This window comes from Pedobacter sp. ASV1-7 (assembly GCF_040203335.1).
Taxonomy (GTDB): domain Bacteria; phylum Bacteroidota; class Bacteroidia; order Sphingobacteriales; family Sphingobacteriaceae; genus Pedobacter.
The window spans coordinates 1-57,671 of the sequence record NZ_JBEHBV010000001.1 but is presented as its reverse complement, the minus strand read 5'-3'; the positions used below and the strand labels follow the sequence as shown (position 1 = coordinate 57,671).

50 protein-coding genes and 1 tRNA gene (1 of these 51 running past the window's edge) are annotated in these 57,671 nt (G+C 37.2%); 28 read left to right on the top strand and 23 right to left on the bottom strand.

Annotated elements, in window-relative coordinates; translation table 11 throughout:
- Nucleotides 1–387: the 3' portion of a DNA-3-methyladenine glycosylase I gene (locus tag ABDJ41_RS00255; RefSeq protein ID WP_349783680.1), read on the top strand. The gene continues 174 nt to the left of window position 1, outside the view; 387 of the gene's 561 nt are visible here — the last part of the coding sequence; the start codon falls outside the window, past its left edge; the stop codon is at nucleotides 385–387.
- Nucleotides 388–397: 10 nt separating this feature from the next.
- On the opposite strand, the gene ABDJ41_RS00250 is transcribed toward ABDJ41_RS00255, so the two are convergent.
- The gene (locus tag ABDJ41_RS00250) at nucleotides 398–1,087 is read right to left on the bottom strand and encodes a hypothetical protein (RefSeq protein ID WP_349783678.1); all 690 of its coding nucleotides are present in this window, start codon (nucleotides 1,085–1,087) and stop codon (nucleotides 398–400) included.
- A gap of 299 nt (nucleotides 1,088–1,386) precedes the next feature.
- Here ABDJ41_RS00250 and polA point away from each other — a divergent pair, with 299 nt between their 5' ends.
- Nucleotides 1,387–4,200 carry a DNA polymerase I gene (polA, locus tag ABDJ41_RS00245; RefSeq protein ID WP_349783676.1) on the top strand — a complete coding sequence of 938 codons (2,814 nt, stop codon included), beginning with the start codon at nucleotides 1,387–1,389 and terminating at the stop codon, nucleotides 4,198–4,200.
- A gap of 259 nt (nucleotides 4,201–4,459) precedes the next feature.
- Here polA and ABDJ41_RS00240 read toward each other — a convergent pair whose 3' ends face one another.
- From ABDJ41_RS00240 to ABDJ41_RS00230, 3 genes are all read right to left on the bottom strand, one after another.
- Nucleotides 4,460–5,137, bottom strand: a complete 678-nt coding sequence (locus ABDJ41_RS00240; RefSeq protein ID WP_349783674.1) for a metal-dependent hydrolase — start codon at nucleotides 5,135–5,137, stop codon at nucleotides 4,460–4,462.
- Between the two features lie 42 nt (nucleotides 5,138–5,179).
- On the bottom strand, nucleotides 5,180–5,485 hold the full coding sequence (locus tag ABDJ41_RS00235) for a YbaB/EbfC family nucleoid-associated protein (RefSeq protein WP_349783672.1): 306 nt from the start codon (nucleotides 5,483–5,485) through the stop codon (nucleotides 5,180–5,182).
- 95 nt (nucleotides 5,486–5,580) lie between these two features.
- Nucleotides 5,581–6,723: a M28 family metallopeptidase gene (locus tag ABDJ41_RS00230; RefSeq protein ID WP_349783670.1), complete on the bottom strand. Its 1,143-nt coding sequence runs from the start codon at nucleotides 6,721–6,723 to the stop codon at nucleotides 5,581–5,583.
- A gap of 75 nt (nucleotides 6,724–6,798) precedes the next feature.
- Here ABDJ41_RS00230 and ABDJ41_RS00225 point away from each other — a divergent pair, with 75 nt between their 5' ends.
- The 10 genes from ABDJ41_RS00225 to argH all read left to right on the top strand — a co-directional run bounded on the left by ABDJ41_RS00225 (nucleotide 6,799) and on the right by argH (nucleotide 17,599).
- Nucleotides 6,799–8,019 carry an NAD(P)/FAD-dependent oxidoreductase gene (locus ABDJ41_RS00225; protein WP_349783668.1) on the top strand — a complete coding sequence of 407 codons (1,221 nt, stop codon included), beginning with the start codon at nucleotides 6,799–6,801 and terminating at the stop codon, nucleotides 8,017–8,019.
- A gap of 403 nt (nucleotides 8,020–8,422) precedes the next feature.
- The gene (locus tag ABDJ41_RS00220) at nucleotides 8,423–9,127 is read left to right on the top strand and encodes a GNAT family N-acetyltransferase (RefSeq protein WP_349783666.1); all 705 of its coding nucleotides are present in this window, start codon (nucleotides 8,423–8,425) and stop codon (nucleotides 9,125–9,127) included.
- A 12-nt stretch (nucleotides 9,128–9,139) separates the two neighbouring features.
- On the top strand, nucleotides 9,140–10,333 hold the full coding sequence (gene argG / locus ABDJ41_RS00215; protein WP_349783664.1) for an argininosuccinate synthase: 1,194 nt from the start codon (nucleotides 9,140–9,142) through the stop codon (nucleotides 10,331–10,333).
- Nucleotides 10,323–11,294 carry an N-acetyl-gamma-glutamyl-phosphate reductase gene (gene argC / locus ABDJ41_RS00210; RefSeq protein WP_349783662.1) on the top strand — a complete coding sequence of 324 codons (972 nt, stop codon included), beginning with the start codon at nucleotides 10,323–10,325 and terminating at the stop codon, nucleotides 11,292–11,294. The genes argG and argC overlap by 11 nt, the downstream gene beginning before the upstream one ends.
- A gap of 84 nt (nucleotides 11,295–11,378) precedes the next feature.
- Entirely contained in the window at nucleotides 11,379–12,512 is a 1,134-nt protein-coding gene (locus ABDJ41_RS00205) for an aspartate aminotransferase family protein (RefSeq protein WP_349783660.1), read from the top strand.
- Nucleotides 12,509–13,471 (top strand): Rossmann-fold NAD(P)-binding domain-containing protein, encoded by a 963-nt coding sequence (locus tag ABDJ41_RS00200; protein ID WP_349783658.1) that lies wholly within the window; start codon nucleotides 12,509–12,511, stop codon nucleotides 13,469–13,471. Before ABDJ41_RS00205 ends, ABDJ41_RS00200 begins: the two co-directional genes overlap by 4 nt.
- Nucleotide 13,472: 1 nt before the next feature.
- Nucleotides 13,473–14,261: an acetylglutamate kinase gene (gene argB, locus ABDJ41_RS00195; protein WP_349783656.1), complete on the top strand. Its 789-nt coding sequence runs from the start codon at nucleotides 13,473–13,475 to the stop codon at nucleotides 14,259–14,261.
- A 2-nt stretch (nucleotides 14,262–14,263) separates the two neighbouring features.
- A complete protein-coding gene (gene proC / locus ABDJ41_RS00190; RefSeq protein WP_349783655.1) occupies nucleotides 14,264–15,082 on the top strand; it encodes a pyrroline-5-carboxylate reductase in 819 nt (272 codons plus the stop codon).
- Between the two features lie 2 nt (nucleotides 15,083–15,084).
- Nucleotides 15,085–16,155, top strand: a complete 1,071-nt coding sequence (locus ABDJ41_RS00185) for a M20 family metallo-hydrolase (protein ID WP_349783653.1) — start codon at nucleotides 15,085–15,087, stop codon at nucleotides 16,153–16,155.
- A gap of 112 nt (nucleotides 16,156–16,267) precedes the next feature.
- Nucleotides 16,268–17,599, top strand: a complete 1,332-nt coding sequence (gene argH, locus ABDJ41_RS00180; protein ID WP_349783651.1) for an argininosuccinate lyase — start codon at nucleotides 16,268–16,270, stop codon at nucleotides 17,597–17,599.
- A gap of 69 nt (nucleotides 17,600–17,668) precedes the next feature.
- Here argH and ABDJ41_RS00175 read toward each other — a convergent pair whose 3' ends face one another.
- Nucleotides 17,669–19,246: a peptide chain release factor 3 gene (locus ABDJ41_RS00175; RefSeq protein ID WP_349783649.1), complete on the bottom strand. Its 1,578-nt coding sequence runs from the start codon at nucleotides 19,244–19,246 to the stop codon at nucleotides 17,669–17,671.
- Nucleotides 19,247–19,351: 105 nt separating this feature from the next.
- Nucleotides 19,352–20,689, bottom strand: coding sequence for a DUF6600 domain-containing protein (locus ABDJ41_RS00170; protein WP_349783647.1), 1,338 nt, complete (start codon nucleotides 20,687–20,689; stop codon nucleotides 19,352–19,354).
- Nucleotides 20,690–21,001: 312 nt separating this feature from the next.
- Between ABDJ41_RS00170 and ABDJ41_RS00165 the strand changes: the two genes are divergently transcribed.
- Entirely contained in the window at nucleotides 21,002–21,712 is a 711-nt protein-coding gene (locus tag ABDJ41_RS00165) for an SAM-dependent methyltransferase (protein ID WP_349783646.1), read from the top strand.
- Here ABDJ41_RS00165 and nadD read toward each other — a convergent pair.
- The 3 genes from nadD to ABDJ41_RS00150 are packed head-to-tail and all read right to left on the bottom strand — an operon-like array spanning nucleotide 21,709 to nucleotide 23,733.
- Nucleotides 21,709–22,281, bottom strand: a complete 573-nt coding sequence (nadD, locus tag ABDJ41_RS00160) for a nicotinate (nicotinamide) nucleotide adenylyltransferase (RefSeq protein WP_349783644.1) — start codon at nucleotides 22,279–22,281, stop codon at nucleotides 21,709–21,711. The genes ABDJ41_RS00165 and nadD overlap by 4 nt on opposite strands.
- 12 nt (nucleotides 22,282–22,293) lie before the next feature.
- On the bottom strand, nucleotides 22,294–22,863 hold the full coding sequence (gene gmk, locus ABDJ41_RS00155) for a guanylate kinase (RefSeq protein WP_349783642.1): 570 nt from the start codon (nucleotides 22,861–22,863) through the stop codon (nucleotides 22,294–22,296).
- Nucleotides 22,864–22,869: 6 nt separating this feature from the next.
- Nucleotides 22,870–23,733, bottom strand: coding sequence for a YicC/YloC family endoribonuclease (locus ABDJ41_RS00150; protein ID WP_349784719.1), 864 nt, complete (start codon nucleotides 23,731–23,733; stop codon nucleotides 22,870–22,872).
- A gap of 112 nt (nucleotides 23,734–23,845) precedes the next feature.
- Here ABDJ41_RS00150 and ABDJ41_RS00145 point away from each other — a divergent pair, with 112 nt between their 5' ends.
- On the top strand, nucleotides 23,846–24,565 hold the full coding sequence (locus tag ABDJ41_RS00145; protein ID WP_349783640.1) for a hypothetical protein: 720 nt from the start codon (nucleotides 23,846–23,848) through the stop codon (nucleotides 24,563–24,565).
- On the opposite strand, the gene rnc is transcribed toward ABDJ41_RS00145, so the two are convergent.
- From rnc to ABDJ41_RS00130, 3 genes are read right to left on the bottom strand one after another with little or no spacing between them, the layout of a single operon-like run.
- A complete protein-coding gene (rnc, locus tag ABDJ41_RS00140) occupies nucleotides 24,562–25,290 on the bottom strand; it encodes a ribonuclease III (RefSeq protein ID WP_349783639.1) in 729 nt (242 codons plus the stop codon). The genes ABDJ41_RS00145 and rnc overlap by 4 nt on opposite strands.
- A gap of 55 nt (nucleotides 25,291–25,345) precedes the next feature.
- Entirely contained in the window at nucleotides 25,346–26,599 is a 1,254-nt protein-coding gene (fabF, locus tag ABDJ41_RS00135) for a beta-ketoacyl-ACP synthase II (protein ID WP_349783637.1), read from the bottom strand.
- Nucleotides 26,600–26,627: 28 nt separating this feature from the next.
- Nucleotides 26,628–26,864 (bottom strand): acyl carrier protein, encoded by a 237-nt coding sequence (locus ABDJ41_RS00130; RefSeq protein ID WP_008241990.1) that lies wholly within the window; start codon nucleotides 26,862–26,864, stop codon nucleotides 26,628–26,630.
- A gap of 157 nt (nucleotides 26,865–27,021) precedes the next feature.
- Here ABDJ41_RS00130 and ABDJ41_RS00125 point away from each other — a divergent pair, with 157 nt between their 5' ends.
- The 5 genes from ABDJ41_RS00125 to ABDJ41_RS00105 all read left to right on the top strand — a co-directional run bounded on the left by ABDJ41_RS00125 (nucleotide 27,022) and on the right by ABDJ41_RS00105 (nucleotide 31,568).
- Entirely contained in the window at nucleotides 27,022–27,441 is a 420-nt protein-coding gene (locus ABDJ41_RS00125) for an IPExxxVDY family protein (protein WP_349783636.1), read from the top strand.
- 142 nt (nucleotides 27,442–27,583) lie between these two features.
- Nucleotides 27,584–29,014, top strand: a complete 1,431-nt coding sequence (gene pyk / locus ABDJ41_RS00120) for a pyruvate kinase (RefSeq protein ID WP_349783635.1) — start codon at nucleotides 27,584–27,586, stop codon at nucleotides 29,012–29,014.
- 47 nt (nucleotides 29,015–29,061) lie between these two features.
- Nucleotides 29,062–29,152: transfer RNA gene (locus ABDJ41_RS00115), tRNA-Ser, on the top strand.
- A 1,421-nt stretch (nucleotides 29,153–30,573) separates the two neighbouring features.
- Entirely contained in the window at nucleotides 30,574–30,858 is a 285-nt protein-coding gene (locus tag ABDJ41_RS00110; RefSeq protein ID WP_349783633.1) for a hypothetical protein, read from the top strand.
- 164 nt (nucleotides 30,859–31,022) lie between these two features.
- Complete coding sequence (locus ABDJ41_RS00105; RefSeq protein WP_349783632.1) at nucleotides 31,023–31,568, top strand: hypothetical protein; 546 nt, start codon at nucleotides 31,023–31,025, stop codon at nucleotides 31,566–31,568.
- 563 nt (nucleotides 31,569–32,131) lie between these two features.
- Here the strand turns inward: ABDJ41_RS00105 and ABDJ41_RS00100 are convergent.
- From ABDJ41_RS00100 to ABDJ41_RS00085, 4 genes are all read right to left on the bottom strand, one after another.
- A complete protein-coding gene (locus ABDJ41_RS00100) occupies nucleotides 32,132–33,001 on the bottom strand; it encodes a hypothetical protein (RefSeq protein ID WP_349783631.1) in 870 nt (289 codons plus the stop codon).
- Between the two features lie 81 nt (nucleotides 33,002–33,082).
- Nucleotides 33,083–33,376, bottom strand: a complete 294-nt coding sequence (locus tag ABDJ41_RS00095) for a helix-turn-helix domain-containing protein (RefSeq protein WP_349783629.1) — start codon at nucleotides 33,374–33,376, stop codon at nucleotides 33,083–33,085.
- A gap of 96 nt (nucleotides 33,377–33,472) precedes the next feature.
- On the bottom strand, nucleotides 33,473–34,276 hold the full coding sequence (locus ABDJ41_RS00090) for a hypothetical protein (protein ID WP_349783628.1): 804 nt from the start codon (nucleotides 34,274–34,276) through the stop codon (nucleotides 33,473–33,475).
- A gap of 24 nt (nucleotides 34,277–34,300) precedes the next feature.
- Nucleotides 34,301–35,644: a site-specific integrase gene (locus ABDJ41_RS00085; RefSeq protein ID WP_349783627.1), complete on the bottom strand. Its 1,344-nt coding sequence runs from the start codon at nucleotides 35,642–35,644 to the stop codon at nucleotides 34,301–34,303.
- Between the two features lie 339 nt (nucleotides 35,645–35,983).
- On the opposite strand from ABDJ41_RS00085, the gene ABDJ41_RS00080 reads away from it, so the two are divergent.
- Both ABDJ41_RS00080 and ABDJ41_RS00075 read left to right on the top strand, forming a co-directional pair.
- Complete coding sequence (locus tag ABDJ41_RS00080; RefSeq protein WP_349783625.1) at nucleotides 35,984–36,364, top strand: DoxX family protein; 381 nt, start codon at nucleotides 35,984–35,986, stop codon at nucleotides 36,362–36,364.
- A gap of 88 nt (nucleotides 36,365–36,452) precedes the next feature.
- The gene (locus tag ABDJ41_RS00075; RefSeq protein ID WP_349783624.1) at nucleotides 36,453–37,148 is read left to right on the top strand and encodes a LytR/AlgR family response regulator transcription factor; all 696 of its coding nucleotides are present in this window, start codon (nucleotides 36,453–36,455) and stop codon (nucleotides 37,146–37,148) included.
- A 72-nt stretch (nucleotides 37,149–37,220) separates the two neighbouring features.
- Here ABDJ41_RS00075 and ABDJ41_RS00070 read toward each other — a convergent pair whose 3' ends face one another.
- The 3 genes from ABDJ41_RS00070 to ABDJ41_RS00060 all read right to left on the bottom strand — a co-directional run bounded on the left by ABDJ41_RS00070 (nucleotide 37,221) and on the right by ABDJ41_RS00060 (nucleotide 40,237).
- Nucleotides 37,221–37,952 carry an MIP/aquaporin family protein gene (locus tag ABDJ41_RS00070; protein WP_349783623.1) on the bottom strand — a complete coding sequence of 244 codons (732 nt, stop codon included), beginning with the start codon at nucleotides 37,950–37,952 and terminating at the stop codon, nucleotides 37,221–37,223.
- Between the two features lie 29 nt (nucleotides 37,953–37,981).
- Nucleotides 37,982–39,472 (bottom strand): glycerol kinase GlpK, encoded by a 1,491-nt coding sequence (glpK, locus tag ABDJ41_RS00065; protein WP_349783622.1) that lies wholly within the window; start codon nucleotides 39,470–39,472, stop codon nucleotides 37,982–37,984.
- Between the two features lie 150 nt (nucleotides 39,473–39,622).
- Nucleotides 39,623–40,237 carry a porin family protein gene (locus tag ABDJ41_RS00060; RefSeq protein WP_349783621.1) on the bottom strand — a complete coding sequence of 205 codons (615 nt, stop codon included), beginning with the start codon at nucleotides 40,235–40,237 and terminating at the stop codon, nucleotides 39,623–39,625.
- Between the two features lie 290 nt (nucleotides 40,238–40,527).
- On the opposite strand from ABDJ41_RS00060, the gene ABDJ41_RS00055 reads away from it, so the two are divergent.
- From ABDJ41_RS00055 to ABDJ41_RS00045, 3 genes are read left to right on the top strand one after another with little or no spacing between them, the layout of a single operon-like run.
- On the top strand, nucleotides 40,528–42,234 hold the full coding sequence (locus ABDJ41_RS00055) for a glycoside hydrolase family 3 protein (RefSeq protein ID WP_349783620.1): 1,707 nt from the start codon (nucleotides 40,528–40,530) through the stop codon (nucleotides 42,232–42,234).
- A gap of 9 nt (nucleotides 42,235–42,243) precedes the next feature.
- On the top strand, nucleotides 42,244–42,900 hold the full coding sequence (locus tag ABDJ41_RS00050) for a TatD family hydrolase (RefSeq protein WP_349783619.1): 657 nt from the start codon (nucleotides 42,244–42,246) through the stop codon (nucleotides 42,898–42,900).
- A 1-nt stretch (nucleotide 42,901) separates the two neighbouring features.
- A complete protein-coding gene (locus ABDJ41_RS00045; protein ID WP_349783618.1) occupies nucleotides 42,902–43,681 on the top strand; it encodes a tRNA threonylcarbamoyladenosine dehydratase in 780 nt (259 codons plus the stop codon).
- A 6-nt stretch (nucleotides 43,682–43,687) separates the two neighbouring features.
- On the opposite strand, the gene ABDJ41_RS00040 is transcribed toward ABDJ41_RS00045, so the two are convergent.
- Entirely contained in the window at nucleotides 43,688–44,197 is a 510-nt protein-coding gene (locus ABDJ41_RS00040) for a thioredoxin family protein (protein WP_349783616.1), read from the bottom strand.
- An 83-nt stretch (nucleotides 44,198–44,280) separates the two neighbouring features.
- Here ABDJ41_RS00040 and ABDJ41_RS00035 point away from each other — a divergent pair, with 83 nt between their 5' ends.
- From ABDJ41_RS00035 to ABDJ41_RS00025, 3 genes are all read left to right on the top strand, one after another.
- Complete coding sequence (locus ABDJ41_RS00035; RefSeq protein ID WP_349783615.1) at nucleotides 44,281–47,508, top strand: UvrD-helicase domain-containing protein; 3,228 nt, start codon at nucleotides 44,281–44,283, stop codon at nucleotides 47,506–47,508.
- A gap of 1 nt (nucleotide 47,509) precedes the next feature.
- Nucleotides 47,510–50,428 carry a PD-(D/E)XK nuclease family protein gene (locus tag ABDJ41_RS00030; RefSeq protein WP_349783614.1) on the top strand — a complete coding sequence of 973 codons (2,919 nt, stop codon included), beginning with the start codon at nucleotides 47,510–47,512 and terminating at the stop codon, nucleotides 50,426–50,428.
- Nucleotides 50,429–50,537: 109 nt separating this feature from the next.
- Nucleotides 50,538–51,524: a pyruvate dehydrogenase complex E1 component subunit beta gene (locus ABDJ41_RS00025; RefSeq protein ID WP_349783612.1), complete on the top strand. Its 987-nt coding sequence runs from the start codon at nucleotides 50,538–50,540 to the stop codon at nucleotides 51,522–51,524.
- An 83-nt stretch (nucleotides 51,525–51,607) separates the two neighbouring features.
- On the opposite strand, the gene ABDJ41_RS00020 is transcribed toward ABDJ41_RS00025, so the two are convergent.
- Nucleotides 51,608–53,674 carry an Ig-like domain-containing protein gene (locus tag ABDJ41_RS00020; protein WP_349783611.1) on the bottom strand — a complete coding sequence of 689 codons (2,067 nt, stop codon included), beginning with the start codon at nucleotides 53,672–53,674 and terminating at the stop codon, nucleotides 51,608–51,610.
- Nucleotides 53,675–53,839: 165 nt separating this feature from the next.
- Between ABDJ41_RS00020 and ABDJ41_RS00015 the strand changes: the two genes are divergently transcribed.
- A complete protein-coding gene (locus ABDJ41_RS00015; protein WP_349783610.1) occupies nucleotides 53,840–56,161 on the top strand; it encodes a Tex family protein in 2,322 nt (773 codons plus the stop codon).
- A gap of 154 nt (nucleotides 56,162–56,315) precedes the next feature.
- Here ABDJ41_RS00015 and ABDJ41_RS00010 read toward each other — a convergent pair whose 3' ends face one another.
- Complete coding sequence (locus tag ABDJ41_RS00010; protein ID WP_349784718.1) at nucleotides 56,316–57,257, bottom strand: IS3 family transposase; 942 nt, start codon at nucleotides 57,255–57,257, stop codon at nucleotides 56,316–56,318.
- Complete coding sequence (locus tag ABDJ41_RS00005; protein ID WP_349783609.1) at nucleotides 57,254–57,613, bottom strand: transposase; 360 nt, start codon at nucleotides 57,611–57,613, stop codon at nucleotides 57,254–57,256. The genes ABDJ41_RS00010 and ABDJ41_RS00005 overlap by 4 nt, the downstream gene beginning before the upstream one ends.
- Between the last annotated feature and the right edge of the window lie 58 nt (nucleotides 57,614–57,671).

Sequence of the window (57,671 nt, the reverse complement as noted above, 5' to 3'; positions counted from 1 at the left end):
TATAGAAAGGCCTTTGTTGATTTTGATGTAAAAAAAGTGGCAGCGTTTACTGAGGCTGATGAAGAACGCTTGATGAATGATCCTGGGATTATCAGGAATAAGCTAAAAGTGAAAGCTGCTATTGGTAATGCTAAGCATTTTATAGAGATACAAAAGGAGTTTGGCTCTTTTTCTGACTATATATGGGGATTCATTCCTGATAAAAAACCAATTCAGAATAAGATACTCACTTTAAAGGATGTTCCCGCGCGAACTGAACTGTCAGATGCCATTAGTAAGGATATGAAAAAGAGAGGTTTTAAATTCTTTGGTACTACTATTTGCTACGCACATATGCAGGCGACTGGGATGGTTAATGACCATGTGGCAGATTGTATTTGTCGATAGTTCAATCTGCTTATTTGTGCATTTCGTTATAAGCTGCTACAAAAGCCTTGATCAATTTAGCATCAAAAGTTTCTGTGGCTTTTATGCGTTCGGTCAAGTCCTCGTCATTCGTTAGTTTCTGAAGTAATGCGTTTTTAACCAGTTGATTTTTATTATCAGAGTTTCCGGCGTTTACAGGGATCTCGACCATCGGACCTGTACCAAATCTTTCTAAAAAATAGGCTGTTGGGCCTGCTTGTCTAGGTTGATTATCATCTCTGTTTCTACCTCCACCTAAGCTGATCCCAATGCCACCGCCAATTCCGCCAAAACCTCCTGTTCCACCGCCAATGCCAACGCTCGGTCTGATGCGTGCTCTTTTTGGTTGTGGTGCATCAACTGCTGCACTGCCGCCAATGCTGTATAAGTTCACAGTACCACGCTCTACGACTTGGAAAAAGCGGTGTTCCATCCGTTTCTTTATCACAATAGGCTTGCTAACATAGGTTTCCCCATTCCACAAAAATTCTTTAATGTCCTTGGCTTTAAATTGTGAAAGCGTTTCATCCTCATTTTTAAGAATAACTGTTGAAAAATCAGTACCCTGAATGGTGCCACGCACAAAGTTCCCATCAGAAATAACTACTGCATCTTGTGCTTTTGTAACGATTGCCGATATGAAGAGCATTAAAAGCAGTGCCAATATTTTTATTCTTTTCATCAACTCAAATAACGGCAATTATTTTGTTATTGCTAAAAGCGAGGATTTATTTTATTATGATTTATTATTGAGATGTTATAATAGGCAGATTTCATACCAGATCAGAAAAAATATTTAAAGGTTATAATTTGATCACTGGAGTATTAGTACCTTTATCCTGATATTATTAAACAGATATATGAATCGATTAAAGGCAGTCAGTATTGGAATATGCTCAAAATAGGTTCATTACCGCTAAAACCGCCCATGGCAGGTTGAAGGTAAACAATATTAACTACTGAAAATCAAACAATAAATTGATGAAAAAACTTTTTCTTCTTGACGGTATGGCGCTGATTTACAGAGCGCATTTTGCATTAAGTAAAAATCCACGGTTTACTTCAACGGGAATCAATACCTCTGCGGTAATGGGATTTGCAAACACTTTAATGGAGGTACTAAAAAAAGAAAGTCCAACGCATATAGCGGTAGTTTTTGATACTGAGGCGCCAACTGAAAGGCATATTGAATTTGAAGCATACAAGGCACATAGGCAAACTATGCCGGAGGATTTGTCGGCAGCGCTACCATATATTTTTAAACTGATTGAGGGATTCAAGATTCCGGTAATCACTAAGGATGGCTATGAAGCGGATGATATTATCGGAACTTTAGCGAAGGAAGCCGAAAAAGAAGGTTTTATGGTGTATTGTATGACGCCCGACAAGGATTTTGCTCAGCTAGTATCGGATAATATTTTCATTTACAAACCTGCGCGAATGGGGAATGAAATGGAGATTATGGGAGTGCCAGAAGTGTTAGCTAAATGGGAGATTGACAATGTAACTCAGGTAATAGATATTTTAGGCCTTTGGGGTGATGCGGTAGATAATATCCCTGGCATACCAGGGATAGGAGAAAAAACAGCGAAATCACTTATCAAACAATATGGTTCTGTAGAGAACATCATTGCGAATTCACATGAACTAAAGGGAAAGCAGCGTGAAAATGTCGAAACTTATGCTGAGCAGGGATTGATCTCAAAAAAGTTAGCCACAATTATTTTAGATGTTCCAATAGAATTTAATGAAAAGGAACTGGAGCTCGAAGAACCAAGTAGAGAGTTATTGGAGCCTTTATTTGCTGAGTTGGAGTTCAGGACTATAGGTAAAAGGGTTTTTGGTGAAGGCTTCAATAAAGGAACGGCTGTTATTTCTCAGCAAACTGATCTTTTTGGGAATGTAGTAAGTGAAACTGTTACTTATACGGAAGTAATTACTCCTGCTGAGCAGGTTTTAGAATTGCCTGAAGTAAAGGTATTAAATACGATAGAAAATACTTCACATAACTACATTTTAGCGGATACGGTTGAGTTGAGAAAGTCACTGATTGAGCTGTTGAAAAAGCAGGAGCGTATTTCCTTTGATACTGAAACAACTGGAACGGATGCAAACCTTGCTGATTTGGTAGGCCTTTCTTTTAGCATTAAGCCAGGGGAAGGTTATTATATTCCTGTACCTGCAGAGCGTGAAGAGGCCTTAAAAATTGTAGAGGAGTTCAGAACAGTTCTTGAAGATGAGAATATTTTAAAAATAGGTCAGAATATTAAATATGACATGCTGATATTAAAATGGTATGGCATATCCGTTAAAGGAAGGTTATTTGATACTATGCTGGCACATTACCTCATTGATCCGGATACCAGACACAATATGGATGTTCTTTCAGAGAACTATCTTAACTATTCTCCAATATCTATTACTACGCTCATTGGCGCCAAAGGTAAGAACCAGGGAAATATGCGAGATGTCCCTGTAGAAAAGGTGGTAGATTATGCCGGTGAGGATGCTGATATTACCTTGCAGCTTGCCGATGTATTTATACCGATGTTAAAAGATCTTAATGCCGAGAAATTGGCTACAGAGGTTGAAAACCCTTTAATATATGTATTGGCTGATATTGAAATTGAGGGTGTAAGAATTGATATTGATACTTTGATCAATTATTCAAAAGAGCTGGAAACTGATATCAGAAGGTTTGAACAGAATGTGTATGAGAAATGTGGTGTTCAGTTTAACCTGGCGTCACCAAAGCAACTTGGAGAAGTGCTTTTTGATAAACTACAATTAGATCCAAAAGCTAAAAAGACCAAAACAGGACAGTATCAGACCGGCGAAGATGTCTTGTTAGCGCTTGCAAGTAAAAGCGATATTGTACAGGATATTCTTGATTTCCGTCAACTACAAAAATTAAAGTCAACTTATGTTGATGCCTTACCTTTATTGGTAAATCCGAAAACAGGACGTGTGCATACCAGCTATAACCAGGCGGTAGCAGCAACAGGTAGGTTGAGTTCTAATAATCCTAATCTGCAAAATATTCCTATCCGTACAGAGCGTGGTAGGGAGGTGCGTAAAGCCTTTATTGCAAGAGATGAAAACCATGTACTGCTATCTGCAGATTACTCTCAAATAGAGCTTAGGATTATTGCAGAAATCAGTAAAGAGGAAAATATGCTTGAAGCTTTTAATCAAGGTATTGATATTCACACGGCTACTGCTGCTAAAGTATATGGTGTTGCTATAGAGGATGTAGACTCCACACAGCGCCGGAATGCAAAAGCAGTAAACTTTGGTATCATTTATGGACAATCTGCTTTCGGCTTGTCACAAAATTTAGGGATACCTAGAAAAGAAGCCGCAGCTATTATTGAGCAGTACTTTGTACAATACCCGGGAATAAAAAGGTATATGTCTGATACGATGAATTTCGCCCGGGAAAATGGCTTCGTAGAAACAATTTTGGGTAGAAGAAGATATTTACGTGATATAAACTCTGCGAATCAGACAGTTCGTGGCTTTGCTGAACGAAATGCTATTAATGCACCTATTCAGGGCTCTGCTGCGGATATGATTAAAGTGGCTATGATAAACATCCATAAGGATATGAAAGAGCAAGGCCTTCAATCTAAAATGACCATGCAGGTACATGATGAGTTGGTGTTTGATGTGCTAAAAACTGAAGTTGAGGCCATGAAGAAGATCATTTCTCATAGAATGAAGACTGCAATTAAAACTGATGTACCAATTGAAGTAGAGATTGGCGAAGGGAATAATTGGTTAGCAGCGCATTAGTCTATTTTGCAAATCACCGCTTATTAACTTCTGAAGAAACTAAAAAAGCAAGATACTATTCAAGACTGAAATCTTTTGCCCGCTTCGCTAAATGGGCAAAATTTTCTAGGTCTTTCCTAGTAACCTTGCTTTTTTTCTGCGCTAATAAAAAAGGGCTTGTTTTGTGAGACGACATGCATAGCTTTGCCCTTTTTCAGGGCCAAAGATATGAGGAGGCGAATAATACAGCCCTTTTTTATTAAATTTAAACTCGTTGCATTTAAAGCTCTATGCTTTCTCCAATAGCGGGTAATAGCAATGTTTTATTTTCTCTATTGAATTTTGCTTGTGCTTCTTTTGTATCAATTTGTATAGGAGGGAAAGTATTGTAGTGTACACCGATTACTTTATTGCATTCGAGATATTTTGTCGCAACCAATGCATCGTCAACATCCATGGTGTAATGCCCCCCGATAGGAAGAATTGCATAATCAAGGTTATATAAATCGGCCAGGATTTTCATCTCTATAGTTAAGGCCGTATCTCCTGCGTAATAGATAGATTTGCCCTCTAATTCTAATACAAAGCCTGCAGGATTACCTCCGTAGCTGCCATCAGGATTGCTACTTGAATGTACAGCCCAAACCGTTCTTAAGGTCCCAAAATCAAATTTTGCCTTGCCAAAATTGATATCTGTTACATTTTTTACGTCATGTTTTTTTATCCATTCTGCCACTTCTACCAGAGCAATTACCTGTGCATTGGTTCGTTTCGCAACTTCGGGCAGATCGGCAATATGATCAGCGTGTCCGTGACTTACCAAAATGTAATCGGCCTCAATGCTATTGATGTCAATACTTTCAGCTAAAGGATTGTGTGTAATGAATGGATCAAAAAGAAACTTCTTGCCGTCTGCTTCTAAAAGGAAACAAGATTGGCCATAATAAGTATACTTCATCTTTGTTCGTATAAGGGTTTAAGCCATAAGGTCTTAAATGGACTATTGTCCAAACATACCACCAAGACCACCAAGCATATCTTTGGTTGCAGCTTGCATTTCAGTAGCACTTACTTGCTCTGCCTGAGTTAAAGCTTTGTTTATTGCAGTAAGCAATAGTTCTTCCAGTTCTTCTTTATCAGCTTGTTTGTAAAAATCTTCATTAATCTCTACAGCTGTAATCGCTTTATTTGCGGTAGCAGTTACACGGATCGCTCCACCTTCAACTTCACCAAAAACGGAAATGGTATCCAGACGTTTTTTTATTTCATCGGCTTTTTGTTGAGCCGCCATCAATTTATCGAACATAATCAGGTTGTTTTATATTATAACAACGAAATTAAGGGAAATTGGTTTAAACTAGATTTTTTTAGTGAAAAATAGCGGTTTTTTGTTTTAAAGCTTTATTCTGTTAGTTTCTGGTTGAAATTTAGAAAAAGATTAAAGAGGTCATTGTACTCAGTGAAAGGTAATGTTTCGGGTAAGTCATTCACATCATGATAAGCTTTTATTCCGCCGTTGGTATAAATAAAAAAAGCAGGGACGCCTTTTTCAGAAAAGAAATAGTGATCACTATTTGCTGTCCTCCCCCTTGGGTTTATCTTTGAAAGGTATTTATGCTGTTCATTAATTTCATTGAGCAAAGTGAATTCTTTTGGATGGTATTCTGCATTAACCACTGTGATTCCTTTATCTCCAGTTCCTATCATATCTAGATTAACCAGGAAACGAATTTTTTTAAGGTCGATAAGAGGCTGTTCTGTAAAGTATTTAGAGCCTAATAACCCGGCTTCTTCAGCTGCAAAGCAAATGAATGCTATACTATAAGGGGCTGGATTTGCCGCATAGTGACGGGCCATATTTAGTAAAAGAGATACACCACTTGCGTTATCATTTGCACCTGGGAAGTAGGTCTGACTACCCATTCCTCCTAAATGATCATAGTGTGCTGTAAATACAAGGAAAGAATCAGGCTCTTTTGTGCCTTTTACCATTCCTGCAATGTTTTCGGTTTTAAAATCAGGGATGAATTGATTTTCAATATTGATATAGATCGTTTCTGGATTTTCTACTAATTTTCGGACCACCTCAACTCCTGTATAATCAGCTTGTTTATTGCTTACAGACCATGTTAGTTTATCTTTAAGTACCATTACAATCCTATTAGCAGAAGAAATAAATACGCTGCTGTCTTTTTGTTCTAGTTTTCCACTGACCTTACGCCCTATACTTTCCGGCATGACAATGAAATCTTTTCCTGCAATAAAAGATTTCCCGTTTATGCTTAGTTCCATGCTGCCAGGAAAAGTATTTACAGGGAAGGAAAATGATTGTTTAAAGATTTGCCCGTTCATGGGGTTAAGGCCATAAGCTTCAAATTGAGCATTAATATAATTGGCAGCTTTTTTAAGCCCATTATTGGTATAGCCTCTACCCCACATCGTTTTGGAGGTAAGTGTATCTACAATAGATCGGGCAAGGCTAATGTCTTGTGAGAAAACCACTCGTGGAATAATCAGACATAGAATGATCAGGCACTTCTTCATATCAAAGGGTGTCGGGTATAGGTTTCATTGTGTTAGGTAAATATATGCAAACAGATTGAGTTGTTAAGTGTTGTAATGGCAAAATTCAAAATTATGGATGTACGTTCGAATGAACCTTTCTGGTTAGTTAAAAATGGAATAAAACATTCTTATCCTTCTTTAAGGGAAGATTTGGATGCAGATCTGTTAATCGTTGGAGCTGGGATAACAGGAGCCTTAATGGCTCATGCAGCAATAAAGAAAGGTTACAAGACAATATTGATTGATAAAAGAGATGTTGCAAACGGGAGTACATCTGCAACAACTTCTATGTTACAATATGAAATAGATGTCCCTCTTTATAAGCTGAAAAAATTGATTGGGGAGCAGGGGGCAATTGCGAGTTATATTGCTTGCCGGGATGCCATTTATCAATTGGAAGATTTGGTGGGGGAGATTGGGTCCACCTGTGGATTCGAGAAAAAGGAGTCTGTTTATTTTGCCGGTAACAGTAAAGATGTAAAATGGTTAAAAACGGAATACGAAGCTCGTCTGTCTTCAGGCTTTGATGTGAAGTGGTTAGATAAAGAGCTATTGGCTAGTACTTATGGACTACTGGGAGCAGGAGGTATATTGTCGGCAGATGGGGGAAGTGTCGATGCTTTTTGCCTGACTCATGATTTGTTGCATTATAATATGGGAAGGGGTTTAAGGATATTTGATAAGACTGAGCTGAGGAAAGTTAAGTATGAAAAGAGTGGTGTTCGAGTATTGATGCAAACAGGAGCGGAAGTTTCCGCTAAAAAAATCATTTATTGCACGGGCTATGAAAGTCAGGGGATGTTGCCTGATAAAATTGTGAATTTGAAAAGTACTTATGCGATGATAAGTGAAAAGGAGGATAAGCATCCTGTTATTTGCGAAAAAACATTGTTTTGGAATACTGATGAACCCTATCTGTATTTGCGTACTACAGAGGATGGGCGACTACTTGTAGGTGGGGAGGATGTTGACTTCAAAAATGCGATAAGGCGCGATTTATTGCTTGGAAAAAAGAAAGACAGACTGGTAAAAACGCTGAAAAAATATCTTCCTGATGTTGTTTTTATTGAAGATTTCTGCTGGTGTGGGACTTTCGGGGAAACAAAAGACGGGCTTCCTTATATTGGTGCTCATCCGAAATTTCCAGACAGCTATTTCCTTCTGGGTTTTGGGGGGAATGGGATTACTTTTTCGGTCTCAGGTGCTGATATGATTATTGCGTTGATGGAAGGAAGACCAGAACTATTGTCGCATTATTTCAGGTTTGGACGTTAAATTAAAACCGGTTTTTTATTATCAAAATTTAAAGTACTTTTTCTAAATGACTGTTAATGGCTTTTTTATCATAAAAATCAACTGAAAAATGTAAAAAAATGAAAAACGTATTGCACAACTCAATATTTATTTAAACCTTTGCGCCTCAACTCATTCAAATAATTATTATACACAGAAAATGATCAAGCACGCAACGCATAAACTTTCTATTGTTGAAGCAAAGAATATTGCTTCAAGGAGTCTGTTTATTGAACGTTTACAACCCGTGTTTTTTGTGACTACGAACCGGCAAACCTATACGCCGCGGATCTGAGTAAATCCCTTTTACCAGGTCATTTACGAAGAGGATTGCCTCTCAAAAAACAATTAATCAGAACATTTATATTTTTTCGTTATCATATTAATGAATATAAACGATTTTATAGTGCAAGTTGCACTTCCTGAACATCGTGTCTTTGCAGAAGAAATCTGTGAAGAAATGGCTGAATCAGCCAAAGCACGAGGTACGGGTATCGCTAAACGCTCTCCGGAGTATGTAGCAAATAAAATGGTCGATGGCAAAGCAGTGATTGCTTTTCATAAGGATGGCTCATGGGCAGGATTTTGCTATATTGAAACCTGGAGTCATGGTCAGTTTGTTGCGAATTCAGGACTAATTGTTAGCCCTAAATATCGCAAAGCGGGTTTGGCCAACGCCATTAAGCACAAAATCTTTGACCTTTCGCGACAAAAGTATCCAAAAGCAAAAATATTTGGTTTAACGACTGGATTAGCTGTAATGAAGATTAATTCTGATCTTGGTTATGAACCTGTCACCTATTCAGAGCTTACACAGGATGAAGAATTCTGGAAAGGCTGTCAAAGTTGCGTGAACTTCGAAATCTTGAAAATGAAGGAACGTAAAAACTGTATGTGTACAGCTATGTTGTACGATCCGGTTCAGCAGAAGCATGAGGTGGCAAAGAAGTTTGCCGAAGAATTGCATAAAAAGCCTAAGCTATATGAGCGTTTTATGCGCATAAAGCAAAGGTTGGTACTCAAGTCAAAGCCCCAAGGTAAAAAGGGATTGAAAGCCCTGTTTTTAATGTTTAGTGTTTTATTTAAATAGCTGTTATATAAGATGAAGAAGAAAGTTGTTTTAGCGTTTAGCGGAGGTTTGGATACCTCGTTTTGTTGTATTTATCTTGCTCAAGATCGCGGACTTGAAGTACATTCTGTAATTGTAAATACAGGAGGTTTTTCTGATGAAGAGCTTCAAGAAATAGAAAAGCGTGCTTATGCTCTTGGTGTAGCTTCTCATGCTGTAGTTGATGAAACTACAAACTATTATAACGGCTGTATTAAATATCTGGTTTTTGGTAATGTTTTGAAAAATGCAACTTATCCACTTTCTGTGAGCGCAGAACGTGTAAGTCAGGCAACTGCAATAGCCAACTATGTGAAAAAGATTGGTGCAGATTATGTTGCTCATGGTAGTACTGGTGCTGGTAATGATCAGGTGCGTTTTGACATGATTTTCAATACCATCATCCCTAATGTGGAAATCATTACACCAATAAGAGATATGAAACTATCCCGCGAAGCAGAGATAGAATATTTAAATGCCCATGGTGTGGAATATAGTGCAGAAAAAGCAAGATACTCAATCAATAAAGGTTTATGGGGAACTTCAGTTGGTGGAAAAGAGACATTGACTTCTCATGAAACTTTGCCTGAAGAAGCATGGCCAACACAAGTCACCGAAATCAATTCACGTAAAATGGAACTTACTTTCGAAAAAGGTGAAATTGTAGGTGTTGATGGCGAAATATTAGATCCTGTTACTGCTATTCAGAAACTACAGGCTATTGCTCAACCATATGGTATTGGTAGGGATATTCATGTTGGTGATACTATAATTGGTATCAAGGGACGTGTAGGTTTTGAAGCAGCAGCCCCAATTGTGATTATCAAGGCACATCATACGCTTGAAAAACATACATTAACCAAATGGCAACTTTCTTGGAAAGAGCAATTGTCTACTTTTTATGGCAACTGGTTACATGAAGGTCAGTTCCATGACCCAATCATGCGTAACATTGAGGCTTTCTTAACGGATACGCAGAAAATGGTTAGTGGAAAAGTATTTGTTGAGTTGTTGCCGTACCGTTTTAATATCATTGGTATTGAGTCTGAACACGACTTAATGAGCAATAAGTTTGGTAGCTATGGGGAAATGAACAATTCATGGAGTGGCGATGATGTAAAAGGTTTTTCAAAGATTTTTGGCAACCAGGTGATGATCTGGCATAAAGTGAATGATAATGAACATTAAAGCAGGTATAATTGGTGGTGCTGGTTATACAGGCGGCGAAATGATCCGCATCTTGATTAACCATCCATCCGTAGAAATTAAGTTTGTACATAGCAACAGTAATGCGGGTAACCTAATATCTTCTGTACATGAAGATTTGTTTGGGGATACTGACCTCCGTTTTACGGATGAGCTTTCTAACGATGTTGATGTATTATTTTTATGTGTCGGACATGGAAATGCAAAGAAATTTCTGGAAGAAAATCAAATTGATAAATCCATTAAAATTATCGACTTAAGCCAGGACTTCAGGTTGAAAGCTAATTCGGGTAACAGTTGGGTTTATGGCTTGCCGGAATTGAATCGTGAAAAGATTAAAGCTGCAAGCTATATTGCTAATCCAGGTTGTTTTGCTACTTGTATTCAATTAGGCTTACTTCCATTAGCAGCAAAGGGCTTATTAAAAAGTGAAGTACATCTGAATGCTACCACAGGCTCTACTGGAGCGGGACAAGGATTATCTACTACCTCGCATTTTAGCTGGCGTAACAATAATCTTTCTGTGTATAAAGCTTTTGATCATCAGCATTTGAATGAAATTGGAGAAAGCCTTAAACAGCTTGATCCTACTTTTGATGAGGTCTTAAACTTTATTCCTCAACGTGGTGATTTTACAAGAGGAATTTTAGCTGCAATGTACCTGGAAAGTGATTTGACTGCTGAGGAAGCACAAAAGATTTATCAGGATTATTATGAATCACATGTTTTTACGCATGTGAGCAAAAAGAATATTGATTTAAAACAGGTTGTTAATACCAATAAGGCATTGATTCATGTTGAGAAACATGGTACTAAGCTGTTTATTGTAAGTATTGTAGATAACCTTTTGAAAGGTGCGAGCGGACAAGCTGTACAGAATATGAATTTAATTTTTGGATTAGAAGAGGGTACAGGACTACGGCTTAAAGCGTCGGCGTTTTAATTAAACCCGATGCGCAATAGCCTAACATTGCTGGAGTAAATCAGCATTTTATCCATTATCTATTCACCATTTAAAAAATTAAAAATGAACTTATTCGACGTTTATCCACTTAATGATATAGAAATTACCAAAGCATCCGGAAGTAAAGTATGGGATGCAAATGGACAAGAATATTTAGACTTATATGGCGGTCATGCCGTTATCTCTATAGGTCATACCCACCCACATTATGTTGCTCGTTTAACTGACCAGCTAAACAAAGTTGGATTTTATTCTAATTCTGTTAAAATCCCGTTACAGGTTGAGCTTGCAAAAAAGTTAGGGGAAGTATCTGGCAAAACAGATTATCAGCTTTTTCTATGTAATTCTGGTGCCGAAGCAAATGAAAATGCACTAAAATTAGCTTCTTTTTACAACGGCAGAAAGAAAGTAATTGCATTTAAAGGAGCTTTTCATGGCAGAACATCTTTAGCCGTTGCCGCAACTGATAATCCTAAAATCGTTGCGCCAGTAAATGAAACTGAAAATATTATTTTCCTTCCACACAATGATGAGGCCGCTTTGGCGGAAGCATTTGGGACCTATGGAAATGAAATTACTGCTGTAATAATCGAGGGTATACAAGGTGTTGGGGGAATTAAAGAGGCTTCGGTTAGCTTCTTGCAAAAAATCCGTTCACTTTGTGATCAATACAATGCGGTATATATTGCAGACAGTGTGCAATGCGGTTATGGTAGAACAGGTTTGTTTTACTCCCATGATTATGCTGGGGTGGATGCCGATATTTATACTATGGCAAAAGGAATGGGTAACGGCTTTCCTATCGCAGGGATTTCAATAGCTCCTAAACTTAAGCCTTGGCATGGTATGTTAGGGACTACTTTTGGAGGAAATCATCTTGCATGTGCAGCTGCATTAGCCGTATTGGAAATCATTGAACAAGATAATTTGCTGAAAAATGCAGAAGAGATAGGGGCTTATCTGATAGATGAGCTTAAAAAGATAGAAGGAATCAATGAAGTGCGTGGACGTGGTTTGATGATTGGTATTGAGCTTCCTGAAAATCAATCCAATGTGAAAAAAGATCTTCTTTTTAAATATAAAATATTTACAGGAGAGGCAAAACCTAACGTAATCAGACTACTGCCTGCTTTAAATTTAACTAAAGATCAGGCAGATCAATTTTTAAACGACTTTAAAACCGCTTTAAAAGCATGAACCAGTTCACTTCAGTAAATGATGTGCAAGACATCAGCCAATTGGTAAAAGACGCATTGGCACTTAAAGAAAGCCCATATGCTCATCAGCATCTGGGAAAGAATAAGACAATAGGCCTTGTTTTTTTAAACCCTAGTTTACGTACGCGTTTAAGCACCCAAAAAGCAGCCCTAAATTTGGGGATGAATGTGATGGTGATGAACATGGACAAAGAAGGTTGGGCACTGGAAACTCAGGACGGAGTGGTTATGAATGGCTCAACTGTAGAGCATATCCGGGAGGCTGCCGCTGTAATGGGGCAGTATTGTGATATTCTTGGCTTACGTTCATTTCCTAAACTGGTAGATAGGGATGAAGATTATAATGAAGATTTCTTCAATAAATTTATAGAATTCTGTAAAGTGCCAGTAGTAAGCCTTGAAAGTGCTACACGACATCCTCTGCAAAGTTTAGCAGACTTGGTAACGATCAAGGAAACATGGAAAGGTACTGCTAAGCCTAAGGTTGTTTTAGCCTGGGCCCCACATATTAAAGCATTACCACAAGCTGTGCCGAATTCTTTTGCAGAGTGGATGTGTAAAGCACAAGAAGAGGGAATGCTTGATTTTACCATTGCGCAGCCTGAAGGTTACGAATTGAATGAAGACTTTACGCCAGGAGCATATATTACACATAATCTGGATGAAGCTTTAGCAGGTGCCGATTATATTTATGTAAAAAACTGGTCGAGCTATAAAGAATATGGTAAAGTCCTTCCTTTTCCTGAAGGATGGATGCTGAATAACGATAAGTTAATGGAGACAAATGATGCAAAAGTAATGCATTGCTTGCCGGTACGTCGTGATCTGGAGCTTTCTTCGGAAATATTAGATGGGCCAAATTCACTTGTTATTCATGAGGCAGGAAACCGTTTATGGGCTGCACAAGCAGTATTAAAGCAGCTATTAGAAAAATTATAATATGAAGAAGCTAAGTGTAATTAAAATTGGGGGAAATGTTATTGATAACTCGGAAAAGCTGCATCAGTTTTTGCTGGACTTTACAGCAATCCCTGGAGATAAGATTTTAATTCACGGTGGTGGAAAGATTGCTACAGAACTGGGTGTTTCACTCGGAGTTGAAGCAAAAATGGTTGATGGGAGGAGGATAACCGATATTGAAACACTTCGGGTGGTAACAATGGTGTATGCCGGCTTGATCAATAAAAATATGGTAGCTCAGTTACAGGCTAAAGGCTGTAATGCTATCGGTCTTACAGGGGCTGATGGAAATGTGATTAAAGCAGTTAAAAGGCCAGTAAAGGATATTGATTATGGTTTTGTTGGTGACCTGGAAGCATCATCAGTTTCTTCAGAAACTTTAAGTAGCTTATTGAATGCCGGATTGGTGCCTGTTTTTTGTGCCATAACGCATGATGGAGATGCTCAACTGTTAAATACAAATGCGGATACAATTGCTTCTGCAGTGGCTGTTGCAATGTCTTCTACTTATGATACTTCTTTGATTTATTGTTTTGAAAAAAGAGGGGTAATGCGTGATATTGATGATGATCATTCATTGGTAACTGAGATCAGGATGGAGCAATTTGAAACATTAAAAGATGAAGGTGTGGTTTCGGGCGGAATGATCCCTAAATTGCACAATGCATTTGAGGCGATTAAAAGTGGAGTATCGACAGTATATATTGGTAAAGCAGATGAATTACCTCAAATTAGCGGAAATAATTTCGGAACCAGATTAATCAAGTAAATATGAACAAGTTTAAAGGCAGAATCGCCATTTTGGGAAGTGGAAACATAGGTATTTCTTTAGCCAAAGGATTGGTTAAATCTAACTATGCTGAACCGGGACAAATTAGTTTAACAAGAAGAAATATTTCTGGATTGAGTAATCTTGCTGAACAGGGATTTGTAGTAAGCAATGATAATGCTGCAGTAGTTGCTGGTGCTGATATTGTTGTTTTAGCGGTATTGCCACAACAATTGAATAGTTTACTTTCGCAAATAGAGCAGGTTGTTGATTCAAGTAAACATGTGTTTATTTCTGTTGCTTCTGGCGTAAGCTGTTTAGATATTCGCAGTAAACTTGGAGAAGAGGTACAGGTGGTTCGTGCAATGCCAAATACTGCAATAGCCATCGGGCAATCCATGACTTGTGTAGCTACGGACAATGCAACAACAGAAAACGTGGAAGAGGTAACTCGCATGTTTGAAACTGTTGGTTCAGTCGTTAAAATCAATGAAGATCTGATGACGTCTGCAACGGCATTATGTGCATGTGGTATTGCATTCTTTTTAAGAGCAATCAGAGCTGCCTCTCAAGGTGGTGTTGAAATTGGCTTTCATGCAGATGAAGCTTTAAAAATGGCGGTACAAACAGCTAAAGGTGCTGCTGATTTATTGTTGTTGATGCAGTCGCATCCAGAGCAGGAAATTGATAAAGTAACATCGCCTAAAGGGTGTACCATTGCAGGATTGAATGAAATGGAACATAATGGATTTAGCTCTTCTTTAATAAAAGGGATTAAGCTCTCGGCAACTAAAGCAGGAGCTTTGTATACAAACGAATAACTATGACAATCGATCAACTGCAAAAGGACAGTTTAGAATTGTTGAAACAATTAATCAGCATTCAGTCCTTTAGCAAAGAAGAAGAGAAGACTGCTGATGCTATTGAGCATTTTTTACAAGAACGGAATGTTAAAACAAATCGTAAGTTGAATAATATATGGGCTTACAATAAATGTTTTGATGCTACTAAGCCTACTTTACTTCTAAATTCACACCATGATACAGTTAAGCCAAATTCAGGCTATACGCGCGATCCTTACGAGGCAGCTGTTGAAGATGGCAAATTGTATGGATTAGGCAGTAATGATGCAGGAGGATGTCTGGTTTCGCTAGTTGCGACATTTCTTTACTATTATGAGGAAGAAGGATTAAGTTATAACATTTGTCTGGCTACTACTGCAGAGGAGGAGATATCTGGAAATAATGGGTTGGAATGTGTGCTTCCTGACCTTGGTGAACTAGAATTCGCCATCGTAGGTGAGCCAACACAGATGAACCTGGCTATTGCTGAGAGAGGATTGCTCGTGCTTGATTGTACTGCTCATGGGAAAGCGGGGCATGCGGCCCGTGAAGAGGGAGACAATGCCATTTATAAGGCATTGAAAGATATTGAATGGTTCAGAAGTTATCGATTTTCAAAGGTGTCTGAAATGTTTGGCCCGTTAAAGATGTCTGTAACTATCATCAATGCTGGTTCTCAACATAATGTTGTACCTGCAACCTGTACTTTTACAGTTGATGTCAGAGTCACTGATGCCTATACAAATGAAGAGGTATTGAAAATCATCAGAACTAATGTAGATTGTGATGTAAAACCGCGTTCAATAAGGCTAAAACCATCATCTATTGATAAAGAACATCCCATAGTGCAGTCAGGCCTGAAATTAGGACGTACTACTTATGGTTCTCCTACTACTTCTGATCAGGCTTTACTGAATATTCCTTCCTTAAAAGTTGGACCTGGAGATTCAGCAAGGTCGCATATGGCTGATGAGTACATTTATACGAGGGAGATTGAAGAAGGCATTGAGCTTTATATAGCAATGCTAAAGCCTGTAGTTCAGGGTAAATAGAATTATTTTAAGATAAATTGACACATGAAACCTGCATAAGCTTACCGCTTGCAAAATACAATGAATAAGCTTTGCAAGCTTCATAACCATAAAAAAATCAAATTATATACTGATGAAAATCTGGCAAAAAAACATTGATGTAAATAAGGATATAGAAACCTTTACGGTAGGTAAAGACAGGGAGCTGGATTTACAGATGGCTGCTTTTGATGTTCTAGGATCACTAGCCCACGTTGAGATGCTGGAAAGTATCGGCTTGCTTAAAGCCGATGAACTTGCCGAAATTCAAAAGGAACTAAAAAATATATATAAAGAGGTAGCAGCTGGAAAGTTTGTTATAGAAGATACAGTTGAAGATGTACATTCTCAGGTAGAATGGTTGTTGACACAGAGGATAGGCGAAGCTGGTAAGAAAATACATAGCGGACGTTCACGCAATGACCAGGTTTTAGTTGATCTGAAATTATATTTCAGAAGCTGTATTGAGGAAATGGTAGGGAATACTAATGTTCTATTCGGGCAGCTTATTTCCTTAAGCAATATTCATAAAGATAAGTTACTACCAGGATATACTCATTTACAGATAGCAATGCCGTCATCTTTTGGATTATGGTTTGGTGCATATGCAGAGAGTTTAGTTGATGATATGGAAATGATGCTGGCTGCGTGGAAAATCTGCAATAAGAACCCATTAGGTTCTGCTGCAGGCTACGGATCTTCTTTCCCTTTAAACAGAACAATGACCACACAATTACTTGGATTTGAGCGATTGAATTATAACGTCGTGTATGCACAAATGGGAAGAGGCAAGACAGAGAGAACACTGGCTCAGGCAATGTCTTCTGTTGCTGCATCGTTAGCAAAAATGGCAATGGATGTTTGTCTGTTTATCAATCAAAACTTCGGATTTATTAGCTTCCCTGACGAATTGACAACAGGATCTAGTATAATGCCACATAAGAAGAACCCAGATGTGTTTGAGTTGATTCGTTCACGCTGTAATAAGATACAGGCTTTGCCAAATGAGATTGCGCTAATGACTACGAATCTCCCTTCAGGTTATCACCGTGATTTACAGCTATTAAAAGAAAACCTTTTTCCTGCTATCACCTCTTTAAATGAATGTTTGGAAATGACAACTTTCATGCTGCAGAATATTAGCATTAAAGATGCTATTCTTGACGATAAAAAGTATGCCTATTTGTTTAGTGTGGAAGTGGTGAATGAACTTGCACTTAATGGTACTCCTTTTAGAGAGGCTTATAAAATAGTTGGGGAATCAATTGATAAAGGCACATTCAAGCCAGGCAAATCAGTAAGTCATACTCATGAGGGCAGTATTGGTAACCTTTGTAATGATGAAATTGAACATATGATGACCGAAGTGCTGTCTCAATTTGGATTTGAAAAAACACATAAGGCAATAGCATCATTGTTGAAATAAGTATCTTAAAAGAGAGAGAAATATAGTATGCGAAGGCCCTGTATCAATTGATATAGGGCCTTCTTTATATTAAAACTCTGAGGTTTTGTGAAACTCAATATCAGGATAATCCCGCATAGTCATATTAATCATAAACTCATTATCTGCAAGGTAAACAGGGTTTCCATCTTTATCTGTACCAATATGAGCCTGTTTTCTTTTCAGAAATTCTGCAAGTTTGGTTTTGTCTTTTGCTGTTATCCAATTTGAACGGGTGTAACTAAGCATTCTAAAAGCTGCTTTTGCACCATATTCGTGCTCCAGACGGAAAGCAATTACTTCAAATTGAAGATCTCCAACAGCACCAACAACTTTTCGGTTTCCAGGTTGCATAATGAACAATTGTGCCACACCTTCTTCTGTAAGCTGTTGTATGCCTTTTTCCAGCTGTTTAGTCTTTAGCGGATCTCTGTTCTCTAATTCCTTAAATATTTCAGGAGAGAAGCTCGGAATGCCTTTAAATTGAAGCTTCTCTCCCTCAGTAAGTGTATCTCCTATTTTAAAGTTTCCGCTGTCATAAAGCCCTACTACGTCTCCTGGCCAGGCTTCTTCAACAATACTCTTTTCATTGGCCATAAAATCCATCGGGTTGGAGAATTTCAATTTCTTTTCCTGACGGGTATGATAATAGAATTTATTACGCTCAAATTTGCCTGAGCAAACTCTCATAAAGGCAATTCTATCACGATGCTTTGGGTCCAGATTGGCATGTATTTTAAATACAAAACCAGAGAAATTTTTTTCTCCGGCATCTACTTCACGTTCTTCAGCCTCACGCCCTCTTGGGCTTGGGGCAATATTGATAAATGTATCTAGAAGTTCCTTGATTCCGAAGTTATTGATTGCACTTCCAAAAAATACAGGGGCCAATAAGCCTTCTGTATACATACTTTTGTCTAACTCTCCATAAACTCCCTCTACCAACTCCAAATCACCTTTTAAATTATCAAGTTCTTTAGGCTTCAAGAAATTGGTTAGGTTTTCATCATTCAAATCATTCACCTCAATAACTGGCTCTGTGATTTTAGATTTGTCAGATTTAAACAGATTTAGATGTCTATTGTATATACTGTATACACCTTTAAAAGTGTGTCCCTGACCAATGGGCCAGGATAAAGGACAAAGACTGATATTTAATTTACTTTCTATCTCTTCAAGTAAATCGAATGCATCTTTACCTTCTCGATCCATTTTATTGATAAAAATGATGACCGGTGTATTTCGCATTCTGCAAACAGACATTAGTTTCTCCGTTTGTTCCTCAACCCCTTTTACACAGTCAACAACAAGGATAACACTATCTACAGCCGATAAAGTACGATAAGTATCTTCAGCAAAATCTTTGTGACCAGGGGTATCTAGAATATTAATGCGTTTATCGCCATATTCAAAGCCCATCACAGAAGTTGCTACGGAAATCCCACGCTGTTTTTCTATTTCCATAAAATCGGAAGTATTGCTTTGGTTTGCCTTATTTCGTTTTACTGCTCCGGCCGTATTGATGGCACCTCCAAATAGCAGGAACTTCTCTGTTAAGGTTGTTTTGCCAGCATCGGGGTGACTGATGATGGCGAATGTTTTTCGTTTTTCTATTTCTGGATGAATCATAAAGAATTAAGCCTGTTCGCTTGATGCGGCTGCAAAGATAATTATAATATATAAAAGAAAAACCGGCGATTATAATCGCCGGCTTTCCAGAATTAGCATGGTTTATTAACCTCTTTCGCCACGACTAGGTCTTGAATTTTCTGATCTTCCTCCACCTTGGTGACCTCTCCCTTCGCTACTTCTTGAAGGTTGTACACTTTGAGGGGCACGCTCAGGTCTTTGCATTTGTGGCCTCTGCATAGGGGCTGGTCTGCTTTCCTGACGTTGAGGTTGCATTGGCCTAGACTGCTGTGTTGGCATTTCGGGCCGTTGCGCACGTTCAGGACGTGTGGTTCTCTCATTACTACGGTCTGATCTTTCTCTACGTTCAGGTTGTTGCTGAGGGAATGTCGGATTTTGTTCAGGCCTTTGGGCAGGTGTTTCTCTCGGTGTACTTACTCTTTCAGGTCTTCCAGATTGATTCCCTGTACGATCACGAGACTCTGTTCTTGAAGGTCTTGAATTGTTATCAAACGTTGGTCTGCCTGCTTCTGATCCAGAGTTAACATTAGGTCTATTTTCTCTTGAAGGTCTCATATTCCCCGTATTATTATTATTATTATTCCCTTGATTATCTCCTCTTGAAGGACGATAATTAGAGTTTCCACTTGAATTTCTATCCGGCCTTGCAGTAGTATAACCTTCACCTCTTATTGCTTCTCTAGGCCTAGCATTTACATTCGTATTACCTCTGCTTGGTCTGGGTGTATAGATATTTAAGTTGTTACCACTGATATTGCTCCTACTTGGTCTGGTTGTATTGTTTACATTGTAAACTCTTACATCTTGTCTTGTTGCACGTCTAATATCATCTGCTCTGGGACCAGTATAATATGAACGTCTGTTATTTACATAAGTATTGTTGATGATTGTGGTATTATGAATGATAGTGACATTCCTGCGGGAATAATACCTAGGGAAACTATCGTAATAAATATTCCTTTGAGGAACAAATACCCACCATAGATCCGGAATGTTAAAGTTAATATTTACATTCATTCCAGGTCCCATCGGTGCCCATCCATAATATCCACCACCAGTTCTCCAGCTTACCCATGCTGGTCCCCATGTTGTATCAGGAATCCAAACCCATTGACTGTAGCGGTTGTATACCCATCTTCCGTAATGGAAAGGAGCCCAGCCCCAATCATAATTAGATACCCAGGTATTTCCATATTCAGTCATAGCCCAACGGCCATTTGTGTAATAAGGTCTGAAGTCGCTTTGTTCTACATCTGGTCTCCATACGTAGCCGTATTGAGGATCCTGAATCCAGGTTCCGTAAGGAGATAGCTCATCGTAAAACGACTGTAGTGATATGTCATCGTCTTGAGCTACAGCTTTTTGTGTGCTTCCGGTTAGCATGAGCAGTAGCCCAAGCAGAATAGCCGGTAATTTGATCATGTTTTTCATTTTGTGTGTATTAAATTTACCTAACGTTTTTATTCTATCAATTTGAGTTCCAAAACTTGTAAAAAGTTTAATATGTCTGCTAAAATATTACAATGCAGTGTTGTTTTGTCGCCAAATAAAATTTGTTTAATAGATTTATGTGGCAATTTTAATTAAACTGGCACTATACAACTATTGTTTTCTTGATGATAATAACGTAATAATTTGTTAAGATGGCATACCTGTAACACTATTTATATAAGGGATTATGTGCTTTAGCGCAAATAATTCTGCTATTTTTGTTATTTAAAATCATAATTCAGAATGACAAAAGGTACACTGTTTTTAATTCCTGTTCCGCTGGCAGATAATGCTGCTCAAAAATCTTTTACTATTTTTTTGGGTGATACCATTAATTCTATAAACACATATATTGTTGAAAATGAGAAAACAGCAAGAAAGTTTCTTAAGGAGGCTGGAATAAAAATACCTCAAAGTGAGCTTGTTATTCATGATTATGGGAAACATAAGCGTAATGAGTCTATGGTGCCCTACTTTAAAGAGCTGATGACAGGCAAAGATGTAGGGTTGATGAGTGAGGCAGGTTGTCCGGGGATAGCTGATCCTGGAGCCGAAGTTATTCTGGAAGCTCATAAACGCGGAATTAAAGTGGTGCCCCTTGTGGGGCCAAGTTCCATCCTGCTGGCACTTATGGCTTCAGGTTTTAATGGGCAGAGCTTTACCTTTAATGGTTATTTGCCTATTGATAAAGTAGAAAGAGGGAAAAGAATTAAGGAGTTAGAAGCTTTGGCACAAAAGAATAAACAGACGCAAATGTTTATTGAGACCCCTTTCCGTAATAATCATCTTTTTGAAGATATTCTGAAAAATACAGCGGCTCAAACACTGCTTTGTGTTGCCTGTAACCTAACCGGAGAAGATGAATTTGTTAAAACTATGTCTGTAGGACAATGGCGTCAGGAACGTATTGATCTTCATAAGAAGCCAACTATATTTTTGATTTATAGAACTTAACGATACATGTTTTTGCTGTCAATAAATGACAAGACATTATCAGGAACAAAGTATTGTACGTTTTTTCCTGCAGCAATTCCTTTTCGAATGAATGTTGACGATATATCCATTTGTGGGGTCTGAGTAATGATAACGGAAGGATGGTTAATCCATTCTGATACGTCGATGCCCGGTCTAGGATAAACATAGATTTGGTAATTCTTTAAAATTACTTCGTAATTTTTCCATTTTTTAAAGGAAGTCAGGTTGTCTGCCCCCATAATTAATGCGAATTCTTTACAAGGGTATTTCTCCTGTAAATAGGCCAAAGTATCTATTGTATAGGAAGGTTGAGGCAGATTAAATTCAATATCACTGACTTTAATCTGCTCAGATGTTTCAGTAGCCAGCCTGGCCATTTCCAGCCTGTCATACATATTGGAAAGGCTGCTTTTATTTTTTAAAGGATTATGTGGAGAGACCACAAGCCATACTTCCTTTAAGCCTGAAAAACCAGCCATATAATTTGCTATAATTAAATGGCCAATATGTATGGGATTAAAAGAGCCAAAGAAAAGTCCGGTTTTCATCTGTCAATCGGGTTACTTTTTTAAGAAATCTCCAACTAATTTCTCTGCTTCTAGACAAGCTGTCTGTAAGTCGAAGTTTTTCAGTATTACATCAAATTTATCAGCATAAGCCAATTCTTTTTCTGCCTTTTTAAAGCGTTCCTGAAGTTTCTCTTCACTATCAGTACCTCTACCGGTTAAACGCTCTTTTAGGACTTCTAAAGATGGAGGTTGTACAAATATAGCCAATGCTTCTTCTTCGTATTTACGTTTTAAACGCAAACCACCTTCTACATCAATATCAAATATAACATGTTGATTGTTATCCCAAATACGTTGAATCTCAGATCTTAAGGTGCCATAGAATGTGCCACTGTATACTTCTTCAAATTCTACGAATTCATGAAGCGCAACCCTGTGTAGAAAATCTTCTTTAGAAATGAAATAATAATCCTTTTCATTTTTTTCATCACCTCGGGATTCACGGGTCGTCGCTGATATAGAGAAACTTAATGAAGGGAACTTCGTAAGCAAATGTTTAACGATAGTAGTTTTACCTGCTCCGGAAGGTGCAGAAAATATAATTAGTTTACCTTGTTTCATTTGTACTTACAAAACGTTTAATAGTTGTTCTTTAATCTTTTCAAGCTCCTCTTTCATACCAACAACAAGCTGCTGAATTTGTGCATCATTTGCTTTTGCTCCCATTGTATTGATTTCACGGCCTATTTCCTGAGAAATGAACCCAAGTTTTTTACCATTGGCATCTTTGCTTTTTAAAGTATCAATGAAATAATCACAATGACTTCTTAAGCGGATCTTTTCTTCTGTAATATCTAATTTATCTATGTAGTAGATCAATTCCTGTTCTAAACGATTCTGATCAACATTGATTTTGCCAACATTGTCTTCTAAAAACTGGTTCAGGCGACTTTTAATTTGTGGGATTCTAAGTGGTTCCAACACTTCAATCTGACTAAAAAAGCTAAGAATATTTTTAATTCTAAGCTCCAGATCTGCTTTTAAAACATATCCTTCAGTCTCCCTGAAATTATTGAAATTTTCAAGTGCTTTAGTGAAAGTATTATTTAAAATAGTCCAATCATTTTCACTTACTTCATCTTCTACATAACTGATTACATCTGGGAAATTAAGAACTGCCTGTAATAGATTGTTTGAATTTGCTCCTAAATTGATATTGATCTCTTCCAGTTCTTTATAATACTTACTCAATAACGTTGCGTTGATTGTAGCTCCTTTCAAAGCCTCTTCTCCTCGTTCAATATTTATAGAAACACTTACTTTTCCACGTTCTATCTCTTTACTGCAAATATTGCGTAACAGTAATTCCTTATCCGAAAAGGCTTTAGGTAATTTCAGATTCAGTTCTAAAAACTTACTGTTTAGGGATTTTATCTCTACCGCAAATTTTACATTTTGATGATCTGTAGAGGCCAGGCCATATCCTGTCATTGATTTTATCATGTGCAAAGATATAATTTCTTGGCTTTTCCTAGCCATTTAACTTTTTTTAACTAAGGTAATTGATAAACAATGGTTAGTTTTACATCAATATTTACCTGAAATGAAGTTTAATTCTTTAAGTATTTTATTGTTTTCGATGGCTGTCCTGTTGGTTATTCCTGTGGCTAGAGCTCAAGAGTTTGTATTAGGCGGAGCTGTATTTGAGAAAGGAACATTAAATAGGCTAGCAGGGGCAGAACTGACAAATAAGCGATCAGGGTTTAAAGTTATTAGCAATAATTTAGGTATATATCAGATTAAAGTCCTTACTGGTGATACAATTTTAGTAACTAAAAGAGATTATTCTGATGCAGAGATAATTGTTACCGGGAGTAAGGACCAGCTTATTTATCTGGAAAGAGGGCGGATGTTAAGGCAAGTGGATATAAGCGGGCAGTCAAAGAAACAGGAATTACAGGAACTTAAACGAGATTACAAGAATAAAGGTTCATTTTATCAAGGTAAGCCACCTTTTCTAGCCTTTCTATTTAAGCCTTTAACAGCAGTATATGAGCTGATTGGAAAGACTCCAAAGAATGCAAGAAGATTTGGTCGATACTATGAGACAGAATTACAACAAACGAAGATAGACGGATTCTTTAATGAGTATTTAATCCAAAATAATACAGATCTGAAAGGAGAGGATCTGGAAAAATTCATGTTAGATTACCGGCCTGAATATGAAAAGGCTAAAAACTGGGCACAATATGATGCCATAAAATATATCAGAGACTCCTACAAAAAGTATACAGATACCCTTCGAAAAGATAAAAAGTATTAGATTGAAAGGGCTTCGCAAGTTTTTTCTGCAGCTAATTTTTCTGCATTTTTCTTATTGTAATCTCTTCCTATTCCATAGCTTTCTCCTTCAATAACAGCTTGAATGGTAAATAATTTACTGCTTTCTCCCTCTCCATTTTCAACCATATCAAAGGAAATATCCTTGCCATGACGTTGACACCATTCAATGAGTTTACTCTTAAAATTGGTTTCAGTCTGTTCAAGGGTATTGATGTCAATATATGGCTTTACAATTCTTTTGTGAAGGAAATCTTTAGTAAAGTTATACCCTTTATCAAGATAGATAGCTCCGATGAGTGCTTCAAATGCATCCCCAAGCATAGAATGATGTTTGGTCTGAACATTCACTGCTTTTTGATCAAAAACAATGAGTTGATCAAAACCCATTTTACGAGCCAGTTGATTTAGATTTGCACGATTTACAATTTTTGAACGCATTTCTGTAAGAAATCCTTCTTCCTTGTATGGGTAGTTTTTGAATAGTAATTCAGCAATTACAGAACCTAATACAGCATCACCTAGAAATTCAAGACGCTCATTACTGCTCCTGGTTCCATTCTTTAAAATCTTAGCCACAGACCTGTGCCTGAATGCCATTTTATACAAAATAGCATTTCCAGGCACGAAGCCTAAAATGTTTTTCAATTTTCTTATAAAGACTTTATCTGGTGACAGGTAAAGCTTATACAGATCAAATAATGGCATTAAATATTAAAAAATTAAAGGAAGCAACATACTGTAGCTTCCTACATAAAGCGACTTATTCTTCGTATTTTTTGAAAATCACAGACGCATTATGACCACCAAAGCCAAAGGTGTTACTTTGAGCAGCACGGATGGTGCGTTTTTGCGCCTTATTAAACGTGAAATTTAATTTTGGATCACATTCAGGGTCGTCATTGAAATGATTAATTGTAGGTGGAACAATATCGTTCTTCACTGCAAGAATTGCAGCAATAGCTTCAATTGCACCCGCAGCACCTAATAAGTGACCTGTCATTGATTTTGTTGAACTAATATTCAACTTGTAAGCATTTTCGCCAAACAGGTCCACAATTGCCCTGCTTTCAGAGATATCTCCAAGTGGGGTTGAGGTCCCATGAACGTTGATGTAATCAATGTCTGATGTGCTTAGACCGGCATCGTTTAAGGCATTTTGCATTACCATTCTCGCACCAAGTCCCTGAGGATGTGGGGCCGTAATATGATTCGCATCAGCACTCATTCCTCCGCCAACTAATTCAGCATAGATCTTCGCTCCGCGTTTTTTAGCGTGCTCAAGCTCTTCCAAAATGATTGTTCCAGCTCCTTCTCCGGCAACAAAACCATCACGGTCTTTATCAAACGGTCTGGAAGCAGTTTTAGGATCGTCATTTCTTGTTGAAAGGGCATGCATAGCATTAAATCCGCCAATCCCAGCTTCATTTATGATTGCCTCAGAACCACCACTGATAATTACATCACACATATTCAAACGAATATAGTTGTAAGCATCAATCATGGCATTAGTAGACGACGCACAAGCAGAAACTGTAGCGAAGTTAGGGCCTCTAAGTCCATACTTTATGGAAATATGCCCGGGAACAATGTCAATAATTACTTTTGGAATAAAGAACGGATTTATGCGTGGCGTACCATCGCCTAAAAAGAAGTTCTTCATTTCATCCTGAAACGTTTTAAAACCGCCAATACCAGAACCCCAGATTACACCAATACGATTGGTATCTAATTGGGAAAAGTCGAAATTACCGTCTTTTACAGCCTCATCAGTCGAAACGATCGCATATTGAACAAATGGGTCTAATTTGCGGGCTTCTTTTTTATCTAAAAAATCTTCAGCATTGAAGTTTTTAAGCTCGCATGCAAATTTTGTCTTGAACTTTGAAGTGTCAAAACCGGTAATAGGGCCGGCACCACTCACCCCATTAACCAAACCATCCCAAAATTCTGGAATGGTATTGCCGATTGGAGTGAGCGCACCTAACCCTGTAACTACTACTCTTTTTAATTCCATTTATACGGATTATACGGGAACCGTATTTTTACTTAACGTTTTTCTCTAAGTAAGCAATTGCTTGACCAACTGTACCAATGGTCTCAGCCTGATCATCAGGGATTGCTACATTGAATTCTTTTTCAAACTCCATAATAAGTTCTACTGTATCCAAAGAATCCGCACCCAAGTCGTTAGTGAAAGAAGCTTCTGGTGTAACTTCGTTTTCATCCACACCTAATTTTTCAACGATAATAGCCTTAACTCTTGAAGCAATATCAGACATAATGTTATAATTTAATGGTTAAATAATTCAGTGCAAAGAAAAATAAATATTTACACATTTCAAATGTTTTTATTTCTCTGCCAATTTTAATGTTTTTATTTTGAACATCAATGTAAAATTAGTTTTATAATTTCGTATTTCCGTAAAATATTCTGTTTTGAACAAAACTTACTTAAAACTTTCGTTAGATCTGGATTTTGTGTTAATTGCTATTACTGCATCTTTAAAAGATTATGTATTGTGTCATCAAATTAATACAAGACTAAACTTTGATTTTGAAAAGATCGATGACCATGAAGTTTACTTTAATATTGATGAAGAACCTCTTTCTTTCTCAAAATATTATTTTTTTGTAGAGCAGGGAGAGATTGAATATTACATTATTAATAATCGAAATGCAGAAGGATTTTTAATTCCGGAGATGAATAAGGTTGATTTTTTTATGGTTATTCATCAGTATATTGACAAAGAAGATTTGAATTATATTTTGGTGGGCCTTAATAAACTCCCTGATATTCAGGTTGCTGCGCAAATAGATCCGTCTAAATTGAAATCGAAAGAGAATTTAGTAATGTAAAATTTATATTTAAAGGTGTATAAAATACACTATATTTGAATTTACATAACCAAACAGATAAATTAATAAATTAGACTGGTGTCGGTTTTTTTTATTTATAGATGCTTATTTTGTTGGTCTGTAATAAAATTAAAATAACTCAATGAAACCATTTCATTCAAGAACAAAAATCGTAGCCACTTTAGGCCCCGCCTCAGCAAAACCAGATGTTTTATATAGTATGTTCAATGCCGGACTGGATGTTTGCCGTTTGAATTTTTCTCACGGTTCACAGGCAGATCACCAGGAAGTTCTGGATACCATTAGGACCCTTAATGAAAAACACAATTATAATGTAGGAATTCTTGCCGATTTGCAAGGCCCTAAAATTAGAATTGGTATTGTTAAGGATGGTGGTATACAGCTTGTTAATGGGGCTAAGACAATAATTACGACTAAGGAATGTGTGGGTAATGAAGAGCGGATCTATATCACATATGAATCATTTCCAAAAGACGTTAAAGCGGGTGAAATTATCCTTTTGGATGACGGCAAACTGCAGATGCGTGTTATTGAAACGAACCTTGAAGACGAAGTTGTATGTGAGGTTGTTCATGGTGGAATCCTGACTTCAAGAAAAGGTGTAAACCTACCCAATACAAAAGTTTCTATCCCTTCTCTAACTATTGAAGATCGTAAAAATCTTGAGTTTGTTCTCGAAAACGATGTAGAATGGATCGGTCTTTCTTTTGTACGTAATGCTGAGGATATTATCGAATTAAAAGATGTTATCAAAGAAAGGGGTAAAAGTGCCCGTGTAATTGCTAAGATTGAAAAACCAGAAGCTATTGCAAATATTGATGAAATTATCGCAGTTTCAGATGGTATTATGGTTGCTCGTGGTGATCTTGGGGTCGAAATGCCAATGGAAGAAGTTCCTCTGTTACAAAAAATGATCGTTCAGAAATGTCGTGCAGCTTCTAAACCTGTAATTGTTGCTACTCAAATGTTGGAAAGTATGATTACTACACCTAGGCCTACACGTGCTGAGGTGAATGACGTAGCGAACTCTGTTCTTGATGGTGCTGATGCTGTAATGCTTAGTGGAGAAACTTCTGTTGGAGAATTCCCATTGATCGTTATTGAGACTATGCAAAAGATTATCCAGAATATAGAACAGAATAATTATCCATTCCATCCAGAGAAATTTTTGAAACCTAAAGCTGAAAGTTTTTTAAGTGATGCAGTTTGTGATACAGCCTGTTTCTTATCTAAACAAACTAATGCTGCAGGTATTGTATCTATGACTTTAAGTGGCTATACAGCATTTGAAATTTCTAGTCACAGACCAAAAGCACATACATACATCTTTACAAGTAACAGAAGTTTATTAAATAGCCTAAGCTTGTTATGGGGTGTTCAAGGCTTCTATTATGATAAGTTTGAAAGTACTGACGAAACGATTCAGGACGTAAACAATTTGCTTAAAGCAAAGAAACTAATTAAAAGTGGCGATGTAATCATCAACACTGCGGCTATTCCGATGGAACGTAAAGGGAAGACAAATATGTTGAAAGTTACTGTTATTGATTAATATTCCTTAGCATTCAATATTTTTTCTACTTTTGCAATCCGCAAAACGGAGAGTTGTCCGAGTGGTCGAAGGAGCACGCCTGGAAAGTGTGTATACTCCAAAAGGGTATCGAGAGTTCGAATCTCTCACTCTCCGCCATCTAAAGGAAGAAAAGCCTGTTTAGTTAATCCTAACAGGCTTTTTTGTGTTTAATGATTAAATAGGTAGTAGATTGGGTAGTAGATTTGGAGATTGTGAAAACAGGATATTACTATGAGTAAATGCCTGTAGTCTGGTTTATACTGTGTAAAATCTTAGATGTGCACAATTGATTTAATTCGTGGAGACAACACTTTGCCTATTTGCATATACATCTCTAATTAATATATAGGCCTCCCCACCTTTAGTAAATCGATCTATTTTAGAATGCATGGCACCCAAAGCATAAGGGGTAATCATTGGTGTAGGGGTATGTAAAATTTTTTTAGTTTTTTATGGTGCCGCCTTACTATTCTACTGGTTGCTTTAATTTTAATGGCACTAATATATTATACCCCAATTTATTAGGATAAACACTTAGTTTAAAGCGCTATACCACAAATACAATAGTGGAATTTTATGTGGTTTTTCGCTTAGTATTCTAGCAGAGAATATACATGATTTTAAACCTCTAATAAACTTGTGTTTTTTCACCTCTTTGCTAATCAGGGGTTATGTCTTTGATTAGCTATCATCTTATTGTAATACAGAATGCAGTATAAGTTTGAAGGGCTTCTCATTTTAGTTTGTTTCTACTCGCATATTATATATGATTTTTTTACTCATTGGTTATTTACAAATTGTGTATACATTTACAATTGAAATAAAATTTATAGAAAAGACAAAACAGAAATACTATTAACTAAAATATCATAGAGGCGTTAGCTTTATTCATGCTTTAGAAATCTGGAAAATTTTAATTGCAGCAGGGAATATAGGTCTTAACGTCCACGCCAAAGCGTGGGCTGACTTATCTTGTTGCAAGGGCTTTTCCAGAGCCTCTAAAGCGGGTACTGTTCGGTTCCACGCTTCTCTATTTAAACGCCTTGTTGGAACTAAAGGCTTATCTAAATTAAATTAAATGAAAAGCTTGGTTAACTTATCGAGGTCTTTGTTATATGTGATAGTAAGCTTCATGTCAATATCGTTAATTTACTTAGCTTACGGGTGGTTAATGAGAACTCTGGTTGGTACAATAGAATACTTTGCCAGTAAATTACATTGGATGTTATTTTGGTTTTTATTGATTATTTTGGGGTTGACATTAATTAAAATTTGTATTAGTCTTTTCAGTACGTTATCTCATGCATTAATTGGACTTATCTCTATCATATGCCCCAATCTAATATTTGCTTCATGGGTTGCCTCTCTTTTCTCCATAACAAACTTAATTTGGTTTTTGTTCGTTTTTTGGAATTCTATTGTCGTTGATTCTTTCCTAACCGGACTTACTGCATTTGTAATTGCATTTTTATCAATAGTTTTGACTTACGATATTATTAAGGCCACAAAACAGGCTATTAGTATTAGAGATATGTATTATGCAGAATCTTAATTTTAGAAGAAAACATTATATCACATTAGCTATAGTAGGAATATTGATATTCACAAATCCTTCAAGGTCTTCGTTTATGTCTTATTTGCATGAGGACGATAGTAGTGGTGCTGGAAGAGATTTTAATGGCATAATATTTTCTGTTTATTCAAATGAAAAGTTAACTGAAGCTCAAATAAAGCGGTTTTTGAGTGGGAAAAATGTGTCTCCTCGTAAAGTGTTTTACATTGGGGTGTTAGGAAATTTTTTTAAGAGTCCTTTTAAAAAGTAACCTATCAACTTGGAGGTATTCGTTTTTTAGCTTAAAAATGCATACTTTTTAATCATTTATATATAATGTGAAATCGTACGCAGTTCTACGCTGATAACTTGCACACCTAGTGCTTCCTATTTACATAAGACATTTGAAGTTTTACACTTAACCTAACCATAAAAATGAAAGTTTTAAAATTTATTGTTCTGATTTGCTTAGTGTTTGAAATTTACGGTTGCTCATGCAAAAAGACTACAAAATCTGATCTTGAAGAAGAGAGTTCTGTCCTATTGGAAAAGAAATACAAAGCATTATCTGATTGGGTTGGATCAGGTGAATATACAATAAGCTACAAATCGGAACTCTTAAATAAAGTTGTTTCATTTAAAGGTTTTATTAAGGACGTTTATCAATTAGAAACTGATAGTACAAAAATTGTATTGGTGTACGGATTAGGGAAAAACGTTGACCATGTGATCTATGCCAAAATTAGTATTAACGAAGAACAGTTTAACAGATTAGACTTGGAAACTAAAGATGGCAAATTTAATAGGTATGGGACATTTATTATTAGACCAAGTTATATTCAACCGCATGAACCAAATAATAGTTTTATCTATGATAAAGAAGAAAGTGGAGAAAATTCATATGAACAAGTGATTAACACAATAACCTCTCCCATATTAATTGAGTTTAAGGCTGATTTAATTGATTTTTATATAAAATAGCCCTTTTACACTTTAGTTTCTCTCCCAAAATGGGATGTATAAAAAAAACCAAGAAATATGAAAAATAGATATTGATAGAGAAGTTGAATGATTTGCAATCGCAAACACTTATAGATTTGATAATCCATATTTGACTTTTCCAATCATGTTAATGTTTATTGCAATGTGTTTGTGCATGATCTACTCCACCATTTATAATCTCATTGAAATATATCCTTGGGGTTTCAATGAGCATCAATTTTGTAATAGGTTTGATTAATAATTATGTTAATCTCAGTAATTTGATTAGAATTTTCTTTTTGACAATTGGACATAACTTTATCCTTTGGGGATTAACATTGCTGACATTCTATTTACTAGCTACGAATGGGTTTTACATGTATTTATTCATAATTTGTTTAGTAGGTTTGGACTACAACTATGGGCATTTATATCACCTAGTATGTACATTTATTCGATATTATCTATGAAATATAAGATGCATACTATGGGCTTGCTTTCTATCTAAGCCTAAACTGCATACGTTTTAATCATTTATATATACTGTTAAATCGTATGCAGTTTTACACTAACAATTCATCACACTTTGTAGTCACTAAATCCAGGATACTAGCACGATAATTTTGTGTACCATAATCAGATATGATCTGGTTAAAGCTCTTTTTGTATCTAGCTTTTTTGTCTCTAGTAAAATTTACCCAATTGGATTGGTTGATAACAGCGTTATAAATTCTTTGCTCATTTTTGGTGAACTCTTTTGAATTTACAGGCTCATTTATTATTGTGTGATCCAGTAATTCTATTAACTCGTCCTTACAGTGTGTCCAAAGCTCGGGATTTGTTAAGTCAGACAAGTACAAATGCCCACGCTTTAATGCGCACATTGTTATTATTTTCTTTTCAATTCTCAATGTGTTTTTGGGTAAGCCGTATTGCAGCCCTTTGTTGTAAATTTTCAAACCATATTGCCTAAAATGGAAACATTCTTTACCATAGCCCTTACCTTTTACTGACATCATATTGAATGGTTGCCATTTATAGCTCTGTAAATCATTCAAGAAGGCATTTGGACTAAAAGAGGTATTAATGTTCACTCCAAACTCTAGATTGTTTAAACGAGCTGTATTAGGGTCTACACCAAACTCATCTGAAAGCCTCATTAGAGTATATTTAAGTTTCTGCATAGAAAAATCATCGTGATTATTGCCATTATTGTAATATTTATGCAGACTTCCATTGATGGTAACTCTGGAAGAAGAAAATAATTCAAAATTTAAGCCCCCATATTTTGACGTGTAACTGGTAACTTCAGCGGTAGGGATGTAACAATGCTGATTAAATTTCAATAAATCATTGTTTCGCAATTTCTCTACAAGTGCCTCGTCCCGAATGCTGACCTTAATTCCGTCGTACATCAGTCTGGAGCATTGCATTATAACTCACTTGGACAAATTGTTGGTTTTTCGTATCTTTAATTGCGTTAAAGGATTTTAAAGGGCTAATCAGATGTTTGTTCATTTAGTTAGCCCTTTCTTTTTGTTTTTCACTTCTAAAGAGGCTAAAACCGCAGCTACATCAAACCTAATTGAGGAACCTATTTGCATAAAAGGTATTTTGCCTTTCTTACGCCATCTTATTACAGTTGGTTCAGTTATACCTAAAAATTCACAAAGTTGTTTTGTGGTAATAGGTGGTTCATTTTTAGGTGGGGTAGAAATGCTTTGATTTCCAAAATAGGTTTCTAATTCCTTTCTAAAAAGCTCTCTTACTTCTGGTGTCGTTAATGATGTTAAAAATAAATTTTCCATGTGCTTAATTATTAATCAAGCACAAAAGAATAGACAATTACAGGCATTATTTAAAAATACCGGGTATGTACCGGGGGTACGATTTGCATTTTCAGTTTAATAGTCCTTTATTTTGACCAAATCATTTTCAGCAGCCTTGTAGGCATTCCCATATTTTTTTAAATGAGGTAGGATGTTTTCTAATTCACGTATGGTAGGTGCTTTGTAAGTTTTGCCTTTTTTATCCCAGATACTATAGAAGGCCTGTTTACGTTTGGCGCCAAATTTCTTTTGAATTTCAGTGCCATTGAAGGAATTTGGGCTTATGATTCCTGTATCTGCTTTATATTTATAAATAAGAGCATGCTCCCTATGGGTTAATCCAACAACTAAAGGGACACTATCCCCTTTATAATCTGTAAATTCGTATAATTCTAATTTCCTTTGATCGATAAAATTAAACACTTTATGATAGCAGTTTATACAGTCATCAATCGCGACATAAAATAGGCCTATACATAAAAAATTCGCCCTTGGTATCGGTGTTAAAGAGTCAAACTTAATCCTGTCAATTTCTCTATTCCTGATTTTCTTGAAATAGCTAACAAGTTCTAATTCGTCTAAAACTTTACGAAGTCTATTTGAAATGTGGCATAAGTATCTCTCTAAAATTTCATCTGAAAGCTGAAAAATGTTTTGATCAATTTCTTCGATACAATCATCTGTCACTTTTAATAGATTTTCATAATATCCCCCGTTTACAAATAAGATGATTTTTTCTAACTCGTAATTTTTTATTGGAGGAACACCACCATCAGAATAAATATCAAAATATTTTTCTTGGCATATACTAAGTGTTAAAGGGATACCATGATTCATTTGTAAAAATGAATCAAATAGTTCTTTAGAGGTTTCGGACATCGTATTATTTAACAGGTAAGAACTCTAAACAACTTTTAATTTTGGTTCTGGAGCACGCCATGCCTTTAACATTACAACTTTTTTACGTTGTTCTGTTACTTTGACGTACCGCTTAAAGCTTCTATAATCAGAGTGGCCGGATATTGACATCACTTCTTCTGTGCTCATACCTTTTTCTAAAGATAGTGTTACAAAGGTTTTGCGCCCTGTGTGGATCGTTATTAGTTCGTGTTTGGGGTAAACTATAGCTTCCCGCTTAGAGCCTCTAAAACGAACGATTTCTATTTCGTCATTAATTCCGGCTTCTTTGCAAAGCTCCTTAATATAGATGTTCATATTTTGGGAGCTAATAACAGGTAATGGCTTGTGTAAATCTTTGTATTTATTTAATATAGTTTCAGAGTAATGGGATAAAGGGATTGATATTTTTTCTTTTGTCTTAGTTACTGTTAAGTCAATTTCAGAGGCTTTGATGTGTTCTCTGTTTAGTTGGCTTAAATCGCTATAACGAAGCCCTGTGGCGCATGAAAAACAAAACACATCCCTTACTTGTGCTAATCTTTTATTGTCGCTTAAATCAAGGCTATATAAGGTTTCAAATTCTTGCTCTGTTAATGCGATAACCTCGAGGGTTTCCCGCTTTATCTTAAAACTTTTATAGCTGTCGCTAATTAGTATACCATGATGCTTGGCATATCCTAAGAAAGTTTTGAGTGTGCTTAGTGCTTTGGCTATTGTTGTGTTGTTTAATAGGCTGCTTATTTCTCCTGCTTTGTTTGTTTTGGTTCTCTCGATAAGGAAATTCTGAAAAGATTGAAAGAACTTATAGTCTATGAGGTTAAATGTAATTCTAGTCCTTTTCGCGGTCTCGTAGGCTTTTAGGTGTTCTTTTAATGATTTATATACAGATAGAGATCCTTTGACCCTTGTGGCGGAATTGTCACTGATATACTGGTCTATAAAATCAAATACGTAATTATTTGGCTCTTCTTTTTTTACAGATGGATTTTTATCAGCTTTTAATAGCTCAATAATCATTTGAGAGGAAAACGGAGCGTCTTTTCTAATATAATCTTTCTCATGGTTATCTATTCCTCTAACTATCTCGGCTAGATTGTCATTAATTTCATCTATTTCAGATTCTGTCATCAAGAGGTCAGGGCTGATATTTGGCAATAGCTTTTTTGCTTCCCGAATTGGTATGTAAAAACTCTTTTGAGCGGAACTATTCCAATACTCCTTATAAATCTTTTCTCCGGTATTATAATACTTGCGTTGATTGCTTACCGAATAAACTAATTGAATGGGTGTTTTGCCATTCTTTAATGTCTTATCTATCCTCAAATGGATGTTAACTGTTCCTTTCATCTATCGCTATTTTGAAACCTTACCAAATATATTGATTTTAGGAATAGGTAGTAGATTAGGTAGTAGATTTTCTGATATAGGCGTTAAGTTTAATTTTGTTGTATTTAGTAATATGGCCTATTAGAGTATTTGTAGTCTATTTTTGCTAAATGTAACTAACAGGGAATTGCATAGATGTTAATCTCTCACTCTCCGCTGAATTTAAAGCCCAACATTGTTGGGCTTTATTTGTTTTAATGATGTCGCAGGTACCCCCTGAAATTGTCGTTTTTCTTCTTCTCATATTCAGGTATAGACTATAATTTTATATTATAATTTAACCAGTAAAACCACACTATAATGAAAAAAGAAAAAATCATCTTTTGGGTAGCTACAATACTAATTTTTTTGTTTGAAGGTGTAATGCCAGCATTTACATCACAAACAGAAATGGCTAAAGAGGGTATCAGACATCTCGGATATCCTGAATACTTTGGTGTTGCACTTGTTGTTTTTAAAGTAGCAGGTTCAATAGCGCTTGTTATTCCTCAGATTAAAGGGCGTGTAAAAGAATGGGTGTATGCAGGTTTTGGATTCGACTTTATTTTTGCATCTATTAGTCATTGGGCTGTGGATGGTTTTGGCGGACAGGCAATCTTCCCGCTTGTCGTTTTTGTAGTACTTGCAGTGTCTTATATTTACTATCATAAGCTAAATAAGAGTCAGAATCAAGTACATTAAGGTTCGCTGTTCAGTTTATTCAGTACAGTGATTAGATATAATTTTATCGCTATAATGGCTATTTTAGAGTAATCATTCCCAAATCCAAATGAATTGCTTAGTAGTTGATGATAATATTATAGCGCTTACTGTTATGAAAAAACTCATTAGTATGGCCTCTGGCCTTACTGTGGTAGGCGAATGTGTTGATGCTTTAACGGCATATGAGCAATTGCAGACAAATAGTGCAGATCTCTTATTTCTTGATATCGAGATGCCAGATATGAGTGGCATTGATCTGGTTAAAAGCTTAGGGGATAAAAGGCCAATGGTTATTTTTACTACTTCGACAACAGATTATGCAGCAGAAGCATTTGATTTAAACGTGGTAGATTTCCTGATCAAACCAGTTACTCCTGCGCGCTTTTTGATAGCTGTAGAGAAAGCAAAACGGATGTTGCTGACCAAAAGCTTGAACCAGACCGATAAAGATGATGAGTTCGTGTTTATCAGAGATTCAAATATAGTACGGAGACTTAAGGTTAATGATATTCTATACATGGAAGCACAGGGCGATTATGTTCGGATTAACGTAGCTGATGGAGATTACTCTATACATTCTTCTTTAAAATCAGTGGAAGAGAAGCTGTCTAAAAATACCTTTGTTAGAGTACATCGTTCATTTATCGTTAATGTAAGTAAAATTGATACTATTGAAGGAGGAACACTCATCGTTAACCGAAAGATCGTTCCTGTCTCTGACGCTTATAGATCCGGGCTGTACAGAAGAATGCAGATTCTGTAGGTAAAGTATATAATGTATTAGAAAGGGGCGCAGATCATCGATCTGCGCCCCTTTCTAATATCATTTGATAAACTAGCTATTGATACAAATATAAAGCGCAGCAGCAATTGCACAGCCTATAATCGGGCCAATTACAGGAATCCAGGCATAACCCCAGTTGTTTCCTCCTTTGCCAGCTACAGGCAATATAGCGTGCATAATGCGGGGACCAAGATCTCTTGCCGGATTAATAGCATACCCGGTTGTACCACCAAGAGATAAACCAATAGCCCATACCAATAAAGTTACCGGTAATGCACCGATGGAACCAAGCCCGATAGGATTCTTGTCTACCCCCATATCAGCGTTCGTAAAGTGAAATATAACGAATATGAGGACAAAGGTTCCAATGATCTCACTGATTAAGTTTGACACTGTATTAGAGATAGCCGGTGCTGTGCAAAAGGTCGCTTGTTTCGCTCCTTGATCTTCTGTTCCCGCATAAAAATCTTTAAATAGTAGCCATACCAAAAAGGCGCCTAACATGGCACCAATAAATTGACCTGCAATATAAGTCGGCGCCAGTGCCCAGCTGAATTTTCCAGCAATGGCAAGACCAATAGTTACCGCAGGGTTAAGGTGCGCACCACTATAAGGTCCAGCAATAACTACCCCTACAAAAACTGCAAATGCCCATGCTGTAGTAATCACTATCCAGCCACCGCCATTTCCTTTGGTTCCCTTTAAAACCATATTGGCAACCACGCTGTTACCTAGTAAAATCATAAACATTGTGCCGAGTATTTCGGCTAAAAAAGGAGACATGTGTTCTAAGTTTAATTTTTATAAATATACTAGTTCTCTGCTGCAGCCTTTGCAGCTTTAACAGCTTTATTCCATCCTTTGATTCGCTCAGGGATATTTTCAGCTTCTCCAGCATTAAAATTCTTATCAATTTTCCATTGTCCGCTAATGTCATCCATGCTGCTCCAATAACCCACAGCCAGGCCTGCAAGATACGCGGCACCTAATGCTGTTACTTCGGTAACTTTAGGACGAATTACTGTCGTGTCCAACAGATCGGCCTGAAATTGCATCAACATGTCATTAGCTGTTGCTCCGCCATCAACTCTTAATTCCTTAATGCTATACCCGGAATCTGCTTCCATAGCTTTTAGTACTTCCATAGTCTGGAAGGCAATACTTTCTACAGCAGCTCTGGCAATATGTGATGAGGTTGTGCCGCGAGTAATGCCGGTAATGGTTCCTCGAGCATCCTGGTTCCAATGAGGAGCCCCCAGACCAGCAAATGCAGGTACCAGATACACGCCTCCGGTATCTTTAACTTTAAGTGCCAGCTGCTCAACTTCTGCTGAGTTTTTAATGATGCCCAAGCCATCTCTTAACCATTGTACAACAGCGCCACCGATAAATATACTGCCCTCAAGCGCATATTGTACTTTGCCATTGATTTTCCATCCAATTGTTGTAACCAGATTGTTTTTTGATACAATTGGTTTATCGCCAATATTCATCAGCATAAAACAGCCTGTACCATAAGTGTTTTTTACCATGCCGACCTGAGTACACATTTGTCCAAACAAAGCAGCCTGCTGGTCACCAGCAATTCCTGCAATAGGGATTTTTGCAGCAAGTACATTGCCTGTGGTTTCTCCATATATCTCACTCGAAGATTTAACTTCAGGAAGGATGTTTGCAGGAATATCAAAAAGATCAAGCAGCTCCTGATCCCAGCTTAAAGTATGAATGTTATATATCATTGTTCTGGAAGCATTACTTACGTCAGTAATGTGCACTCTGCCGTCTGTTAGATTCCAGATTAGCCAGGAATCAATAGTTCCAAAAGCCAATTCACCAGCAGCAGCCTTTTCACGGGCACCGGCAACATTGTCGAGAATCCATTTTATTTTAGTCGCCGAGAAATAAGCATCTAATATAAGCCCTGTTTTTTCCTGTATTTTTGTAGCAAGTCCTTTTGCTTTAAGTTCATCACAATAAGCTGAGGTTCGTCTGTCTTGCCATACAATCGCATTGCATAAAGGCTCTCCGGTCTTTTTATCCCATAAAACCGTAGTCTCACGTTGGTTTGTTATTCCGATCGCAGCAATGTCGGTAGGGGTTATGCCAGCTTTTACAATTGCTTCAGTGGCAACAGATATTTGAGTGGTCCATATTTCATTGGCATTGTGTTCCACCCATCCTGGTTGAGGATAAATCTGCTCAAACTCCTTTTGTGCAATAGATACAATTCCACCTTCCTTATTAAATACAATCGCTCTTGAACTGGTTGTTCCCTGATCAAAGGATAAAATAAATTTGCTCATAGTTTATAATTGGCAATGATGTGTAATAAAACGTAAGTATAAACAATCATTATCGAAAGTAAAAGATGCAATGTGAAATTAATTCTTAATTTGTACAAAAAAAACGGGTTGCGCCTTAAGCACAACCCGTTCTGATTCTGAGCTGAATCTTTAGAATTTTATTCCCACACCAACTGAGAAAACCTGATTTTTAAACTCCGGGGTTTCTCTTGATCCATCTTCATTATTTTTCTGGAAATCTAAAGCATAACGACCATGTATATCAAATTGCTCATTAAGATCGTATCTGAAGCCAATCAGACCACCAACTAAACTCTTTTTAAATCTGTCCGATTTGTCTTCAATGATTTCCTGTTCTGCAGATCCAAAGCCATTTTCGTATTTATTTTTTGTCGATAACAAGAATGACACCTGTGGTCCTACAACAAGATTTAAACCACTTCCGCCAAGGTTAATACTTGCCAGGATCGGAATATCAATGAAGCTTGTGGTTTGTGTAAAATCTCCGAACATTGTTTCAGCTTTATAGCCTTTAGTAGAGTAAAGTAACTCTGGTGTAAATGAAAGCCCTTTAATCAAATTAATATCTAAAGTTACACCAGCATTAAATCCTGTATTTACTTTTGTTTTAAAATCATTGTTTCCATCATCCTTTATGATGTTTGGTAAATTTACACCCGCTTTTACTCCCAATCTAATTGGACTCTGTGCATATGTAGCACTAGCGGCAAATAGGCCTAAGGCCAGAATAATTACTTTTTTCATATTTGTATGTTTTTGTTGTCAGTACAAATGAAAGAAATGTGCCAATTTGATCCGTAAATGAAAAAAATACGTTAAAAACGGTTTTAATTATACTTATATTACTGATGATTAAAAACTTCTGATGCTTTGTTTTTATCAGCAAATTAATGTTGCCTCTGACCAATTGTATCAAATTTGATACAATTGGTCAGAGGCAACATACCGTCCTTGTGAGTTGGCATAAGTAGTACTTTAAATCTAGTCGCTAGATTTTTGTTTAACTTTGAAACATTATATAATTAGCAATACGAATGAACATCAGGCATTTTTTTATAATCGGATTATTCTCAATATCAGGCACTTTTGCTGCCTTTGGACAAAAGAAAACGTATCTCCAAACGCTTGAAGAACCCAATAAATGGGTTGACTCTGTATTTAAACGCTTAAGTAAGCGACAAAAAATTGCTCAAATGTTTTTTGTAAGGGCTAATACCAATTTTAGTAAAGCTTATCAGGATTCTGTAGGAAAAGTAATCAGAAGACAACGGGTGGGCGGTCTGGTATTCTTTCAAGGGGGACCAGGACGACAAGCTATTCTAACAAATAAGTATCAATCATTGGCCAGGGTACCATTATTGGTTACCTCCGATGGTGAATGGGGTTTGGGAATGCGTTTAGACAGTACGATTTCTTATCCATATCAAATGGCACTGGGAGCGGTGCAGAATAAAGACCTGATTTATAAAATGGGACTGGAAGTGGCAAAGGATTATAAACGTATCGGGATGCATATGAACCTTGCACCTGATGTTGACGTAAATAATAATCCAAAAAATCCGGTAATTAACTTCCGTTCTTTTGGTGAAAATAAATATAATGTGGCAACTAAAGCCGCAGCATACATGAATGGAATGCAAGATGGTGGTTTACTGGTTAGCATTAAACACTTTCCTGGCCATGGTGATACTGATGTTGATTCGCATTACGATCTTCCTCAGTTAAAGTTTACAAAAGAGCGTTTAGATAGTCTGGAACTTTATCCTTTCAAAGAATTGATTAAAGGTGGTGCTGCAGGAGTGATGATTGCACATATGAATATTCCATCTTTGGATGATACCCCGAATATGCCTTCTACATTATCAAAACCAATAGTCACCGGCCTGTTAAAAGAAGAGCTTGGCTTTAAAGGAATTGTAATCTCCGATGCGATGGAAATGAAAGGAGTGGTTAAGAACTTTAAAGATGGTGAAGCGGATGTGATGGGAATCATTGCAGGTAATGATATTTTAGAGCTTTCTGAAAATAGTGCCAGAGCAATTAAATTGGTTCGTAAAGCGGTCAGAGAGGATAGGATAAGCATGGATCAGATCGATCAGAGTGTAAAAAAGATCCTTACTGCTAAATATTGGGCGGGTTTAAATGTTAAAAAGTCTATTGATGAAAATAATGTTGTTGCCGAAGTTAACCGACCTGAAAGTGTGGTATTATTACAGCAACTTTCCGAAGGTGCCATGACTTTGTTAACTGGAAAGGAAAATATTAAGCAGCTAAATCCAGAAAAACGTACAATAATTATCAGTATTGGCACCCCGCAAGTGACCTTGTTTCAACGTGAATTAGGGGATTTCTATAAAAATGCGGTGTTTTATACTTTAGACAAAAATGCAACTGCAAATAATATTGCAAAGGTATTAAGAGATATTAAAGCTTTTGACCAGATTATTATAGGAATACATGATACACGCACACGTCCTGGAAATGGTATGGTGCTTAGTGCTGATCTTAAAATGTTCATTAAAGATATGTCCTTAAGTAATGCTGTTTTTGCATTATTTGCCAATCCATATAACCTGGCAGCATTGCCTGGTCTGGAGAAAAGTAAAGGCTTAGTCGTTGCTTATCAGAAAGAAGATTTCATGCAGAAAGCGGCAGCATCAGTAATCAAGAACCAGGTAATTGCAACAGGAAAACTACCTGTAACAGTGAACAGTTTTTTTAAATATGGCGACGGACTTTAATTCCAGAGTTTGCAATTTTTAGATATTCATACACATCAGCAAGGGCAGCAATCTGAGGTTAAGAGTATATTAAGTCTTTCTCTTACTCAGGATAAACCTGATGTGCTGCCTCAAAATCAAGAGATTTCTGTTGGTTTGCATCCCTGGTTCGCTACAATGCAGTCTTTGGACGAAGATTTTTCCCGTCTGACTGAAATTGCGCTAAGCCAGCAAGTAAAATTGATTGGTGAATGTGGATTAGATAGGCTTAAAGGAGAAAGACTGGAAAATCAATTGATCATTTTGAAAAGGCAACTGCTTTTTGCTGCTGAAATTAATAAGCCGGTAATATTACATTGTGTGAAGTGCTTTGATGAGTTAATGGCTGTCAAAAAAGAAATGAAACTTGATATTCCTTTTATACTTCATGGTTTTAATAAACATAAAACACTTGGTAGACAGTTGCTTAACAAAGGGTTTTTCCTGTCATTCGGTAAGGCAATATTAAAAGCTGATTCTGGAGCATCGGCCATATTAAAGGAGATAGATGTTTTCTTTCTGGAGACTGATGATGCAGATTGTAGCATCATAGAAATCTATGAGGCGGCAGCAAATTTAAAAAACTGTTCTGTTAATGAATTAAAAGCCCTTATTTTCGCCAACTGGAAAAAAATAATGCTTATTTAATATGTCTGATTTAAACTGGTTATCTCGTTCAGCTTTACTAGTTGGGGATGAGGGTATCAATACACTACAACAAAAACATGTGTTGGTAGTGGGGCTTGGTGGAGTAGGATCATTTGCTGCTGAATTTATTTGTCGTTCAGGTGTTGGTGAAATGACTATCGTTGATGGTGATGTGGTAGATCCAAGTAACAGGAACCGACAATTGCCTGCTTTATTTACTAATCATGGGGTCAGTAAAGCTGAGATCATGCAAGAGCGGTTGCTAGCAATAAATCCGGAACTTAAACTACATGTTATTAATGATTTTTTAACTCCTGATAAATGTAGGACATTAATGGAAAATCATTTTGATTATGTGATGGACTGTATAGACAGTCTTACACCTAAAGTTATACTATTATCTAAAGCATTAGAGAAAAATGTACCAATTGTCAGCTCCATGGGGGCTGGAGGGAAGTTAGACCCTACTCAGGTACGTGTTACATGGCTGCCCGATACTTATCAATGTGTTTTTGCGCAATATGTGCGTAAAAGATTAAAGCGATTTGAAAATTACAGTCAGATTAAAGCAGTATTTTCAACGGAAGAAATCATGAAAGATTCATTGTTAATGACCGATGGTAGTAACTTTAAGCGTTCTGCATATGGCACTGCTTCTTATTTGCCCGCGGCTTTCGGTGGGGTTTGTGCTTCGGTGGTCATTCGGGATATGTTAGGACAAACCATTACAATGACGGAGCGCCCTCCAAGAATTGCAGCTAAAAAGAAGAAGAAAGCTTAATAAACTCTACTTATTGTTCTCAGGCTTAACTGCAGCTGCAGTCCAGCCTTTTAAGAAGTTCATTACTTTTTTAACACTATGACCTTTTCCTTCTTCAAGGTAAGCAGAATTCTGTATATGTAATACTTTTCCGTTACCATCCAGAATTACAAAGACAGGATAGCCAAAGCGGCCTGGGTAACCCAAACTTGCCATTACATCAGTATTTTTGTTTTCAGGGCTATAATTTACCAGAACAGTTTCATAGTTGTTATTCAGGTAGTCTTTCAGTTCAGGTGTAGCATCAGCCAGTTTATGGAATGCAATACACCAAACACACCAATTACCGCCAACCTGTATAAATACATGTTTTCCTGCTTTATTAGCTTTGGCTACGGCGGCATCAATATCCGCTCTGGCATTAGCTTTTGGATTGTATATCGATATTCTTTCTGATGGAGTTTTAACAGTTTTATTTTCTTGTGCAAAAGCAGCACTCGAAAATGCTAAGCAAATTATGAACAGGAATGTCTTCATCTCTTTGAAATAAGATACAATTTTAAGTATTTGTCAGTCAATTATGGTAATGAGATTATAATAAAATATTATAGCTTTACCTAATGCCTCAACAGCCATTAAAAATATTACAAGCCTCCGCCGGATCAGGTAAAACATTCAGTTTAACAGCACATTATCTAACCTTATTGTTATCTGCTGAAACCAAATACCGGGAAATCCTTGCTGTAACTTTTACAAATAAAGCTACGGAGGAAATGAAATCCAGGATCATGGAAGTGCTGAAAGGCTTTGCTGAAGGCGATCCGTCCAAGAAAATTAATGATTACCGGGAAATTGTTTTAAGGGCCCATCCGGATTTGAATGCAGATCTTTTAAAATACAGGTCTGATAAAATATATCGTAAAATATTGCATGATTATAGCCGCTTCTCGGTCAGCACCATTGATGGCTTTGTGCAAAAAGTAATCAGAGGCTTTGCCTTCGAGCTTGGCCTTGATGCAGGATATGGCCTCGAAATGAATTATGATAAGGTAAAGAATGAGCTGGCAGAAAGATTAGATAAGGCCCTGGATAAGAATCCTGTACTTTTACAGTGGATTATTGATCTGGCGCTTGACCGTATTAACAACGATAAAAGCTGGAATTATCGTAGGGAGCTTATTGATCTGACCAATGAAATATTTAAAGAGCGTTATCAACCATTTGAAAATGCAATTAAACTATTAGGAGAGTCGGTCGATCTCGATATGCTGTTTAAGGATTATAATAAAGTTACCCGGTTGGGAATTGAAACTTTTGAAAATACGCTTAAAGAACTTGCAGATCAGGCACAGCAAATATTTGAAGTAGAAGGGATAGATATTTCAAGTCTGAAAGGGAAATCTAAATCACCATTAAACAATCTTTCAAAAATAGCAGGAGGTGATCTGACTAAAATCTCTGGCCTGACAAAACTTATAGACCAACCTGAAGAATGGTTTCAGAAAGGCCAGGAAAGTGGAGCATATTCCGAATTAAATCCTCTATTGTCAAAACTTGTGCATACCTATCAGAAGGGTTTAGCTGGCTATATCCTGGCTCATGCATTCAATAAAAACCTATACTATCTGCGCTTAATGCAGGAAATGGCTGTACTATTAAAAGATTATAGAGATGAAAGTCCGAACTTGTTAATCAGTGATGCTCAGACTTTATTAAAAGGAATCACAGATGATGCCGATGATAATCCTTCATTTATTTGGGAAAAGATGGGTAACAGGTACCGGAACTTTCTTTTTGATGAATTTCAGGATACATCATCTAACCAATGGGGAAGTTTTAGATCACTATTAAGTAACTCTATTGCATCACCTAGTGGAAAACATATTGATCATTTAATCGTAGGAGACACAAAACAGTCTATTTATCGTTGGCGTAATGGTGATTGGAATATTCTGCACCAACAGGCAAAGCTGGATGTAAAGGCCGAAAATGTGCTGGACGACAGTCTGGAAGAAAATTACCGGAGTACACAAAATATCATTCACTTCAATAATGATTTGTTTAAACAGTTGCCACAACTCATGCAAACTAATTTGAACGGAGCAATTGAAGAGCAGGAGGTAGCTGATGTAATAAAATGGTGGCAGTCTAAAGGGTTTGACCGGATTGTTACTGATGTTTATGGAGAGGTAAAGCAAAAGACAACACCTTATACTTTAGACGGTGGGACAATTAACTTTAATGTGCTTAAGACAGATGAAGAAGGTAATCCTTTAAGTAAAGTCACATTCAGAGATTTGTCGCTGGCCAAAATGATTGAAGAACTGGACATGCTTATCAAGGTTAAGAATTATAAACCGAAGGACATTTGTGTACTTGTACGTTCAAATTCTGAAGCGGTGGCTGCGGTTGAAACATTGATGAACCATGGGATTGACGTGATTTCCGGGGAGGCCTTGCTTTTAAATAACAACAACGCAGTAAAATTAATCATCAATACTTTGCAAGTAATGGGCGGCCTATCAGAGAATACAGCCTTGTTTAAAGCAAATTGTATCAATTTATATGCGCGTTTAATGGGAACAGAGGTTGTTCCTCATCATTACTTCGCACTCAAATTCAAGACTTTGACGGAGCTGTCGGACTTGTTGCCCGCTGATTTATGTGAAAATTGGCAGGGATGGATGCAACAGCCATTACCAGCATTACTTGAAAAAATTATAACAGCCTACGGTTTACATCAGCCACAACATGTAGCTAACTTGCCATATTTGTTTGCCTTAAGGGATTTGATGGGCAGTTTTGCTTTACATGGCGAGCGGGGTATTACCGCTTTTCTTACTTTTTGGGAAGAAGAAGGGGCAAGAAAAACTTTGCCATCATCTGAAAATACGGATGCTGTGCAGGTGATCACTATTCATAAATCTAAGGGGTTAGCCTTCAGGGCTGTGATGCTGCCGTTCTGTAATTGGGATATCAATGGCAAGCCGAATGGTATATTCTGGGTTCCTGCAGCAGATACACCTTATCATCACTTGCATAGTATTCCATTAAAATACAATAAAGAATTAGGCCGGTCTAGTGTAGCAAAGCCTTATTTTGAAGAGTTATTGTATAACAATATGGATGCTTTAAACATGCTTTACGTAGCTACGACCCGATCAAAGGAATATCTCTATATCAATACTCAAGGTAAAAAAACTAAAACTATTACCAATATTGGTGATTTGTTGAATCTGGTTTATGAAGATCAATTATCTGAAGATGGACATTATTTAATTGAGGGAGAAGTATCTGAACAATCAGAGAAAAGTTCCGCTATTCAGGAGATTGAAATGAAATCCTATCCGGTATCAGATCGTTTAAGCCAGGTATTTGATGCGAATTTAAAACGCAGAGAAATAGATCTGATCACTGGAGAAAGTGCTGGACGTACCGGTACAATATTACATGAGGTATTGGCGATGGCAAGTAGTGCAGACGATATTGACGATGCTTTACGGACATTACTGCTGGATGGTGTTTTTAGAACAGAAGAGTTTCCTTTTTTAAAAGCACAGGCATTGGCTGTATTACAACATACAGGCTTGCAGGAAATATTAGGAAAAAGTAAACAGAGTTTAAATGAAAGAAGTATTATCGATACTAAAGGGAAAAGTTATCGTCCTGATAAGATATTGGTAAATGGAAATGAGCTGATCATTATAGATTATAAATTTACCCAGCAGGAGAGTGATAAACATATTGAACAGGTGGCACATTATAAGGAATTGTTGATGGCTATGGGCTATACAGATGTAAAAACGTATTTGTTTTATGCAATAAGTGGACAATTGAAATTGGTGTAAGATGGGAGAAATAAATATGAAGCCTTTTTTAAAAGAAGTAGCAGAGGACCTGGTTTTTAAACTAGGGGATGATTTACAAAATGCAGCTATTGTTTTTAACAATAAGCGTCCGGTAGCCTACCTGCAGGATCACCTGGCAAAAATTATCAATAAGCCATTCTGGAGTCCATCTTTCCTGACTATTCAGGAGTTTTTTGCATTGTCGTCTGAACTGAAAGTAGCGGATGCGTTTACTCAGTTTTTTACGCTTTATCAGCAGTATAGTAAACTGATCATTCGAAATGGAGAAAACAAGATTGAACCTGCTAAGTTTTATCCTATAGCTAGAATCATATTGAGTGATTTTGCACAAATAGATAACGATCTGGTAAATGCTGATAAGCTATTCCAGCAAATGGAAGAGTTTGCTGAGGTTGATTATCAGTTTGATTATTTGACTGAAGAACAGCAGGAGTTCTTAAAGAATTTCTGGAGTTCTTATTCAGAGGGAAAGCATAAGAAACAACAGGTGCAGTTTATTAAAATGTGGCAGCGGATGCCAGAGTTGTATGCGGATTATCATCAGGCTCTTAATGTGCAGGGATTAACAACCATGGGCAATATTTACCGCCAGCTTGCAGAGGGAAAGGCAACTCAACCTGATTTTGCTTCATCATTTGGTAAATTGGTATTTGTAGGCTTTAATGCCTTAAGCAGAGCAGAAGCTGTTGTATTTAAACAATGGCAGGATCAGAATAAAACTTTGTTTTACTTTGATACAGACGACTATTACATGGATGATCCCTTGCAGGAAGCAGGCCTTTTTTTAAGAAAAAATCTTGAAAGTACCGGGCTGCTAAATGCTTTAGGATCTGGTAGATCATTTATTAAGGCGAATCCAAAAACGATAAATGTTTATAAAACTCAGGGTCAGGTGGCCCAGGCGAAAATACTGAGCACAGCATTAGAGGATGACTATCCTTTGCTTAATGCAGTAGATAATGCAGGAAAAATAGCCCTTATTCTGGCTGATGAGAGCTTATTGCTCCCGGTATTGCAAACCATCCCTACACATTACAATCATGGGGAGGAAAAACGTCCGGTAAATATAAATGTAACTATGGGGTACCCATTAGTGGCGTCTTCTATTTTTGGATTGGCCGATTTATGGTTAAGCGTACAGGCGCAATTAATCCAGGCTGACAAAGAGACGGTGTATCACCGTGAAGTAGAGGCTTTTTTATCGCATCCTTTAACTGGAGTCTCTGAGCAAATGCGAAGTAAGATACAGCAAAAACTATTAGCAGAGCAGCTGGCGGAAGTGCCTCTGTCGAGGTTACAGGCACAAAAGGGATTATTGGCTACATTTTTTACCCGCATTAAAAGCAGTACTGAAGCAACTAATACTTTACAAGCTATTTTTAAGCATATATTAGAACAGCAGCTTGCTCATAAAACATTGCGACAAACTGAAGCCGATTTATTTGTGGCTACTATAAAGGAATTAAACCGTTTGCATGATGCATTGGAAACATATCTGCCTGCTTTAACCAGTTCAAAAGAATTGTCCTTTATTTTATCGCTCATTCAAAGAGCAGTCCAGGGAATTGCAGTGCCATTGACAGGTGAACCATTACAAGGTATTCAGGTAATGGGGTTGTTAGAAAGCAGAAGCCTTGATTTTGAGAAAGTATATATTTTAGGTGTAAACGAGGGGCTGTTGCCCCAATCAAACGTGTCACCAAGCTTTATTCCAGATAGCATCAGAAGAGCATACGGACTCCCTGTGTTGGAGAATCAGGATGCAATTTCTGCTTATATGTTTTATAGGTTGTTACAACGATCTCTTGATGTTAGTTTAGTTTATAATGCTCAGGCGGATGATACCAATACTGGAGAGCCAACCCGTTTTTTAAGACAATTGGAATACGAAAGTGGTTATCACTTCAATTATCTGGAGCATAAACAACGTATTACAACTGAGAAAAAAGTTCCTGTAATTATTCCTAAAGATGAAAAGGTAATGGAGGTACTTAATAAATATCTAAACGGAGAAATCCCATTGTCGGCATCTGCATTAACTACTTATGTGAATTGTCCACTGCAATTCTTTTATCGTTATGTGGCCAGGATTGAAGAGCCTGAAGAGATTTCTGAAAATCTGGAAGCCAACTATATAGGCTCTATGCTGCATTATGTGTTAGAGACTTTTTATGGAGACCTCATGGCTGTGGATACCATGATCACAAAGCAGCGTATTGCTGACTATCGCAAAAAAGTGCCTGAGCTTGCAGTAAAAGCTTTTGCTCAGGTCATGTTCGAAAACTCAGATCTTCAGGTAAACCATAATGGAATGCAGAAAGTGGTATTGGCTATTGTAGAAGAATATGCAAATCTGATTTTGGATTATGATGAAAATGAAGCTCCCTTTGAAGTTTTAGCACTTGAAAAAAGAGATAGGGTTGACTTTAAATTTAAGGTCAGGGGAGAGGAGCAAAGTATAACATTACATGGGATTATAGATCGCATAGATCGTAAAAATGGCATCACGCGTATTGTAGATTATAAAACAGGAAGTGATGTGTTAAGGTATACCAATCTGACAGATGTTTTTGATACCAATGGGAACAAACAGAATAAGGCATTAATACAGACATTATTTTATACCTATGTCTTTGAAAAGGCAAATGCTGTTGAATGGGTAGAACCAAATCTGTATAGTATTCGCAATATGCGTAAGGAAGGCACATATTTTTATTTTACTGAAGGTCGGGAAAAAGTAAAATTGAATGGTGAACAACTGGAAAGTGTAAAAACTGAGTTTATAGGTTTCTTGGAAGCCAGACTTTCGGAGTTATTTAATGAAGATATTCCTTTTGTGCCAACAGAGAATGAAGCTGGTTTCGCATATTCCCCATATTTAACTCTGTGTGGAATGTGAAATGCCAAATTATTTTAGCCGTTTTGCAGGTTCGAAAGTGTAATTAAAACACTACTTTATAATTGCATTACAATACTTATATTTGTGCCAGTTAATATTTGAATATACAATGAGAGAGATTCAATTTAGAGAAGCTTTGCGTGAGGCTCTGAGCGAGGAAATGCGTAAAAATGAAAACGTTTTCCTTATGGGTGAGGAAGTTGCGCAGTACAATGGTGCTTATAAAGTTAGTCAGGGTATGCTTGATGAATTTGGCGAAAAACGTGTAATCGATACACCAATTGCTGAGTTAGGCTTTGCTGGTATTGCTATAGGTTCTGCAATGAACGGATTAGTTCCGGTTGTTGAATTTATGACTTTTAACTTCTCTTTAGTTGCTATAGATCAGATTATTAACGGTGCAGCTAAAATGTTGTCTATGAGCGGTGGTCAGTTCTCTGTACCAATCGTATTCCGTGGTCCAACTGGTAATGCTGGTCAGCTAGGTGCTCAGCACTCTCAAAACTTTGAGAACTGGTATGCAAACTGCCCGGGATTAAAGGTTGTTATACCTGCTACTCCTTATGATGCTAAAGGTTTGCTTAAACAAGCTATCTTAGATCCAGATCCAGTAATTTTCATGGAGTCGGAAGTGATGTACGGTGATAAAGGTGAAGTTCCCGAAGAAGAATATTACCTGGAAATTGGTAAAGCTAATGTGGTTAAAGAAGGTACAGATGTAACTATCGTTACTTTTGGTAAAATGCTTTCCCGTGTAGTAAATCCTGCAGTTGAAGAGTTGACTAAAGAAGGAATTAACGTTGAGGTGATCGACTTACGTACTGTACGTCCTATTGATTACGCAACCATCATCGAGTCTGTTAAGAAAACTAACCGTCTGGTAGTTGTTGAAGAAGCATGGCCATTGGCTTCAATTTCATCTGAAATTGCGTTTAATGTTCAGAAAAATGCTTTTGATTATCTGGATGCTCCGGTATTGCGTATTACATGTGCAGATGTACCGTTGCCATATGCACCAACATTGATCGCAGCTAGCTTACCAAACGCTGAGCGTGTTGTTAAAGCTGTTAAAGAAGTAATGTACGTGAACAAATAAGAATAATTTAAAATACCGAAAAAGCCGTATCGTCAATAAAATGATGATACGGCTTTTTTGCATTATCAATGTGGCAATTTCCGTTAATTAGCCTTTTTCAAAGTATATTTATCGGTATATACATCACCTTTATCATCTGTATAAGGCGATGGAGTTTCTATTACCATATCAATTGTTGTCATTGATCTTATTGCCCAGGTTTCGGTTGCTGTAGCTCCTGTCGGTTTTAAATAGAGTTCCTGTTTAGACAGGTCTAACGTATAGGTACCCCTAATTTCCTCATCAAATCCTCCACCAGGTCTAGGTTTATAGAAATAAGAATATGTTCCCTTACTGTCGAATAAGAAATACTCGCCAGTTCCCTGCGTCAATATCCCTTCTGAATTAAGAGTAAGATACCTCTCCTTAACCAGCCATTTACCTGCTAAGCCAGAAGTAGTAGCAACAAAGATAAGGGGACTACCTTTAACAGCTGCGCCATCGGTTCTTGTAACAGATGCGCTGACTTCTTGAGTACCAGAGGCTCCTAATGTCCAGTTGTTTTTGGCAATGCCATTTGCGTCAGAAACAGAGGTTGAATTGGCTAATGTGCCTCCTCCAGACTTAACACTCCATTTTACTTCAACACCACTTAGCGCTTTTCCTGCATCATCAATAACTTTCACCTCTAGTGCTTTGCCTAACGCTTTCCCAAACTCGCTAATCTGATTATTACCTGCAAAAATTTCCATTTTATCTGGATGCCTACCCCCATCAAAAACAGCATTTATTGTCTTTTTTAATGTGATATCTAGATCTTCATTGCGATAAATCAAGTCAAAACTGATATCTTTTACGGTTAAAATCCTGTCACTGGTCAGTTTGAGCATAAAAACACCATTCTCCTTAGTATAGGTTAATGTGATTGAAGGATCAGATACATTTGCGGCTGAAAAGTATTCGATCTGTCCTTCCTGAACAACAGACTCCGATGTGTTGGCCATTTTACTTGAAAACGAGGTATATGTCCCTATCTTAGGTAAATATTCCAATAAGCCATTCACATGGCTTGCAAACTGCTTATCGATTTTAATTAAAGTACTGTTATCTGCGAATACCTGCTTTACAAAAGTACTTGGATGATTAACTAATTGATTAGAAATGGTGTTAAGGCGAATTTGGATTGGCAGCCCTTGAGTTTTACCATTTTTGTAGACTATTTTCGGACTCTGCTCATTAACGGACATCGTTCTGCCAAACCTGTTTGCACCCTCTGAGGTAATAATTTCTACTGCAATATCTGAAAATTTACCTACTTCAGCAGCTTGTAAACCAGCATATTCCAAGGCAATAATATACGTAGAAATCGAAACTACAGATGCTAGAGCGAAATAATGCTTTAAAGGCACCGGTGCTTTATAAATGCCTATAAGGGAGTATACCGCAACAGGAATCGCTGCCGCTGCTACAATAACGCCATTTTTCATTTTTAAACCAGTATTCACCAAATTATCGCCTGCATTCTTCGCCATAAGTACCATTCGGCCTGCAGCTTTTCCTTGAGTATTTGGTTTAAACAGTTGGATCTCCAACTTATTGGATTTAATGAAATAAGCCAAATCTGCTTGTTCAGATGCCGTAAGTTTGTTTGTCAGTTCAGCCAATTCTGCCATCATATTTTCAAGCAAGGAGATGTTTGCGATGGATGTTGGCGACAATGTTTTTAGATGCTCGACTGAAGCATTAATTTCGGCTTTAAAGTCTGCAATTACACCTTCTGGATTTTCGATGGTTGTATAAGGCAATATGGTAAGCGATAAGTTGTTCTTTAGCTTGTTGGATAATTTAATCGTATAGTTGCCTGATTTTAGTACAGGAATGACTCCAGTATACTGGTTGCTTTCTGTTTTAAATAGAATCATCATCTTTCCTGCAAGATCAACTTGTAAGGTATCTTTTAAATCGTTTGTACCATTAAAAGTTAACATCAGTGCCTCACCCGGTAGCACTTTATCTTTGTTTATTGTAACCTCTGCAATTTCGATAGGGTCTTTTTTCTCTTCGTCGACTTTAGGTTCAGGACCTTTATCCTTACTGCAAGAGAAAGATAAACAAAGGACGGCAATAGCCACAATTCGGGTTAAATGATTAGATAGGTAATTTGATTTCATCAGCGTCTAGGATTGACTTCTTACAAAGTTACCAGCCCCCGGCTTAAGGTAAATACCTACTTATGGGTATTTATGTAATATTGTTAACAATATATTTATTTGAGATATCAATTGTTAGGGTTAATTTTGCCGGCAATTGTACGTTAGGAGATCAAACAAAAAATAATGAGCAATCATTCTAAAATCATTGCTGCTGAACTGGCAGTAACGGAAAAGCAGGTTATCGCTACTATTGAATTATTGGATGAAGGGGCAACAGTTCCTTTTATTTCCCGTTACCGGAAAGAGGTTACAGGAAGTTTAGACGAGGTGCAGGTAGCCACAATCCGGGATAGGTTTCAGCAATTAAGAGAGCTGGATAAACGCAGAGAAGCAATTTTAAAAGCACTGGCCGCATTAGATAAGCTTAGTCCGGAATTAGAGGCGCAGATCAATGCTGCGGAAAATATCGCAACGATTGAGGATATTTATCTTCCTTACAAACCTAAACGCAAAACCAGAGCTTCAGAAGCAAGGAAAAAGGGATTAGAGCCATTGGCTTTATTACTGCTGGAACAAGGTAGGATTTCACCGGAAACTGAAGCTGGCAGATTTTTAAACGACGAGCTTGGAGTTGGTTCTTTAGCCGATGCTTTGGCCGGAGCCAGAGACATTATCGCTGAAATGGTAAATGAGAATGTAGAAGCAAGAACTTCTATGCGAAATTATTATCAGCAGAAAGCGACATTTAAATCGATTGTAGTTAAAGGTAAAGAAGAAGAGGGCGTTAAATATAAAGATTACTTTAACTGGGAAGAGCCACTAAAAAATGCACCATCGCACAGGGTTCTGGCCATCAGGCGTGGAGAAAACGAAGGGATTCTAAAACTGGAGGCTATGCCTGCGGAAGAGGGAGCTATTGATTTATTAGAGCGTCTGTTTGTTAAAGGGAATAATGACTGTGCGCAACAAGTTAAGCTTGCGGTACAGGATAGTTATAAACGTTTGCTTGGTCCGGCCATGGAAACTGAAATCCGTAGTATTTCTAAAGAAAAGGCCGATGAGGAAGCGATCCGTGTATTTGCTGAAAATGCACGTCAGCTTTTACTTGCTGCACCTATGGGACAGAAAAACGTTTTGGCTATAGATCCGGGATTCAGAACAGGCTGTAAAGTTGTGTGTTTGGATAAACAAGGTAAGCTTTTAGAAAACACGACTATTTATCCGCATACAGGGCAGGGTAATGTTAAAAAAGCAGCCGACAAAATCATAGAGCTTTGCGCTAAGTATGAAATTGAAGCTGTTGCTATCGGCAATGGTACTGCCGGGCGTGAAACTGAAGTATTTGTACGGGGCTTGAATATCCCTTCTGTAGTAGTTGTGATGGTGAGTGAGAATGGGGCATCTATTTATTCTGCTTCTGAAGTTGCTCGTGAAGAGTTTCCAACTCAGGATATTACAGTCAGAGGAGCTGTTTCTATTGGTCGCAGGTTAATGGATCCATTGGCTGAGCTGGTAAAAATTGATCCCAAGTCTATTGGTGTGGGGCAATATCAACATGATGTTGATCAGAATAAGTTACAAGCATCGCTGGATGATACGGTAATGAGTTGTGTAAATGCAGTGGGTGTAGAGTTAAATACTGCTTCAAAGCAGGTTCTGGCTTATGTATCTGGATTAGGTCCTCAGCTGGCTCAGAATATTGTAAATTATAGAAATGAACACGGAGCGTTTAAGAACCGCGAGAGTTTAAAGAAAGTCCCTCGCTTGGGTGATAAAGCATTTGAGCAAGCTGCAGGGTTTTTAAGAATAAGAGGTGCTGAAGTTGCTTTAGATGCGAGTGGAGTACACCCTGAGCGTTATTCTTTGGTACATAAAATGGCCAGAGACTTAAATTGTAGTATAAATCAGTTGGTTAATGATGCTTCTCTGCAAAAACAAATTAAACCTCAACAGTATGTAAATGAGGATATTGGTTTGCCTACGTTAAATGATATCCTTGCCGAACTCGCTAAACCAGGGAGAGATCCTCGTGAACAGTTCGAAGTATTTAGCTTTACTGATGGGGTAAATGAGATTGCTGATCTGAAGATAGGAATGAAGTTGCCAGGTATTGTAACTAATATTACAAATTTCGGCGCTTTTGTTGATATAGGTGTGCATCAGGATGGTTTGGTACATACAAGCCAGCTATCTGATAAGTTTGTCGCAAATGCGAATGAGGTGGTAAAGGTTCACCAAAAGGTTGAAGTGACCGTTGTGGAAGTTGATGTGGATAGAAAGCGCATTTCTTTATCGATGAAAACGGACGTCAATGCCAGGGTTAAAAAAGAACATAAAGGTAGCTCAGAGAAGTCGAAGAGGGCTGTGGGTGCAAGACATCCAGAGCCGCAACATAGAGGCGTTAAACCTCAGCAAAGTCATAAAGGTGGGCAAAGAGAGAAAGCGCGGCCTGAAGGAGATTTACAATTGAAACTGGAGGCTTTAAAGAATATGTTCAAAAAATAACCGTTCTCTTTGTCGCGGGAATCTTTTTCTGAAGGGAAAGTTCCAATGTTCTTCAGAGAAGGTAATTTTTTCTTTAAACAAATAAAGGCAGGAGTGTCTTATACTGATTTTACTTGTTGATTTAGGCTAACTCGAACTAGCTCCAAACTAGGAGTTACTGATTTTGTTTGTTTACTATAGATTTTATTCCTGAAATCGTTTGATGGTGGGAATTATTTTTCTGGTATTGATTGTTGTTCTGTTTTCTTTTGTTGTTGTTTTGGGCGTGCCTGTATTGGGGTGTTTTTAATTCACAACTAAAATGGGGTCTTTGGTAATTGTATAGGTAAATAGCCTTTTGTATGGCTTGTTGTGCTTGAGTGAAAGACCACTGGGTTTGCCTTAGCCCATATTCAGTTTTTAATATGCCATTGACCCTTTCTGCAATAGCATTATCATATGGACTTCCACTCTGGGTCATACTGATATTGATTTGATGATGGAGTAGAAGTTTGACATAAGCATCGCAACAGTATTGTATTCCTCTGTCAGAATGATGTATTAGAGGTCTTTTAGGATAGATTCTAGCATTATTTGCCATAATAAATGCCTTAATGCAACTATCAGCCTTGAGGTTTGGACTAAGATTATAGCCCACTATTTTACGGGAATAGGCATCGGTAACCAATGAGAGATAAGCAAATCCGTCTTTACAACGGATGTAGGTAATATCACTTACCCAAATCTCTTCAGGCATGATTGCCGGACGCCGATTCACTAAATCAGGCCAAATCTTAAAACGATGATTGGAATTAGTGGTACTTAGATATTGTCGCTTGGGTTTGACGAGCAATCCGTTTTCTCGTAATAAGCGGAAAAAACAATCTCTACCAATGCTTAAATGTTCTTTTTCAAGCTGATCTTGTAGCTTTACACGCAGTTTTATCGCTCCTATTTTAGGTTGATCATTTCTGATCAGTCTTACCTTTTCCAGAATGAAGGCTTCTTTCATTACGGCCTCATCCTGGTGATCTTTAAGGTGATACCAGGCCTGAGGAGTTCTTCCAAACAGTCTGCAGATCTCTTTTAAAGAGAATTTAGAATAAAAAGTTCTTATTTGGCAGGCCGTTTGGTACCAGACTTTTTTCTGATATCCACCCCCATTTCCCGCTCGGCATTACTGATTAAAAGCTCTAAAGCTGTGATTTTTAATTTGGCATAGGCTAATTCATTGGCTAGACTAATGCTGTCCTTAGAGGTGGTGTTTAAGGGAGGCTCAACTCCTAAAGCTAATTGATGATGCTTATACCATCGTAAAAAATGATAGACCGTCTTCTCTTCTAATCCGTGTTTCTGTGCCAGTTGAAGCACACTCAAACTGCCAATGTGATATTCACTGGCTACAGCAATTTTGAAACTTTCATCATAGATGGCAACTCGACCACCTTTTGATCCTTTTCTTGGCTTTTCCATGGTTAATTAAATTTAAGAATTAACCTAAATCTTATCAAGTGCTTTCAGGAACGGACAT

Bases quoted from the DNA above. Each gene is read 5' to 3' on its own strand.
- ABDJ41_RS00020 (WP_349783611.1), bottom strand. From the start codon at position 53,674: ATGAAATCAAATTACCTATCTAATCATTTAACCCGAATTGTGGCTATT.
- ABDJ41_RS00200 (WP_349783658.1), top strand. From the start codon at position 12,509: ATGAACCAGTTCACTTCAGTAAATGATGTGCAAGACATCAGCCAATTG.
- fabF (WP_349783637.1), bottom strand. From the start codon at position 26,599: ATGGAATTAAAAAGAGTAGTAGTTACAGGGTTAGGTGCGCTCACTCCA.
- ABDJ41_RS00230 (WP_349783670.1), bottom strand. From the start codon at position 6,723: ATGAAGAAGTGCCTGATCATTCTATGTCTGATTATTCCACGAGTGGTT.
- ABDJ41_RS00040 (WP_349783616.1), bottom strand. From the start codon at position 44,197: ATGAAGACATTCCTGTTCATAATTTGCTTAGCATTTTCGAGTGCTGCT.
- ABDJ41_RS00165 (WP_349783646.1), top strand. From the start codon at position 21,002: ATGACAAAAGGTACACTGTTTTTAATTCCTGTTCCGCTGGCAGATAAT.
- ABDJ41_RS00130 (WP_008241990.1), bottom strand. From the start codon at position 26,864: ATGTCTGATATTGCTTCAAGAGTTAAGGCTATTATCGTTGAAAAATTA.
- ABDJ41_RS00150 (WP_349784719.1), bottom strand. From the start codon at position 23,733: ATGACAGGATATGGCCTGGCCTCTACAGATCATCAAAATGTAAAATTT.
- ABDJ41_RS00240 (WP_349783674.1), bottom strand. From the start codon at position 5,137: ATGAAGTATACTTATTATGGCCAATCTTGTTTCCTTTTAGAAGCAGAC.
- ABDJ41_RS00170 (WP_349783647.1), bottom strand. From the start codon at position 20,689: ATGATCAAATTACCGGCTATTCTGCTTGGGCTACTGCTCATGCTAACC.
- ABDJ41_RS00250 (WP_349783678.1), bottom strand. From the start codon at position 1,087: ATGAAAAGAATAAAAATATTGGCACTGCTTTTAATGCTCTTCATATCG.
- ABDJ41_RS00075 (WP_349783624.1), top strand. From the start codon at position 36,453: ATGAATTGCTTAGTAGTTGATGATAATATTATAGCGCTTACTGTTATG.
- ABDJ41_RS00055 (WP_349783620.1), top strand. From the start codon at position 40,528: ATGAACATCAGGCATTTTTTTATAATCGGATTATTCTCAATATCAGGC.
- ABDJ41_RS00080 (WP_349783625.1), top strand. From the start codon at position 35,984: ATGAAAAAAGAAAAAATCATCTTTTGGGTAGCTACAATACTAATTTTT.
- ABDJ41_RS00090 (WP_349783628.1), bottom strand. From the start codon at position 34,276: ATGTCCGAAACCTCTAAAGAACTATTTGATTCATTTTTACAAATGAAT.
- ABDJ41_RS00035 (WP_349783615.1), top strand. From the start codon at position 44,281: ATGCCTCAACAGCCATTAAAAATATTACAAGCCTCCGCCGGATCAGGT.
- ABDJ41_RS00110 (WP_349783633.1), top strand. From the start codon at position 30,574: ATGCAGAATCTTAATTTTAGAAGAAAACATTATATCACATTAGCTATA.
- ABDJ41_RS00145 (WP_349783640.1), top strand. From the start codon at position 23,846: ATGAAGTTTAATTCTTTAAGTATTTTATTGTTTTCGATGGCTGTCCTG.
- ABDJ41_RS00095 (WP_349783629.1), bottom strand. From the start codon at position 33,376: ATGGAAAATTTATTTTTAACATCATTAACGACACCAGAAGTAAGAGAG.
- ABDJ41_RS00060 (WP_349783621.1), bottom strand. From the start codon at position 40,237: ATGAAAAAAGTAATTATTCTGGCCTTAGGCCTATTTGCCGCTAGTGCT.
- ABDJ41_RS00225 (WP_349783668.1), top strand. From the start codon at position 6,799: ATGGCAAAATTCAAAATTATGGATGTACGTTCGAATGAACCTTTCTGG.
- polA (WP_349783676.1), top strand. From the start codon at position 1,387: ATGAAAAAACTTTTTCTTCTTGACGGTATGGCGCTGATTTACAGAGCG.
- glpK (WP_349783622.1), bottom strand. From the start codon at position 39,472: ATGAGCAAATTTATTTTATCCTTTGATCAGGGAACAACCAGTTCAAGA.
- ABDJ41_RS00015 (WP_349783610.1), top strand. From the start codon at position 53,840: ATGAGCAATCATTCTAAAATCATTGCTGCTGAACTGGCAGTAACGGAA.
- ABDJ41_RS00045 (WP_349783618.1), top strand. From the start codon at position 42,902: ATGTCTGATTTAAACTGGTTATCTCGTTCAGCTTTACTAGTTGGGGAT.
- argC (WP_349783662.1), top strand. From the start codon at position 10,323: ATGAACATTAAAGCAGGTATAATTGGTGGTGCTGGTTATACAGGCGGC.
- argB (WP_349783656.1), top strand. From the start codon at position 13,473: ATGAAGAAGCTAAGTGTAATTAAAATTGGGGGAAATGTTATTGATAAC.
- ABDJ41_RS00235 (WP_349783672.1), bottom strand. From the start codon at position 5,485: ATGTTCGATAAATTGATGGCGGCTCAACAAAAAGCCGATGAAATAAAA.
- gmk (WP_349783642.1), bottom strand. From the start codon at position 22,863: ATGAAACAAGGTAAACTAATTATATTTTCTGCACCTTCCGGAGCAGGT.
- ABDJ41_RS00175 (WP_349783649.1), bottom strand. From the start codon at position 19,246: ATGATTCATCCAGAAATAGAAAAACGAAAAACATTCGCCATCATCAGT.
- ABDJ41_RS00205 (WP_349783660.1), top strand. From the start codon at position 11,379: ATGAACTTATTCGACGTTTATCCACTTAATGATATAGAAATTACCAAA.
- ABDJ41_RS00220 (WP_349783666.1), top strand. From the start codon at position 8,423: ATGAATATAAACGATTTTATAGTGCAAGTTGCACTTCCTGAACATCGT.
- ABDJ41_RS00105 (WP_349783632.1), top strand. From the start codon at position 31,023: ATGAAAGTTTTAAAATTTATTGTTCTGATTTGCTTAGTGTTTGAAATT.
- pyk (WP_349783635.1), top strand. From the start codon at position 27,584: ATGAAACCATTTCATTCAAGAACAAAAATCGTAGCCACTTTAGGCCCC.
- proC (WP_349783655.1), top strand. From the start codon at position 14,264: ATGAACAAGTTTAAAGGCAGAATCGCCATTTTGGGAAGTGGAAACATA.
- argG (WP_349783664.1), top strand. From the start codon at position 9,140: ATGAAGAAGAAAGTTGTTTTAGCGTTTAGCGGAGGTTTGGATACCTCG.
- ABDJ41_RS00005 (WP_349783609.1), bottom strand. From the start codon at position 57,613: ATGGAAAAGCCAAGAAAAGGATCAAAAGGTGGTCGAGTTGCCATCTAT.
- argH (WP_349783651.1), top strand. From the start codon at position 16,268: ATGAAAATCTGGCAAAAAAACATTGATGTAAATAAGGATATAGAAACC.
- rnc (WP_349783639.1), bottom strand. From the start codon at position 25,290: ATGCCATTATTTGATCTGTATAAGCTTTACCTGTCACCAGATAAAGTC.
- ABDJ41_RS00025 (WP_349783612.1), top strand. From the start codon at position 50,538: ATGAGAGAGATTCAATTTAGAGAAGCTTTGCGTGAGGCTCTGAGCGAG.
- ABDJ41_RS00185 (WP_349783653.1), top strand. From the start codon at position 15,085: ATGACAATCGATCAACTGCAAAAGGACAGTTTAGAATTGTTGAAACAA.
- ABDJ41_RS00070 (WP_349783623.1), bottom strand. From the start codon at position 37,952: ATGTCTCCTTTTTTAGCCGAAATACTCGGCACAATGTTTATGATTTTA.
- nadD (WP_349783644.1), bottom strand. From the start codon at position 22,281: ATGAAAACCGGACTTTTCTTTGGCTCTTTTAATCCCATACATATTGGC.
- ABDJ41_RS00100 (WP_349783631.1), bottom strand. From the start codon at position 33,001: ATGCAATGCTCCAGACTGATGTACGACGGAATTAAGGTCAGCATTCGG.
- ABDJ41_RS00085 (WP_349783627.1), bottom strand. From the start codon at position 35,644: ATGAAAGGAACAGTTAACATCCATTTGAGGATAGATAAGACATTAAAG.
- ABDJ41_RS00030 (WP_349783614.1), top strand. From the start codon at position 47,510: ATGGGAGAAATAAATATGAAGCCTTTTTTAAAAGAAGTAGCAGAGGAC.